Origin of the sequence: Virgibacillus alimentarius (genome assembly GCF_000709085.1) — a bacterium.
GTDB lineage: Bacteria > Bacillota > Bacilli > Bacillales > Amphibacillaceae > Virgibacillus_B > Virgibacillus_B alimentarius.
Window position 1 is genome coordinate 1 of record NZ_JFBD01000028.1, and the last position, 51,841, is coordinate 51,841.

Consider the following 51,841-nt stretch of genomic DNA (forward strand, 5'->3'; position numbering starts at 1 on the left):
CAAAATTCGGGGGTTAATCCGAAATTAGATTTAGATCATACTAATCTGGATTATGCCACTTTTGTTAGAGATTTTCGATTAGATGGTATGAATATTAATATGGATAGAATGGAGCGTAAAATTATATTTAATGTAGCAAACGAGGAAGAAATTATATCTTTCGACCAACTAAATAATAATCCCTCTGGCGTTTTCCGTTTACTAGTAAAAATGATGGAGCTTAGAAACGAAAAGTAGAGATTAGAGCCTCCTGCATCATCATATGGGAGGCTCTAGAATCAAGCAATCGCATAAACATCAACCAAACACACGCCTTACAGTTTCTTCATATTCTAGAAAATAACCAGGTATATCCTCATCTGCTAAATCTGCATACATGTTTTCAATAATCGATACGTTATACCACTTTTGTTTTTCCTTTCCGGCATTAAAACTTTTCCAAACGGAATCGCCTTTTAGCTGGAAGTCTTTTTCAAGGTCTAATAAATTTTCTAATCGATCTGCAACAATTAAATACTTAAAGTGGAAAGTCGAGCCATAATATGTCCAACTCGCGCAACAAAGTGGGAAGTCGAGCCATAATATGTTCAACTCGGGCAAAAAGTAGGGAAGTTGAGCAATACAGAGAAGAACTCGCGCAATGACAGAGGAAAATTCACATCATAGCGGTAGTCGCTCATTCCAGGGAGGGAAGTCGAAGAACATCAAGCCTAACCTCAGCAGCTCTCCACTCCATTGTTTTCTAATTACCTTCCGCCGGCTTACCATTTAGTTTTTTTGCATAATAGGTTGTAAATCCAATAATAAGCGGTACGATCATGATTGTTGGAATGAACCAGATGAATAAGCTGACGGAATCGACTCCTAGCAATCGTGGTGCCCCGAAAACGACAAAAGCTGTTATCGTAGCAATACAGCATGAAAGCATACCAACGATGTGCTCCACGATCCAGTGTGATTTGCGTTTCGGTGATGTAAGCCAGTATTGCAGTTGAGTCGCGCCTAGGAAGATGCCAACGACCGGGAAATATTGAAGCAGCGGAAAATGTATGATCCAGCCGTAAATGCTGATTGCAATGCCGGATGTAAGCAACAAAATAGGAAAAATATAATCAATGGCCTGGCGATGGCTTCTTTTTCGTTTTTTATAACGGAGGACACGCAGACCATACCATGCAGTTGCTCCGCTGAGGACGGAAATAAATAGGAGGAACCATGAGAACGCAGTCGTATCCGGATCGTGACCTGGCTCCCATGTTAATCGGTAAACTCCCATGTACAGTGCAGTAATGGAAACGCTAGCCATTGCAAATACGTAAATCCAGCCGATTTGAGTATGGAGCTTTCCGCCTTTACGTGTAATAATGGGAAGCCAAAACACAAATAATGCCAGGAATCCACCGACGATATGCAGTAGGCGAGCAAATATAAATAATCCTTCCATGTAAAAACCTCCTTCTGATTTGGCACTAACTTTATTCATGCGCACGATCCCACGTCTCGTTTATCCTTTATTCATTTGTGTGGTGGTTGCGTGGCACCATTCAATTGCCGCCTTTGTCACGCGCTTTCCGTAATCTAAGGTAAACAGCCAGTATTTCGCGTCTGCCTGGTTTTGCTTTTGGTTTGCAATCATTTGTTCAATGTTTTGATAGGTCTGATAATTCTCCTCTAACTTCTCCCTGTAATTATTTATAAGCGATAAAGCATTTGTATTGGATTGATGGCGGCTGAAAAATAATTTAAGTAAAATTTCATTTTTTTCTACGGGTACTTGTTCGACTGGTTTTTGTAGCCAGTCTTTTAAGGTTTGTTTTCCTTTTGTAGTGAGGTAATATTCTTTTCTACTTGGTTTCCCCTCCTCTGATAATGTATCAACAGTCGCAAGGCCTTCCTTTACAATTTGTTTTAGTGTTGGATAAATCTGGCCATAACTGATTTTCCAAAAGTGATTTAAACTTTGGTCCATGAGCTGTTTAATAGCATAGCCGGTTCTGCAACCTGTCGTTAATATTCCAAGAATTGCATAAGTTGTATGATTGTATTTCAAGTTGGTTCATCCCATTTCTATATCTTTTTGATACGTATCATTTTGATATATGATACCATAGGTTTTTTATAAATAAAAGGGTGAATGAACATTTGCATGCATGGAGATGTGATTTTCCATCGGTGTAGAAAAGAATGCAAAGCGGATGATATCGTCTGTAGGTAAAATGAATCATGTCATCCGCTTGGATTGTTGGAATGCACCAAAGTAAATAGCTTAAAGATCCCAATTCGCCTCTAATAAAAATGGACAGACTTTCTCTAACACAAAACAATTACTTGATAAGGCGTAGTCTGTGCAGGGATACTTTTCGTAGATGGTCCATAGATTACGACAAGGTTTCGATTGGCAATACTGCCTGTATAGGCTTGCCCGTTTGTTGTAGTGATTTGTGTAGAAGGATGTATGTTTAATTTCAGTTGATGATCCTGACTGATGAGTTCACTGTCAAAATAACTTGCCATTCCATGTTGATGGGCATACTCCTTTACCATAACAAGCGCTTGGTATTGTGGTGGGTATATCATGATGGTAGGAGCATTCCCGTCATAATATCCGGTCACGATATCTCCTGTTTTGATCATCTCCTGGTTTACGACATAGGTTGCTGGCGACAAAATAAAATTTACCTGAGCACCTTCTTCATTTTGTAGTGCAATCATTTTAACGCAGCCTTCTCCGTATTCTCCAGTCGATATATCTTGAATTCCCATAACTTCCCCGCGAAATGATTTAAACTGTATCATCCTATTGCTCCTCTCCCCTGAAGTAGTCTCCTGTATTATATGTATATTTTCTCTTATTGTTTATTTGTTTACTATGGAAAAGAATAAACCCTTTCGACAAATTTCGGGAAGTGACAGGCACCATATAACAATTCGACAAAATTCGGGAAGTGACAGGCACCATATATATAACAGGCACCATATATATAAAAAAAGCAATACACCAAGAAGATGTATTGCTTTTTTTCTTATTTCGTATAGTTGTCAAAGTAGCCTTGGATGAACACAATCGGTGTTCCTTTATCGCCGCTTCCTGAAGTTAAGTCAGACAGCGATCCAATCAGGTCAGTGAGTTTTCTTGGTGTAGTACCTTGTGCTTCCATGGCTCCGACAAGATCATCATTTTTATTATCAATGAACTCGGAAATTGCTTGTTGGAGCTCTTCTCCTCTTAAATCGGAAAAGTTATTGTCCGCGAGATATTTTAACTTGATCTCATTTGGTCTCCCGTCAAGCCCTTCTGTATAGGCAGGTGATACAACTGGATCAGCAAGTTCCCAAATTTTCCCTACCGGATCTTTAAATGCCCCGTCTCCATAGACCATAACTTCTACTGCTTTGCCTGTTTTTTCTTTGAGTATTTGTTGAATATTATCAACGGTAGGCTGGCAGTCACGCGGGAAAAGTTTTACCGCATCATCTGTTGATTTATTTGCTCCAAGCAATCCGTATGCTTCATTATAGCCGCTGCCATCAATAGGCTCGGCTAATATATTATCGAGCCCATAAATTTTTTCCCCGCCATTTGCTTTTAGTATTCGCTTGGTTCGCATTCTTGTATGGATATCACAGGTAATGACGTTTTTTGTGTAATCTAAAATGGTTCTTGGGTTATTGGAGAAGATGACTTCACATTCAATCCCATATTCCTCTACGAGTGATTTATAATATTCAATATAATCCACACCAGTAAACGTATGCTTTATGTAGCCAAAATGATCACGGAATTGTTTTTCAGTTAAAACATCTGTCCAAGGATTAATGCCTTTTTCATCAAGCATATCGATATGCACTAAATGGTTTCCTACCTCATCAGATGGGTAGCTGAGCATTAATACAATCTTTTTAGCGCCTTTGGCAATTCCGCGAAGACAGTTTGCGAACCGGTTTCGGCTTAAAATGGGGAATATGACACCAATGGTATCATCATCGAATTTGGATTTGACATCTTTTGCAATCGCATCAATGGTAGCATAGTTGCCTTGAGCTCGGGCTACAATTGATTCTGTTAATGTAACAATATCTTTATCATGAATTTCAAAGCCTTCAACTTCTGAGGCTTTTAATACACTATCTACAACGATCTCCTCGATATTGTCCCCTTCATTTACGATTGGACAACGGAGGCCTCTTACCACAGTTCCAACTACTCTTTCCAATATAATCGCTCCTTATGACTTAAGGTACTTAAAAAAAGAATATCCACTTGTAATATACAACTTTTTAGTATTAGAAGTAAAGTTAATTCATAAATTAACAATAAAGGAAGAATTTCCACTATAAAGTATAAGACGATATGATTAAAAAAATACTTGTTTCAAAAAAATGTAAGAAAAAATGAAAAACAGATATAAATAAGGCTAACGAAGCGGTAGCCTTATTTACACCATGAAAAAGGAACATTGGCATAAAGATCCTCATATATATATAAAAGAATAGTTCTTTGTTTATTATAAAATATCCAATTGTACTACAAGTGCTACTAGGATTTGAAGCAATAATTGTAAGGATATAGCCACGTCCGTATCTGTTGTTGCTACATCGATGGAACGTGAATTTACGATAATTAGTTTTTGACGGTTCGCTTGACGGACATCTGCTGTTTCAAGTAAATCTGCTGTAACTGCTTCAGCACGGCTGTTGTCCGCAATTGTAATATTTATTACAATAGCAATTGCCACCTGTAGGGCTACTTGCAGGGAAACAGCTACCTGGGTGTCTGTTGTTTCTACCGTAATATCACAAGAATCACGGATCACGATAACCTCATTTGAAGTTTGGTCGATTTCAGCTACTTGTTCAGCAACATTTTCATTTTCATGATCATTTGTGTTGCAAGGTTCGATAGGATGTGGTGCACTTCGATCATGAGCTTGCCATTTTTTCTCAGAAGTTGGATATTGATTACTGTTCATGAATTATCCTCCTTTCTTCTTTCATACTATAGTAAATGCACTAATTGCATTTTTGAGTGGACAAAGACCTTAGAGGAAGCGCACATTTTTTACTCCTTATCCTCGTTTTCTTTTTTCTTTGTTTCTTTTTTATTTATAAATTTTTCACGTAGCGGCCTGGATGACTCCATCTTTTCTTTTGTCTCTTGCTCTTCTTCATTCACTGTTTTTTTACCACTTGCGTCGAGAAAACCTTCCACTTCCTCTTTTAAATTTTCAACTGTTTGTTTTAATTTTTCTCGTTGCTCATCGGTCATTCTTTCTTTTGCTTCCTTCAGGTTAACTTGATTTTTGGAAAAAATATCTGTGATAAATAATTCGATGAATTGATTGGAAAGATTATATAATTCTTTTCGATTTATCTTCTCCAAGAAATACACCCCCTTTTAGCACTGTTACTACTTTATATTCGGGCTGCCGTAGGAATGGCAGGGCAGACAACTTAAGAAAGCCGGAAAATAAATGAATGTCTATGATTCTCCCTCTGGTCAAGTGGGATGTTTTTATGTATTGCAATAGAATCAGATTTCTGCTATGATCAGAGTTAACTAGATATTTCTCACTTTATATTTTGAAGTGAGGGTAGAGGTGCAATATCCATTAGTACATAGTAGGAGGATAATGGGATCCGAAGATTATTGTGGGAAGGGGATTTTGCCGAAGCTTTAAAATACTCATGGTTTTAGAGCTGGGTCTGTACTTGAATAAATGCAGAACTGTCATATAGGAAACTATATGGAGGGCTATCGCACATAGAACGTTTATACACTAAACTGTTTCTGTGGCAGCAGCGAATCCCTCGTTGTTGCTTTTTTGCGTCGTATGAAATAGCTCTCATCACCTCTGATAAAATAGGAAAAGGGTGTGAGGTTATGAATTTTGGTCAAGTATTAACGGCTATGGTTACACCATTCGATGCGCAGGGAGAGATTGATTTTAAAGCTACACGCTCATTAGTAAATCATTTGATTGCAAATGGAACGGATGGCTTAGTTGTGGCTGGGACAACTGGAGAATCTCCAACGTTGTCAGATGAAGAAAAAGTGGAATTATTTAAATTTGTTGTAGAGGTAGTTCAGGGAAGGGTACCGGTGATCGCTGGGACAGGATCGAATAACACACGAGCTTCTATCAGTCTTACAAAGAAGGCAGAGGCATGCGAGGTTGACGGTATTATGCTTGTAACGCCTTATTATAATAAACCTTCACAGGAAGGACTATATCAGCATTTTAGTGCTATTGCTGCGTCAACTTCTCTTCCGGTCATGCTTTATAATATACCGGGCCGAAGTGTTGTCAATATGTCCGTAGAAACTATTGTGAGACTTTCAGCGATTGATAATATTGTTACTGTGAAAGAGGCCAGCGGTGATTTGGACCAGATGGCACAAATTATAGAGCAAACACCTAGTGACTTTTCTTTATATAGCGGCGATGATAGTTTAACATTGCCAGTGCTTTCCATTGGCGGACATGGGGTTGTGTCTGTTGCCTCGCATGTCATTGGGAATGAGATGAAGACAATGGTTAACAGCTATCAAAATGGCGATGTCCAGACAGCAGCTACCATGCACCGTAAATTGCTTCCGATCATGAAAGCTGTATTCATCGCACCAAATCCAACAGCGGTTAAAGCGGCTTTACATATGTTGGGAGTATCCGTTGGTGGAGTTCGCTTGCCAATGATTCCTTTAAATGAGGAAGAAAATAACATTGTAAAAACAGCACTGCAGCCGCTTCAGGTATATCATAATCGAGTGGCAGGTTATTAAATCGCACAAAATCCCATCTGAGACATTTTCTCAGATGGGATTTTTAACATAATAAATTCTATTTTTTTAGAAGTAAATAGATAAAGTACGGGGCGCCAATTAATGCAACCATAATCCCCGCCGGAATGCCATCTGGGTCTGTCAGATTACGCCCAACGGTATCCGCCAGCAAAAGCAGCCATCCGCCAATCAGAATGGCAAGGGGGATAAATAATTGATTTCTTGGGCCGATAATGGCTTTTGCCATATGCGGTGCCATGAGTCCGATAAAGGCAATGCCGCCAGTAACCGATACTGCTGAAGCTGCCAGCGCAACTGCGATGAAAAGTAAAGTGATGCGTTCCTTTTCCACCGGTACACCAACACCAATGGCTGCTGACTCACTTAAATGGAGGAGATTTAAACGATTTGCTTTGTATAGTGTCAATGGAATTAAAATGATTAGCCAAGGAAGGATGGCTAACACAAAAGGCCAATCGGTTCCCCAGATATTGCCTGCTATCCATTTGGCAATAAAATCGACTTTTTCTTGGTCCGCAGAGGACATAAGCACAATCATGATACCTGACAATGCCATAGAGAATCCAACTCCGATAAGAATGACTTTGATCGGCTGCAGGCCAGATTGCTTGCTGTAAGAAAAAATATAGATCAAACAGGTAGTACATAAAGCTCCTGCAAAAGCAACGAGTGGAAGCAAGTAAACAAACGTATCACTGCTTATCGGAAAAAATAAAAAGAAAACAGTAATTGCTACGCCAGCTCCGTTGTTAACGCCGATAATACCGGGGTCTGCCAAATCATTTCGTGTAATTCCTTGCAGAATGGCGCCTGATAAAGCAAGTGCCATGCCTGCTAGTAAGGTGATACAAATGCGCGGCAGCCGGATGGAAAATAAAATAAATGCTTCTTTGAATGTACCCTGACCAAGTAAAGTAGGAATGATCCGGTCAAAGGAAATCGAAGCATATCCGACACTAGCTCCGACAATCATTGTTGCTATAATGAGCATTATCAATATAAAAAGGAAGATGCGTTGTTTTTTTATGAAAGCTGGATGAATCATGAGAATGCATTTCCTCCTTTTCGCACAATGAGCAGAAAGAAGGGAAGTCCCATAATCGCTACAATCGCGATGACAGACGTTTCAAATGGCGCATAAATGGTACGGCCTACTGTATCAGCTAAAAGCATAAAAATGCCTCCTACTACTGCTGACATTGGTATAATAAAACGATAATCGGTGCCCACGATGAAACGGGTGATATGTGGCACGATTAATCCAATGAATGCCATGTTTCCAACAAGTGCAACTGCTGCACTAGCAAGTAAAATAATCACAATAAAAAGAATTGCCTTTATTTGTATTGTTTTTTGTCCTAATCCAACAGCTACTTCTTCACTTAAGCTAAGAATCGTAAGCTGTTTCGAAAGGGCAATCGCTATGAAAATCCCGATTGTAATAATTGGAACAATGACCTGAAGCTGACTCCATGTTGTTCCAACTAATCCTCCTGCAGTCCACATCGATACATGCTTGGAAATCCTAAAGTAAAGGCCAATACCTTCTGCAATAGCATAGAGAAAGGCTGATACAGCAGCTCCGGCTAAAACAATTCGATAAGAGGAAAATCCTCCTTTTTTCATTGATCCGATACCAAACACCATCATAGCGCCGATTGCTGAGCCGATGAAGCAGGCGACCATGATGCCAAAGAAATTGGCGGAAGGAATCAGTGCTATCGTGAAGGCAAGTGCCGCATTCGCACCAGAGGTTAAGCCCAGCAGCCCCGGATCTGCAAGAGGATTTCTGGTCATTCCTTGCATAATGGCTCCAGCGATTGCTAGGGCAGCACCGACAAATACTGCAGCAATTTCCCTTGGTAAGCGTATATCGCGAATAATGGAAATGGCTTCACTTGTTTCTTCTGATGCAATTGCAAGGTAAATATCTTTTGCAGATATATTTACTGCCCCAAAAACAATTGCAACAATAAATACCGCAATAAACAAGATAAGACCTGCAATTAATTTATAGATAAATGGAATTCTACGTTGATTTGATTTCATCGTGCCCAACCCATCTCTTCTCATGTTTTTCCTCTATTTTCCAAGAAAATAATTCGTAAAAGTTTCTAATTGGTACTCAAGTGTAATGGGGTCATTGAAGTAGAATTCCATTGCATTTACTTCCAGCACGCGATCATTTTTCGCCGCAGGGATGTTTTTGTACGTATCTGTTTCTTGAAAGGAGTTATCCATTTCCTTATTTTTACTGATCACCATATAATCCCCGGCAAACGTTGGTAAGACTTCTGTTGATAAAGCATAATAGCCGTCTTTTAAAGCTTTTTCTTTTACTTTCTCTGGCATTTTCAATTCCATTTCCTGATAGAGCACTTCTGTACCACGGCCCCAGTTGTCGCCGTATACATACAATTGTTTATCAAAGCTTTCGATGACAGAAATCGTTGCATCTTCTCCAATTTTATCTTTAATTTTCTTTCCTGTCTTTTGTGCGCGCTTCTTAAAATCATCGACCCATTCTTGTGCTTTTTCTTCTTTATTGAGCAGCTTTCCGATTTCTATATGTTGCGTGAGATAATCCACCTTTCCATAAGTATATGTGACGGTAGGTGCTATTTCTTTTAATTTATCGATATTTTTAGTATTGGAGAGACCGATGATTAAATCGGGATCTAATTCAATGATTTTCTCAAGGCTTTCATCTGAGACTACCTCTACTTCTTTCAGTCCCTTATCAAAACGTGGGTTATCTTTCGCCCATGCATCAACACCGACAATATTAACACCAAGGTGCATGACATTTCCGGCAAAAGAGCCAAGGACGACAACTCGTTTTGGGTCAGCGGGAACTTCTATCGGGCCATTTTCTGATTGATATGTGATGGTTTCTTTACTTCCTTGATCAGCAGTGGATTTGCTTTCTTTAGTGCTGCAGCCACTAATGATTAGCACGAACAGCATGAGGGAAAGAATGAGTGATTTCTTCATTTTTTTGATCTCCTTTTAATAAATGATAGGTTATACACATCGGCTTGTTTGTCCGTGGATCACGTCCAATTTCTGCATCAATTCGAAATACTTTTTTCAGTACATCCGCATGAATAACTTCTTCACAATTGCCTGCCTTCACAATTTCACCGTCTTTTAAAGCGATAATATAATCTGCAAAGCGGGCAGCTTGATTGAGGTCATGTAGAACCATGACAATTGTTCGCCCCTGCTCTTCATTAAGGCGCTTGAGAACTTCTAAGACTTCCAGTTGGTGAGCCATATCTAAATACGTAGTAGGTTCGTCAAGGAAGATAGTATCTGTTTCCTGAGCAAGTGACATAGCAATCCAGACGCGTTGCCGCTGGCCGCCTGAAAGAGCGTCAACAGGCTGGAACTTAAAGGCGGAAGTACCGGTTATATCAAGCGCCCAGTCAATGACTTCGATGTCTTCTTTGGTTAGGCGTCCAAATCCCTTCTGGTAGGGAAAACGGCCATATGAAACCAATTCGCCAACTGTCAGTCCACTTGCACTTTCCGGTGTTTGTGGCAAAATGGCTATTTGTTTTGCCAGCTTTTTTGTGTTTTCCTTTGTAATAATTTTTCCATCTAGGACAACGGAACCGGACTTGGGTGTAATAATGCGGGTAATTGCCTTTAACAAAGTCGATTTTCCACATCCATTTGGTCCGATAATGGCTGTGATTTTTTGATCTGGGATTTCCATACTGAGACCGTTCACAATTAGCCGTGTATCATAGGAAATGGTTAAGTTATCTGTATATAAGCGTGCCATAAACACACCTCCATCTATATAAAAAATTCATTTTATGTTGAGAATGATTCTCATTTTCATTATAATGTTACTATATTCATGTCATTGCCGATTGTCAACCGTTATTTTTAGAATTAGGAGAATCATCAGCTTTGATCATTACGTGAGGAGTGAGAGGCCATGAAAGAACAAGAGTTATTTGATGTCACTGTCATTGGAGGCGGTCCTGCAGGGCTTTATTCTGCCTTTTACAGTGGGCTGAGAGAAATGAAAACAAAATTGATAGAGTATCAACCGTATTTAGGCGGAAAAATACATGTATACCCTGAAAAAATGATTTGGGATGTCGGGGGACAGGCCCCTGTTACAGGAACACAATTGATGGAGCAACTTACACAGCAAGGGTTAACGTTTCACCCGGAGGTTGTTTTGAGTGAAAAAGTAGAATCGATTCATCGTAATGAAGCAGGAATTTTTGTATTACATACTGCTTCAGGACAAAAACATTACTCTAAAACAGTAATTGTTGCGGTCGGCGGAGGGATCTTAAATCCTCAGAAGCTAAATATAGAAGGGGCAGAGCGGTTTGAAGTGACTAATTTAAACTATACGATTGATTCATTAAGCCGTTTTAAAGATCAAACCGTACTTATTTCTGGCGGCGGCAATTCTGCGATTGACTGGGCAAATGAATTAGAGCCAATTGCTAAACAGGTTTTTATAACCTATCGAAAAGGGGTACTTGCTGGGCATGAGGCTTCAGTAACGCAATTGATGAATAGCTCCGTCATTTGCTATTTCCACACCTCCATTACGAGGCTGATTGCTGGTGTAAATCATGAAGTGGTCGAGCAGATTCAGCTGACCAACCACCATACAGGAGAAAATATTTATTTGTCTGTAGATGAAGTGCTTATTAATCATGGGTATGAGCAAGATGCATCCCTGCTTGAAAACAGTGGTCTTGACATAGCAAAGGTGGAGGACTATTTTATTGCAGGCAATTCAGCCAGTGAATCTTCTGTTGATGGTCTTTATGCAGCAGGTGATATTTTAAAACATGACGGGAAGCTAAACTTGATAGCGGGAGCGTTTCAAGATGCAGCAAATGCAGTTAATAAAGCAAAGCAGTATATTCATCCAAGTGCTAGTAGGACGGGAATGGTTTCTTCCCATAATGAAAGATTTAAACAGTGGAATAAAGAATTTATAAAAAAGATCAGCAATGGGTAAGATGTTGCCGACTGATCCTATCTTATTTCTTTTCTATCTTACGTAAATCATTTATGATTAAGAGAAGATAGATGAATTTTAAGCGGGGCTTATAAAAGGAAGGTAACGATGTCAGAAGAAAATATAACGCGAATGGATTTAGATGGGAAAGAAATCATATTAATTGGTACTGCCCATGTATCAAAGCATAGTGCTGAACAAGTAAAAGAAGTGATTGAGAAAGAGAAACCTGACACGGTTTGTGTTGAACTGGACGAGCAGCGCTATCAATCTATACAGAATAAGAATAAATGGCGGGATATGGATATCTTTAAGGTAATTAAAGAGAAGAAGGCCACATTTCTCTTAATGAACCTTGCTATATCCTCTTTTCAAAATCGCATGGCAAAGCAATTTGGGATTAGCCCTGGTCAAGAAATGATTCAAGGCATTGATTCGGCAGAGGAAATAGATGCAGAACTGGTGCTGGCTGATCGCAATATTCAAATCACCTTTGCCCGTATTTGGCATGGGATTGGGTTTTCAGGGAAGGCCAAACTTCTGATGCAGATTATTTTTAGTATTTTTAGCAACGAGAGCATTACAGAAGAAGAGCTGGAAAAAATGAAATCCCAAGATATGCTGAATGCGATGCTTGATGATTTCACGGAATCCTTTCCAAGATTGAAAACTCCTTTAATCGATGAGCGGGACCAGTATTTAGCAGAGAAAATCAAACAGGCTGATGGGAATAAGATTGTAGCTGTTCTTGGTGCAGCACATGTCCCAGGGATTAAAAAAGAAATACGAAAAGAACAGGATTTAGATCGGTTGACTGAACGTCCTCCAAAATCAAAAGTTCCTAAAATAATTGGCTGGGGGATTCCCATTTTTATTCTTGCAGTGATTGCCTATACATTTTATGCCAATCCTTCTGCAGGCCTGCAACAAACAATCAGCTGGGTGATCTGGAATGGATCCTTTTCAGCAATTGGCGCCTTCGTAGCTTTAGCTCATCCGCTTGCTATTCTTACAGCTTTTATTGCAGCTCCAATCACTTCTTTAAATCCTTTAATTGCTTCTGGATTTTTTGCCGGGTTTGTCCAGGCCTATATTCGCCGGCCAAGTGTAGCAGATTTTGAACATTTATCAGAAGATGTTCATAGTGTCAAAGGGTTTTGGAATAATAAGGTAACACGCATTTTACTGGTAGTTCTGTTAGCGAACTTAGGGAGCAGCCTGGGGACGCTAATCGGCGGTGCTGACGTTATTCGCTTATTTATCGAAAATTTATAGGGAAGCTGATGTTTTGTGAACAGGAGGTTTACCAATGCATCTAATTGCTAAACAGCCATATGTAAAAGTAGAACGGGAAGTAGGTCATTTAGAACAATGCAAAACGGTCCAAAAGCGATTTATCTATTTATATCATGAAAAGGTTGTTACAAAGCACCGAACATTTCCAATCCAACATGTTTTCGATATGTCCTATAAAAAGATCGCTGAGGCAGGCGGTCTTCTTTATTTTCATACAATCAGCGGTGTCTATTCCTACACTGTTACGTCATCCCCTGCAAAATTTATTGAAGCATTTAAACGTTTAAAAAAGTGAATTGTGCATGCGCTTTTGTCCCATATAACACGTTTTTGCATAGGATAATATCATCATGCAATAAGGGGATGTAACATGTGGGATTATTTATGAATAGTGAAAACCCGGGCGTGTTTAAAAATGAAGGAGAAATTAAAGAGCCCAATCAAGGGTACTTTAAAATAAACTATTTTTCAGAACTGCTAAAAAGACAGGAAGAAGTGAATGCATCATTACTTAGGTCACTGCGGGATGTAAAGCTTAACAATAATCAGCAGGAATTCATCCAGGATAAGCGGTGGAAAGAGATGAATCAACAGCTGGAGAAAGTAAACAAAAGCAATGCAGAACAAAAGGAATTTAAAGACCATACGCTGCAGTGGCAAAAACGGTTAGATAACCAGGTAAATACATTAGGTGAAGTGTTAGAAGACAATGAAATGAAAGCGCAAGAAATGATAGAAGAAATGAGAGATATGCAGCACGTCAACAAAGATATGCTAAATAAGTTAGATCAACAGGAATTAACCAATCAGCACCTTATTTCACAAGTAAATGAGTTTCAGGATGTAAAGAAACAAGTGGATGAGCGAGCTCTGCAGCAGGACTTGATTCAAGAAGACATGTTAGAACGCCTGGAAAATCAGGAAGCGGGAACAGAGAAAATCATTAGACAACTGGATAACTTGCGTTCGATTCTCTATGAACGAACAAATGATTTAACAGAGCAAATAGAAAATGGCTATGAGCTGACGGCAACCTATTTTTATAAGCTGTTAACCGGATCCAATCAGCCTGTAACTCTTTTAATGATGAATGAAAAGAAAGAGGAAAGTAAATCGAATTCAAATTAAATCAATATCCAGAGAACCATACCTAACTCAACTCGATACGGTATGGTTTTTCATTGCTTCAATGCTATAATGAGACAAAGTACATCGAAAACGAAAGGGGATACATATGGGGAAAAAATATATTGGGTACGCAGGCACATACACACGTAAAAGCAGTCAAGGTATTTATCGATTTGTTCTTGATACGGAAAAAGCTACATTAGATGAGGTTGAAGTTGCAGCGGAAGTTGGCAGTCCAACGTACTTAGCAATAAGTGAGGATAACCGTTATCTTTATTCAGTTGCTCAAGATGGCGATTTTGGCGGTGTGAATGCCTATGCATTGGATCGGGAAACGGGAAGCTTGCAGTACATGAATGGACAACTTACCGAAGGAGCGCCGCCGTGTCATGTTACCATTCGCGATAAAGAGCTTTTAACAGCAAACTACCACCGGGGAACGATTGAATTACATCAAGTAAATCAGGATGGAACCGTTGAAGCGACATCTTCCAATTATCAGCATGAAGGTAGCGGCCCGCATAAACGCCAGGAAAAGCCACATGTTCATTATGCAGGACACACACCGGACGGAAAATATGTCATTGCCGCAGATCTCGGGACGGATGAACTTGTGACATATCAAATGAATCAACATGAACTGGTCCGAGTGAGTACGTTAACGGTAAAAGCCGGAAGCGGACCAAGACATATCGTTTTTCATCCAAATGGGAAAATAGCTTATCTGATCACAGAATTAAGTTCAGAAGTAATCGTGTTAAATTATAACGCAGAAACAGGAAGTTTTTTAGAAAAACAATGCTTAAGTACGATCCCTGAAGATTTTACAGAAAAAAATGATGCGAGTGCGATTCATATTTCTTCAGACGGCAAATTTATTTATGCAGGGAACCGCGGCCATAATAGTATCGCTGTATTTAGCATCGATGAAGAAACGGGTGAGCTGACTTTGATTGACCACACAACAACCGGTGGTGACTGGCCGCGTGATTTTGTCCTTGATCCGAGTGAAAATTTTATTATTGCTTCCAATCAACATTCAGGAAACCTTGTCTTACTAGCGCGTGATGCAGAAACAGGAAAACTGAGCAAATTAAATGCAGAAGTATCTGTACCAGAAGTAGTATGCGTTAAGTTTTTAAATCATTAATCAAGCGTCTATGCAGTCTATCCCAGAGTCATTTGGGATAGGCTTTTTTGGTGTGCAATTAGAGAATTAACAATTGACAAATTCAGAATTTTTATAGTATAGTGTATTCAACAATGTTGAATAAATGGAAACTCGATTGAATAGAATGAATAGAAACGAAAAACTAAAGGAAATTGAATGGATGGAACCAATTTTTAAAAGGGAAATACAATAAACTGTAAGCGCATTCAAAAATGGGAACGGAGGGATAACTTTGAGACGTTGGCCTGAATTTGTTCAAATCAAAGAAGTTGGTCCAAGGGATGGTTTGCAAAATGAAAAAAAGCATATCACAACTTCCGATAAGGTGAATTGGATCAACATGTTATCTGAAACAGGTATGAAGGAAATTGAGTATTCTTCGTTTGTTCATCCAAAATGGGTACCAGCACTTTCCGATGCCCATGAAGTAGGTAGAAAGATTAAACGCAATCCAGCCGTCAGCTATTCAGCACTTATCCCTAATTTAAAAGGGCTTGAACTAGGATTGGAAGCCGGTATCGATGGCGCATCCGTATTCATGTCAGCAAGTGAGACACATAATAAGAAAAACATTAATAAATCAATTGCAGAAACATATCCAGTACTTGAAGAAGTGGTTAAAGAAGCAAAAAAGGCAAAAAAACATGTGACCGGATATGTCTCCACTGTATTTGATTGTCCCTATGAAGGAAAAATCAATCCCGATCAGGTCATTCGCGTTTGTGACCGATTGCTGGAAATGGGTGTAGATGACCTCTCACTCGGGGATACAATTGGAACCGCAGTCCCTACACAGGTGGAAGAACTGCTGGAACCTTTGCTTGCTAGATTTCCAAAAGAAAAAATGATCATGCATTACCATGACACAAGAGGTATGGCTATCGCTAACATCATGACATCTATGGAGTTTGGCATTAACCGGTTTGACAGTTCTGTCGGAGGACTTGGCGGATGCCCGTACGCACCTGGAGCAGCCGGAAATGTTGCGACAAATGATATACTCTATCTTTTACATGGACTGGGAATCAAAACAAATATTGATGAGAAAAAGCTGCAGGAAGCGTCGCTTTATATCCAGAATAAACTGGGAAAGGTTCTTCCTAGCAAAGCGCTCGCCTATGAAGTATCCGCTCTTTAAAGGGCTGAGTATAGAAAAACAGCTTGGATGCTGGGCAGAAAAAAAGATTGTCACCGTATTTTCAGGGCAGCTGTGCACACAGCCCGAAAAACGGTGACTTTTTTGAAGGAACATATTTCCCGGAATGGGGAGTAGTCTCGTCCCGGAAATGGTATGTGTAAAATAGTTCTCGCGGATAATTCTACAAAATCCTAGCCAAAATAGAAGAGGCACTCTATTATAAATCTATGCTTGGCGGCAAATACGCTTAGAAAGAGGCCTCTTCATGGATACTATTATTTCAAAATTGTACACATTAATACACCAGTCAGACAATCTAATTGGATTTGAAGAAAGCGTTCGTAGTATGATGTATGAGGTGTTTGCGTCTCTGTTGGAAGGCGTATTCACCAATATGAACGATGTCATTGTGAAGCAAAACAGGCTGAGGGCTGGACGGTGGAAAGGAATGACGAAAGGGAAATTCAGTTTTCTTTTGGTGTGGTGAGATTTACACATATCCTCATGTATGATCGGGAAGGAAGTCCACTACCCCTTTGATGAATGGACAGGGTTTAAAAAATACCAACGCAGTAGCCCATTTGTAGAAGCGAAAGTGGCCTAGATGGCTGCCAAAATCACCTACCGGGAAACAGCTTGTGTATTGAAGGAATGGACTGCTGTGGATATTAGCAATACAATGGTTGGAACGATTGTGAGGAAAGTTGGGGAAGCACAAGCCAAGGCGGATGAGGAAATAGATTTTCTCTATGCTGAAGCTGATGGCGTATTTGTTCGGGAGACAGAAAAGAAGAAGAGTCATGAGGGGAGCCATGCGATCCTTTATGAAGGCTGGGATAAGAGTGGAAAGCGCGTATCCCTACGTAACCCGATAGCGGTTACGACAACCCAACCAACTGCGGATTTTTGGAAACAAATTCAAGCATGTACTACCAACTGCTATTCTACCAATTAAAAACGAAACTGCGAAGTAAAAGCTGTACACACTCTCACTTACACAGTTATCGATACTTTTTTGTTAATTAATTTTGAAGACTTTGGCTTGTTCAGATATATGGACCAAGAGGATTTGCGGATCGGTTATTTGCTTAAACAATAGGTATGTTATACCGTTTCCTGTTGGAAAAGGCAACGATATTTTCATACCCATATTTTTTCAGTTGGCCCTTCGCTTGATCAAGGTTGGTTCCTAAATCATCTGGATAATGGGCATCCGATGATAATGTCATTGGAATATGATAGTTCGCTAGTGTTTGAAGATAAATCAAGCTTGGACAAGATTCTTTGATCGGGTAACGATAAGATAACCCCGTATTCACCTCAGATGCTACATTATTATTCTTTAATGTGGAAGCAACCGTTTCATAATAATCCTTAAGCAGTTGCTCGTCTGGTCTATAAGAGAAAACTTTCAAATTATCTAGGTGTGCGACGATATCAAATAGTTGCGATTCAATCGATTGGCAAACATAGGAAGTATGTAGTTTGTATAAATCCATCAAATTTTCTTTTTTAAACAAATAAGCAGCATCTGGATTATCAAAACCCCAGCCTTTTACAAAATGTACAGATCCAATAACATAGTCCCATGGTTTGTCAGTAATTAATTTACTCAACTCTTCCTCCCCATTCGGGAAAAAATCCGCTTCGATTCCAAGTTTCAAATGAACACCTTGGTTTGCCCATTTTTCCTTTTGCGATTGAATGAATGCAATAAATTGATCCATCGATGGCATAACAGCGATTTGATTGAGCCATTTTATTTGCATTTTTCCTAATTTGTCTGTTTTTAGATACATATGTTTTTTATAATAATCGAGCGCATCATGAAAACGATATAAATGATCCACGATCCCTACTTCCTTTAACCCAAGCTGTTTTGCTCTTTCTAAATAAAGATCAAGCCATCTTTCCGAATAGCACCCTTCTTTTACTCTATTATTTAATTTTTCTAGTAAGTCTTGCATCCATGTAAAAGAATGAGCCCGATCCTGTGAGAAGAATTCCAGTGCCTTCGCACTGCGGGCAATCCAGTTTGTTGAATAAGGTCCTTCTTCTAAATGAACATGATAATCTATAGTCATGATATCCTTCCTTTATTTTGCTGAAATCCAATCTATATTTTTCACTAATGCATTCTCTTGCCACGAATCTGGTAATGGAACATCAGATACAATAGCATCTACATCGTTTAAGGAACCAAATTTACAGAAAGCATCTACTCCTAATTTCGAAGAATCTGCTAACACAATAATTTCCTTTGAAACACGAATCATCGTTTTAGAAATCATTGATTCATTAAAATCAAAATCACTTAAGCCATTTTGCAATGAAATTCCACCAACAGAAATAAAAGCCTGATCAATATTAAATTGTTCCAATACTATTTCTGTTAATTTTCCTGATATGGAATGCTGTTTTGGATTTAATTGGCCTCCAAGCAAAATAACTTCACCAGAAAAAAATTGATGTTTCAATCCTTTCAAAAGCAAATTAGCGACTGGCAGTGAGTTCGTTAGAATCGTAATATCATTTTTATATTTGATTTCCTTAGCTAATTCAAGAACGGTTGTCCCTACATCAATCACGATCGTAGACCCATCTTGAATCAACTGTACTGATTGTTTTCCAATTCGTTTTTTCTCTTCCTCCATTACTTTTTTTCTACTTAGTAATGGTGGCTCCCCGTGGTGAAAAGTTCCGCTTACTGCCCCGCCATAAACCCGTTTGACTAGCCCTTCATTTTCTAATACAGCTAAATCACGGCGTACGGTTTCCATCGATACATGGAACTTTTCAGATAGCTCCGAGACCTTTACTTTTTGTGACGTTTTTAATTTATTCAAAATACATCGTTTTCTCTCTTCAGGAAATGTCTCCATATTCATCTCTCACCTTTTAATCGAATGTAATACAAGCTTTTTTTGGGATTAATAGTTTAACCGTATCTCCTTCTTCAAAGTATTCCCCATCCTGAAACAATTGCTCTACTTGAATACGTTTTGCCTTTACATCAACTTGATAACGAACTAAACTCCCCATAATCGTTTTCGTGCGAATTCTTCCTCCCAGTGTGAAATTCCCCGTATGATCGAAATTTTCTGCGTCCTTTGCACTCATGGTTATCCTTTCCGGACGAATTGCGATGTTGGCTGTGCTAATATCAAAATTTTCATTTATACATTGTTTCCATTCCGAATTCGTTAAAATATTATAAGACCCAATAAACCCAGCAACAAATTTATTTTTTGGACTCGTGTAAATCATCTCTGGTGTACCAGCTTGCTCAATAACACCTTTGTTCATCACATAGATTCGATCACTTAACATCATCGCTTCTTTTTGGTCATGTGTTACAAAAATAGTCGTTATGTTCATCTCTCTTTGGATGCGTTTAATTTCTTCCTGTAATGTTTTACGAATTTTTGCATCGAGGGCACTTAATGGCTCATCCAATAATAAAATTTTGGGTTTTAAAATTAATGCCCGTGCAAGTGCCACTCGTTGTTGTTGCCCACCTGATAGTTCATGTGGATAGTGATTTTCTAGCCCGTTTAATCCCATGATTTCAATCATTTGATTCATATCTTTTTTCTTATTTCCGATCTTTTTCATTTTCAGCCCATAAGCGATATTTTGGGAAACTGTCATATTTGGAAATAACGCATAGGATTGAAAGACCATTCCAATCTCTCGTTTTCTCGATGGCAAGTGTGTGATATCCTTGTCGTTGACCGAAATGAACCCGTCATCGATATCAATAATTCCAGCAATTGCGCGTAATAATGTACTTTTTCCACACCCACTTTGCCCTAGCAACGTGACAAATTCACCTTTTTTAATTGTAAATGAAATATTATTTAAAACAGTCTTATTTCCATATTGTTTTTTTACGGATGCTACATTTACATAACTCATCGGATGTCACCTTCTACTCTCTTTTTTTGAATCTGACTTTTATGAAACCTAGGGATACGTAATTTTGCGAAATGGAATTTTTTTATCCCTGGTTGCTGAAATTGAATGAGTAATCCAGTTACGACCATAATAATGATATAGTACGAAATAACGATGGCACTTGTTAAATGGCCATTTTTGCTGAACTTCTGATATAAATAGATTTGCAGTGTTTCATACTGCCCACCAACTAATAAATTGGCTAAAGCAAATTCACCAAATAACATAGCGATGGAAAGAAGTGCCGCAGCGAGAATTCCTTTCATGATATTCGGAAGCACGACAGAGATAACCGCCTTTATCTTCGTTGCACCTAACAATTCAGCTGCGTGGATGAGTTCCACCGCATTTACTGTATAAAGACTATTGCGAATACCTTGATAAACAAATGGCATAATGATAATCGCATACGAACCGATTAAAATCCACGGAGTACCAACAATAGATATGCTACTTGAAGAATAAACGTTTAATAATCCAATAGCAGAAACAATTGCTGGAACACCATAAGGAATCATGGAAACCAATTTAAGATATTTTTCTTTGCTTGGAAAATAAATGACGACTACAAACATGGCAAGTAGCATCACAACTAAACTTATTAGAACGGACGAAGCAATGACAAAGATCGAACGAGATAATGCTTCTAAAAAGCGAGTATCTTGAAACAACATCACATACCATGAGAATGTCCATGATTCCGGAAGGATGCTATCACTCCATTTATCCGCTAATGAATATAGCAATGTCCCTAATAATGGAAGCAAAAGATAAATAGATAATAAAATAACAATAAATAAATGTTTCCGTTTCCCAATCAATCCAAATCCCTCCTAATCTTGCGCATGACCCGTCCATTAATCCAAAGTGCAACAATCATAATTAATGCCAATACGACACCTAATGCACTAGCTAAATGAGGCTGTAAAAATACATCTCCTGCAATCAATGAACCAATTTGCAATGGCAGTAAATTATAGGTTGAACCGACCAAAGCATAAGCCGTTGCATAAGCTCCTAATGAATTGGCTAAAAGAATCGTATACGTCCCAATAATTCCAGGCAGTAAAATTGGAATGCCAATATGAATCCAATAGGAAAAGGAATTGCCTCCGAGCAGATTGGAAGCATAGCGCCATTCCATTTTTAACCCTTGATAGGTTGGTAATAAAAGCATAATCGCAAATGGAATTTGGAAATAAATATACACGACAATCAACCCGATCCAAGAATACAAATTGAACTGACTAAAAATATCTAGACCAAGCTGTGAAAAGAGTAACGTAAATAATCCATTATTCCCTAACAGGATGATAAACGAGAAAGCTAATGGAATTCCTTCAAAGTATGATGTCATATTGGTAATCATAACCATTACTTTATTTTCGCGATTAGACAGCCTTGATATCGAATATCCTCCAATAGCTGCAATGACAATTGCTACCGTTGCCGAAATAATGGAAATCATTAAGCTATTCTTGATGGCTTGCAGATAAAAGGGATCACTGAAAATATTTATATATTGTTCTAAACTAAATGTTCCTTCATTAGATTGGAAACTTTGATAAATCATATTGACAAGTGGAGCCAGTAAAAATCCGGTAATTAATATGGCGAACGGGAGCAGCCCAAGTAACGCATAAACCTTTGAACGAGACAATGAAAATACCTCCCTTATTTTCCAGAAGAAATAGGCGACCACTATTTCTTCGCCAGCAGTGCTGTCACCAATTCAGGCAACTCCTGCATCACTTCAGACACTGGAATATCTAATAATTGACACATGAATGGTGCAAATGCTAATTGTGGAATAACATGATCAAACCTTCCCTTTTGGACATGTTCACTAAGTACATATATAGGTACCATTCGTTCTACATCTGTTGTTCCACCATGAAGCCCCCATTCCGACATTCCGTGATCAGCTGTAACAACAATTTGATATCCTGCTGCTTGCCAAATTGGGATAAGCTCGGATAAATAATTATCCACTTGCAAAATTTTTTCACGATATTCCTTTGAATTACTTCCATACTTATGCCCTGCATCATCCACGTTCATCGAATGAATGTATAAAAAATCAGGATTTACTTGCTGTCTCAAAACTTCTCCATCCATTAATAAATGACCGTCCGGATAATGATCTTCCCAGTAAAATTTCCCATACTGAATGACGTTTTCTGGATTTCTCTGCTCACGGTCCTCTAAAAAATGAAAAGGAGCACGATGATATAATTCACTAACCCAATAATAGGAAGCTGTTGCGTTGATTAATCCATGTTTCTTCGTTAAATGAAAAAGACTCTCCTGTTTCGATAACTGGATGGAACCATTGGATGTAATTCCATTAACAGAGCTTGGAGTTCCTGTTAACAGCACCTCATATAGTGGTCGGGAAAGACTTGGCAATTCTGATTTTATTTGGCAGCTCATTGCCTTTCCGATATCAACTAAATGCTCGATATATCCTAAATTTTCAACTGCTAAGTCATAACGCATTCCATCAATAACAACAACGATCAGCTTATTTGACATGAACAAGAACCTCACTTTGCCATAATTTTGGTAATTCTTTTGCCGTTTCTTCCCATGCTTCATGGTCACTTACTGGCACAGCATTCGCATACTGTTCTTTGGGAACCATATTCTCTTCTACTTCTTTCGGCAGTTCAACAGAATCGCGAATAGGACGAGCATAACCTTTAGCAAGATTAATTTGTCCTTCATCACTCAAAATGAATTCTCTTGCTAACATTGCTGCGTGGGGATGCTTCGAATATTTATTAATAATCGTCGCATAGCCACTGATGACAGAGCCTTCTTCCGGTATAGTAACCTCAAATCGTTCACGATCTACCTCATCTGCATACCCTAAAGCATTAAAATCCCACATAATGCCAACCTCCATTTCTCCCTTTTCCATCCCAGCAACATTGTTACTTTTGGCTGTACTTAATCTTCCTTGTTTCGCTATTTCAGCAAAAAAATCAAGCCCCGGCTGTAAATTCGTTTCATCTCCACCGAAGGCAATCGTCGCAGCTAGCACTGACATCTGATCTTGCGTACCTGTTTGAACATCGCCAATATTGACTAGATAATCTCCTTCAAGCAAATCTTTCCATGATGTTGGTGTATTTTTCACTTGTTCTTTATCGGTTATAAAAGCAATTGTTCCTTGATATCCAACAACCCAATCCCCATCATCATCTTTTGCCCAATCGGGAATCTCATCCCAATAGGAAGTTTTATATGGTAATGTAATATCTTTTTCTTCTACAATCGGGCCAAAGGAAATGCCAACATCTCCAATATCAGCCGTTGCGTTTTCTCCTTCCGATTCCATCTTAGAAATTTCCTCGGCACTCGACATATCGGTATCGGTATGTTTGATTCCATGTTCATCCGTAATTTCCTTCCATGTTTCTTCCCAGTTCGCCCATGTATCTGGCATGCCAACACTATTTACTTCACCTTCTTCTTTTGCTTTCTCTTCAATTTTTTCTAAAGATAAAGCATTCGGATCTTCAATCGACGAACCATTGGTTGTTTCCTCTGAACCACAAGCCACCAACGCGAACATACTTGCACCTAATAGTACCGTAGCAAGTCTTTTCTTTCTGAAAGTTTCCATTCCTCATACCACCTTATGTTGTTTATATTGGTTTTTTATTGTTTTCATTGGTTTTATTATAAAACTAGTTTATTAACCTCATATGAAACCAATGTAAAAAAATTGTAAAGTTAATACATTACAGTAATGGATATAGTTAATTCGCTGATTTATTATTTTATAAATTTTTGGTGAATGGATAATTGTAGGAATTTCTACGCTATTTTAAGCAGCAAATAATCCCCACCTTTACATAGATGAGGATTATTTATCGATTATTTTTAAAGCAAGGTTCGTCCATTATTAGTATGATTACTATTAAGTAGGGGTAGTACCAGCGAATTTAGGGCAAGGTAATACAGGAAATTTAAAAGAAATAAGTTGTATACTAAGTGAAATTAAATATAAAAAAGCCAAAGACCCGAATGTAACGGAATTTGGCTTAAATAACAGATTAACTACTTTTATATGTATACGACGAATTGGTTATGCGATAAAATCAATCAAGAAAAGTTAACTCTTAATAAAACAAGCCTCCTAATGTTCTTCATATACAAAATCACTTGAGAATTCCATGATATTTAGCTTATCTAAGATGGCATTTGTAACAATATCTATGGAACAAGCGCTAGAGAAATCGAAGCGCAAGAAAGCAGAGAGAGATTAAAAAGGTGGTTCGAATGTCCGCTTATCTACATCAACCATTCGTCCGTCCATCGGCGCGAAACAAGGTTCGATTGCCGTGTATGCATCTTTCTCACCCGCCATTGGAAAACTAGCTAAGAGCTTTAGTTAATCCCCTTGACATTTTGTGTTAGGTTCTTGGTTTATAGAACGTAACTCAAAATGCCAGGCTACCAAGTGATGACAATCGCGCGGCAGTTGGAAAGTGTAAAAAAAAGCGCCAGAAATATTGGTATTATAAGGGTACCGAGAAAAGCTTTACACAAACCCGGAAATGGATTCCTCTGTTTCTTGTTTCACTTTTCTGTTAACATAAGAAATGTACAATAGGGCTTTACGGGTGGTGGCTCGCTCCCTTTCTGAAAAGGGGGTGATGCCTCATGACAGTATTTGAAACGCTTTTCCTGATGATCTCATTCGGGACATTGGTCGTGACAATACTGTCGCAAACTAAAAAATAACCACTCTATAAGCCGGGTAAGCAGTTAGAGTGGTTATTTTCCCTCTTAAAATGCGAGCCGCCCCTTTAAGGGTTATTGTACTTGGCCGTTGGTGCAATTTCGCCAACGGTCATTTACTATCCTATGTGCGTTTCTGTATTCATTATACCCGATTTTAAATAAAATAAAAACAGAACCTGTATGTTTAAGCAATGCCACAAGGATGAAAGGGGAGAAGCACCATTAAACTAGATAGTATCGGTAAAAAAATAAAACAAGTACGTCTCCGAAAGAAGAAAACACAACAGCAAGTAGCGGATCAATGCGGTATTTCCAAAAGCTTGTTATCAAAAATAGAAAACGGCCAAACATCATCAGCTGTCGCCACATTATCAAAAATCAGTGACGCACTTGATATCCAGCTCTCCTGGGTGCTCGATGATAATCCAGAAACAGATATTATGATCTTGCCGCAATCAAAAAGACAGATTAGCTTAGGCAATGAGAACATGGGTTATACATATGAATTGCTCGCAAACAGATCCAAGTTTTCCAGCATTGAACCAACCATTGTACATGTTACACCAAAAGACACCAATTTACGGCATGATCCATATACCCATTCACAAGATGAATTTATTTATATTTTGGAAGGATCCATTTATCTTCATTACGATGGTCAAAAACATTATATGGAAACAGGAGACACAGCCTATTTTAAAGGAACGAATACCCACTTATTTATCCCCGTTGATAATCAGGGAGCAAAAGTGTTGACCATATTTGTAGATAATGGAGACTAACAGGTATACGGTGTGATATTGGGATATACATCCACTCGCGCGGTGCCCGGGTGAAGACGCGCAATAAGGAGAGCGACTTGTGCAATATCCATGGGCGGTCGTGCAATAGGGGAAGACACTCGCGCAACCCTCATGCAAAGTCGAGCAATAACGCCTGCCACTCGCGCAATCTCCATCCAAACCCACCCAAGTTACTTCGATATCACCCATCAACTTTACCTTACGCAGGTGCATATGCATTTGCAGACCCGTCTATTACTTAGCTTCACCCACCTATGAATGGACTCCCTAGCACGAAGTTCCTCCCTGTTTATAATCAACATAAGCCCAAGGATTTGTATCCCACCTGCTCAATTGGGTACGATAGTTATATAAAGTAAAGATGAGGGAGTGATCATATGCCGGCTAATCAAAATGCGCCCAATCGATTAATCAACGAAAAATCTCCATATCTGCTTCAGCATGCCTACAACCCTGTCGATTGGTACGCTTGGAGTACAGAAGCATTTCAAAAAGCAAAGCAGGAAAACAAGCCTATTTTTCTTTCCATTGGCTATTCGACTTGCCATTGGTGTCATGTGATGGCGCATGAATCATTTGAAGACGAAGATGTAGCAGCAATTTTAAATGAGAACTTTATTTCCATCAAAGTAGACCGGGAAGAGCGTCCGGATATTGACGCTGTATATATGAAAGTCTGTCAGATGATGACAGGTCACGGTGGTTGGCCACTTACGATATTTATGACGCCGGATAAAATTCCTTTTTATGCGGGCACCTATTTTCCAAAAGAAAGTAAGTACGGTCTGCCAGGTATTAAAGAAGCACTCACACAGCTTTACGCTAGGTTTGTCAACGACCCAGACCATATCGATGAAGTGACAGACAGTGTGACAGCTGCCTTGAAACAGACCGTACAATCAAAGAGTGGTGAACGATTGACGAAAGAAGCTGTGGATGAAACATATGAGCAGCTTAAGAAAAGTTTTGATGATACAAATGGTGGCTTTGGTAGTGCGCCGAAATTTCCACAGCCACAAAATATTCTTTTTTTGCTCAGGTATTATCATTTCACAGGAAAAAGTGGTGCACTGCAAATGGCTGAAGTAACATTACAATCCATGGCTGCTGGTGGTATTTACGACCATGTTGGATTCGGATTTGCAAGGTATGCAACAGATCAAGAATGGCTGGTTCCGCACTTTGAAAAAATGCTTTATGACAATGCACTGCTCCTAATGGCATATACGGAGTGTTATCAGATTACAAAGAAACCGATTTATGAAAAAATAAGTAAAGAGATTATTGCCTTTGTTCTAAGAGAAATGAAAAGTTCGGAGGATGCATTTTATTCCGCTATTGATGCCGATTCAGAAGGAGTAGAAGGTAAATATTACGTATGGGGCTATGAAGAAATCTTCCGTGTACTTGGTGAAGAACTTGGCGAATTATATACAAAAGTCTATGACATTACACCGGATGGAAATTTTGAAGGAAAAAACATCCCGAATTTGTTAAGAAACAATTTAAGGAAAATTGCTCAGAAAAATAAACTGACCGAGGAAAAATTAAGGCAAAAATTAAAAGATGCGCAAGAAAAGCTTCTAGAAGCCCGCGAAGAAAGAGTTTATCCACATGTGGATGACAAGATATTAACAAGCTGGAATGGATTAATGATCGCAGCATTTGCAAAGGCAGGAAGGGTTTTCAAAGATAATCATTCGATCAAGGCGGCAAAAGAAGCGATGCAATTTATTGAAGAAAACCTTTATCATGGAAAGCGTTTAATGGCCCGTTATCGGATGGTGAGACGAAGTACAATGCCTATATCGATGATTACGCATTTTTGCTGTGGGCATACGTTGAGCTGTATAACACATCTTTTAGCATAGATTATTTGCGAAAAGGTAAAGAGCTTGCTGATCAAATGATCGGTTTATTCTGGGATGAAACAGATGGGGGTTTTTATTTCAGCGGAGATGACAGTGAGGTATTAATTTCCCGGGAAAAGGAAATCTATGATGGTGCACTTCCCTCAGGCAACAGTGTTGCTGCAGTCATGCTCATGCGTTTAGGATATTTAACGGGTGAACTTAAATATCTTGATAAAGTAGAAGAAATGTATTATACCTTTTTTAAGGATTTGGATGGGTATGGCCTAGCTAGTGCCTATTTCATGCAAAGTTTATTGCTGACTGAAAATCCGACAAAAGAAGTTGTTGTCCTAGGAGCGGCAGATGCGCCGGAAAGAAAACAGCTCCTGGAAATGCTGCACGAGAAGTTTTTGCCAAATGTTACAGCAATTGTATCGGATCAGGCAGATCATTTTTCAGGTATAGCGCCATTTGCAGCAGCGTATAAACAAATCGATCAAAAAACAACGATTTATGTTTGTGAAAACTTCTCTTGTCATCAGCCAACATCGGATATCGAACATGCAAAACATATGATTTTAGAAGGGTAGCTAAAGTGGCTCTCCAAAAGAAAGGGGGAGTCACTTTTTACAGTAATGTATGGATTGATAGGTTGAAATCGATCGGAGGTGATCGTATGCGAGTGGAGATGAATGGTAATTATGTAGAGTTGCTGATGGGAGATATCACAAAACAGCAAACAGACGCAATCGTCAATGCTGCCAATGGTTCGCTCCTAGGTGGTGGAGGTGTAGATGGTGCAATTCATCGTGTGGCGGGTGGTGGTTTGCTGGAGGAATGCAAAAGAATTCGTCAGGATACATTACATGGAGCTTACTTACCTGCAGGGGAAGCAGTTGTTACGAGCGGCTATCACTTACCTGCAAAATATGTCATTCATACGGTGGGGCCCGTATGGAGACAAGATGAGGATGAAGAGAAGCTTTTAGCAAATTGTTATAAAAATGCTTTAAAACTTGCCAAAGAGAGAGGGTTAAAAAGTATATCTTTTCCATCTATCTCAACAGGGGTATACCGATTTCCCGTACATCTAGCGGCAAGGGTAGCCCTCAGGGAAATTGGGAACTTCCTGAACCAAAATAAATTTAAAGAAGTAGCGATGGTGCTGTTTTCTGAGGAAGACTATGATGTTTATGAAAATACGCTTAAAAATAGGATTTAGGGTTTAATTCCGAAATAAATGCTATCAATCTATTTTTTGGGTACTATATTTAAAATAGAAGTAACATTATTTTCCAAATGTATGATAAAATTATTTATTGCGTTTTTATTGCGTTATTTGAAATTTTTGATATGATTTAGACAGGAATGATTTGGTTGGGGTAAATGAAAGCGATTAACTGTCATGATCTGCCACATTTATTAATCGTAACAAAAATATAATATGAAAAGCACGAATACTTCAACCAATACTACTTTTTAGAAAAGGAGTTTTATCGCTATGCGTGATTATCTTAAACATTATATTAATGGTGAGTGGGTTGAATCAACTGGCTCAGAAACAATGGAAGTCATTAATCCTGCGACAGAAGAAGTGATTGGTCATATTAGTGCGGGAACAAAGGAAGATTTAGACCGTGCAGTAAAAGCAGCACGTGCAGCTTTTCCTTCTTTCTCTCAAACTACGAAAGAATATCGTATTGAATTACTAGAGAAAATTGCTGAGGAGTATGCAAAACGAAAAGATGAACTAATTGAAATTATTACAGAAGAGCTTGGTTCTCCTCGTAAAATTTCTAAAAATGTTCATTATAATATGGGCTACGCTCACTTTAAGCAAGCTGCAAAGGAATTAAAAGATTTTTCTTTTACTGAAAAACGCGGGAAAACGACCATCGTGAAAGATTCAATTGGTGTAAGTGGTTTAATTACGCCATGGAACTTCCCGACAAACCAAACAGTTACTAAAATTGCAAGTGCATTTGCAGCGGGAAGCACAGTAGTTTTAAAACCTGCTTCCATGACACCATTTGCAGCAATGCTGCTTGCTGAAATTTTCGAAGCAGCTGGACTTCCTAAAGGCGTGTTTAACTTAGTGAATGGATCTGGAAGTGTCATTGGTAATGGCATTAGTGAACATCCTGACATTGACTTTGTTTCCTTTACAGGTTCAGATGGTGTTGGACAAACTGTTATGGAGAAAGCAGCGAAGACAATCAAGAAAGTTGCACTTGAACTTGGTGGTAAATCACCGGTTGTTGTGTTAGAAGATGCTGATATGAACAAAGCAGCAAAAGCAGCACTTTCTAATATTGCTATGAATACAGGGCAAGTATGTTCTGCAGGTACACGTGTGCTCGTTCCGCGTAAACTAAAAGAGCAATTTGAAGAAGCTGTATTAAATAATCTGAAAAAATTCCCAGTAGGTGATCCACAAGGCGAAGTGTTTACTGGACCACTCGTTTCTCAAAAACAATGGGATACCGTACAAGGATATATTGAAAAGGGTATTAGTGAAGGCGCAACACTTCTAACAGGTGGTACTGGCAAGCCGGAAGGATTAGATAAAGGTTATTTTGCTAAGCCAACGGTATTTACTGACGTTAAAAATGATATGGTCATTGCTCAAGAAGAGATCTTTGGTCCTGTTTCATGTGTCATTTATTACGATACACTTGATGAAGCAATCGAGATCGCAAATGATACTGAATTCGGCTTATCTGGCTATGTAGTCGGTGAAGATTCGGAAGCACTTCAAAAGGTTGCATTAGGAATTCGAGCTGGTCAAATTACGGTTAATAATGCACCTCAAGATTTCGGAGCTCCGTTTGGCGGCTTTAAAAAATCAGGAATTGGCCGTGAGTGGGGACTCTATGGTATTGAAGAATATCTTGAACCAAAAGCCATTATGGGCCTTGAAAAATAAATTTCTCATATCTCTAGAAAAGACCGAGTATTCATTACTCGGTCTTTTCTGCTTAGATACTAGATTCATTGTTTTTTTATCCTACACTTTCTGCACGTTGTTCTGCTTCTGATCCTACATTTTGCGGTTTTTTAGCGCCATTTAATATAATATTAAGAATAACTGCAGCAAAACCGCCTGTGACAATTCCATTTTCGAGAAGAATCCGAACGCCTTGTGGGACATTGGAGAAAACTTCCGGAGCAATCGACACACCCAAACCTAGTCCAATAGAAAGTGCTACAACAAGAGAGTTTTCTGTACGTCTGAAGTCTACGACAGACAGTTGACGAATCCCCGAAGCCATCACCATACCAAACATTGCAATCATTGCACCGCCAAGTACAGGTTCAGGAATAATCAAAGTTAATGCAGCTATTTTAGGTAAAAGGCCAAATCCTACTAGAATAACACCAGAAGCAATAACTACTTTTCTTTGTTTTACTCCTGTTAGTGCGATGATACCAACGTTTTGTGAGAATGTAGAATAAGGAAATGCTTGAAAAATACCCCCGACGATTTGTGCTAAACCTTCGGCCCGTAATCCTTTCTTTATATCACTTCCATCTAATTTTTTTTCAATAACATCAGCAAGTGCAAAATAAACGCCTGTAGCTTCCATCATCGTAACGATCCCAACTAACGTCATACTAAGAATTGCATTGAAGTGAAATTCCGGGGCTCCGAATCGGAATGGTTCTACCATATGAAACCAAGAAGCATCGCCAACAGATGAGAAGTCTACTAATCCCATAAATGATGCAATAATTGTACCTGCTACAAGAGAGGCTAAAATGGAAATTGCTTTCATAAACCCTTCAAAAAATCGATTTAATAATACAATAATGATAAGAGTAATAGTAGCCAGCGTTAGGTTTGTTAAACTAGCATACCCAGCTGAATCTGGATCTCCGGTAATATTGCCCATGGCTGCTCCAATAAGTGAGGTACCAATAATGACAACAACGGTACCGGTAACAACTGGCGGAAAAAAACGAATCATTTTATCCATAAACTGTGCTAAAAATATGATAATAGCACCCGCTGCTATTATAGCACCGAAAATGGACGGTACTCCTTGCGTGGTTCCGATAGCTATCATCGGTCCTACTGCTTGAAAGGCAACCCCCATCACAATTGGCATTTTAATTCCAAAAAATTTATTACCGACTACTTGTAAAAAGGTTGCAATTCCACATGCAAACAAATCAACAGAAATCAAATAAGCAACTTCTGCTTCGTTGAGGCCAATTGCTGGTCCAACAATTAAAGGAACAACTACTGCACCGCCGTACATCGCTAATACATGCTGTAGTCCAAATGCCCCCAACTTCCAAAATCCTAGCTTTTCATCCATTCTTTATCCTCCCTTGTAAGATTTTTGTTGCTTTTCTGCTGAGTCGTAGATGCAGAGATATAATAAAGATATAACAATGGACCATGAATTAAAATAAAAAAACCACAGTTAGCCTCTGATCAATTAGAGGCTAACTGCGGTTCAAACTCCTTCCGTTAAACAGAACGCATGATACCGATTGCCAAATAGGAGGATATTAGAGCGATAAACGCATAGATATCCATGGATTTTAATTTTCTTCTACATACAAATGTAAGCGTTTGCCTATTGATTGTCAAGTGGGAATTTTCGAAAAAACAAATGGGAGGCGTGGAAGGGAAGCAAGATGACTTTATTCCATGCCCATCATTTTTTTCTTTGGTTTTCCTATAAGTGAGACTTTTGCTTTTTCCCGGTCTTTTTTGTTGCCAAGTACATACAATGTATCTCCATTTTTGATAATAGAGTTTCCTGTTGGAGTGATTAGCTCTTTGTCACGGACAATCCCTATAATTAGCGTATTATCTGGTAATTCCAGATCAATTAAAGAAGTATTTACTGCAGGAGAGAGATCGGTGATTGATACTTCCATGATTTCAGAATCAGTATGTCCAAGTGTAATTAATTCCAGGCTTGGTTTTACTCCTGCTCCGCCATTGCCTGTTAGATTGAGTTTTGTAGCAAGCCAGGATAAGGTGCTTCCCTGAACTAACGCGGAAATTAAAACGACGAAAAAGACAGCATTAAAAATCAATTGGCTATTTTCGACATCAGCAATAATCGGGTAGGTGGCAAGCACGATAGGAACAGCGCCCTTTAAGCCAGACCAAGAAATAAATACCTTCTCTTTAAAGCTGTACTTCATGAATAGCATACAGATAAATACTGCAGCCGGACGGGCGATAAACATTAAAATAACAGTTAATAAGATACTGTCCCAGGCTACGGCCGGCAAGTGGCTTGGGAAAACGAGCAATCCAAGCAAAATAAACATAATAATTTGCATCATAATGGCAAAACCTTCATTAAAACGCAATATCGTAAATCGGTACATTAAATCACTATTACCAACAAAGACAGCCATCACATAAACGGCAAGCAAACCACTTCCTCCAACGGTATCGGTAATAACATATGTAGAAGTAGCCATCCCCATTGCAAGAATGGGATAGAGTCCAGCTGTATCCAGCTTAATATTATTAATAATAAGAACGATGAGTTTCCCGAGGGCTAAACCGAGGATCAATCCTAGTCCCATTTGTAAAAAGAAGCTACCAATTGCAGACCAAATCGTACTTTCAGGGATCTGAATCAATTCAATAAAGGCAACCGTTAAAAAAACAGCCATTGGATCATTGGAACCTGATTCTGCTTCGAGTGTAGAAGTCAGTCGCTTGTTAATATTTTTATTGCCTAATACAGAAAATACAGCTGCTGCATCGGTTGAGCCGACAATAGCACCAAAAAGCATTCCTTCAAGCAGGGTAAAGTCCAGAATATACTTGGCTGCCAGCCCAACAATTATGGAAGTGATTAGTACACCAAATGTTGCCAGCACGCCTGCTGGGGCAAGGATGGGACGAACATGATGCCATCTTGTATTTGCACCGCCATCAAACAAGATGATGATCAGTGCCATAATTCCAATAAGCTGTGTCAGATGTACATTTTCAAAGAATATAAACTGGTTGAGGCCCATACCTACTAATAGGAATAGAACTAGTGCAGGGAGACCTAAACGATTAGAAAATTTTGTGGTAAGTACTCCGATGATAAGCATAATAGAAAATAAGAAGATTAATGTTTCCATAGACATAGTTACGCAATCCTTCCAAAAATATGGGTCTATACTAATGATAAACGTAAATTTTGAAAAAAACAAAAAATCCTTTTCAAAAATGACATATTTTATATAAAAATGCAAAAAACAAGGCGACTATACCTTGCTTTGTTGAGTTTCATTCGTACTTTGAAATTTCCCGCGCTTTATATAGATAATACGATCACCTAGTTTTTTTGCCTCTTCATGGCTATGTGTAACCATAATAACAGGAATTCCCCAAAGTTTTTGGAGGCGTATTAATTCATGATGCCCTTTCGCTCGAGTCTCATCATCCAGAGCTGAAAATGGTTCGTCTAGAAGTAATAACTGTGGTTCGGTTGCTAGCGCACGGGCGATAGCAACGCGCTGTTTTTCCCCTCCGGAGATTTCATGCGGATATTGCTGGATCAGATGTCCGATATTTAGCTCTTCCATCAAATCTTTTGCTAATTTTTCTGATTTCATCCCGTAGGAAATGTTTTTCCAAACCGTCATATGTGGAAACAATGCGTAATCTTGGAATAAATAGCCGATTTTTCTTTGCTGCATGGGAACGTGTGATTTTTTCCCTTTAAAAAAGATTTTATCATTTAACGAGATAAGGCCTTCGTTTGCCTTGCTTAATCCGGCAATACAGTTAAGGATTGTTGTTTTTCCTGACCCTGAGGCCCCAAATAAAACAACAATTTCATTTCTCACAACAAATTCCACATCTAATTCAAAATGGAAAAGGCTTTTTCGGATATGCACATTTAGCATGATTTAAACCCCTTTATTCATTGTTACGCTGCCTGGAGTAACGCATCATATTTCGTTTACTCCACCAGTTTAACCATAAAATAGCACTGAATCCGAGTGCGATAATAAGAATAACCCAGAACGTAGCCATTTCCATATTTCCTGATTCTACTTCAAAATAGATAGCTAATGGAATCGTATCTGTGACATTAGGGATATAGCCTGCTAACATGAGCGTAGCCCCAAATTCACCTAATGCACGGGCAAAGGCTAAAACAAGTCCTGCTAATAACCCAGGCCATGCGAGTGGAAAAGAGATTGTCCAAAAGACACGCCATTTGGATGCTCCCATTGTATAGGCAGCATTCTCTACGTTTTTATCATATTGTTTAAATGCAGCTGCTGCACTTTGATACATTAATGGGAAGGAAACAACCACTGCTGCAATGATCACAGCATACCATGTAAAGACAACTTGAAAATCGAACCAATCCATTAAAAGGCGTCCGAGGAAACTATTTTTACCAAAGAGCCAAAGTAAACCAAATCCTACAACCGTCGGAGGTAGAACAAGTGGCAACATAATGATCGCTTCGAGGATTCCCTTTCCTGGAAATGAATTGCGTGCGATGATGCGGGCTAGTATCACACCTGTGATAAATACAATAACAGTAGCGATAGCAGCGGTTTTAAAAGATAACCATAATGGCGATAAATTAACCGTATCCATAAACAATCACCTATTACTTTTGAAAGCCGTATTTTTCCAAGATCTCTTGGGCTTGATCAGTTTCCATATAATTCAAAAAGTCTTTTGCTTCTTGCTCATGTTCTGTATCAGCGATAACCGCTCCAGGATAGATAATCGGATCATGTACATCCTTATCAACGGTGGTGAGTTTATTTATTTTGTCTGAAGTTTCTGCATCACTTTCATAGACGAAACCAATATCGACATTCCCAGTTTCAACATATGTTAACACTTGACGAACGTCTTTGGCTAATATAATGCTATCCTCGAGTTTGTCCCACATTTTCATGTTTTTCAAGGATTGTTCGGTATATTTTCCTGCTGGTACACTTTCGGGGTTACCGATTGCAATTTGCTCTACATCTTTATCGTTCATATCTTCCACTTTTTCATAATCCAGCGTTGATGATTTTCCAGTAATTAAGACGAGGTTGTTGCCGGTTATATCCGACCTTGTATCTACGATGATCTTCTCTTCTTCCTCAAGCGTGTCCATCCAGTCCTGGTTAGCGGAAATAAATACATCAGCAGGAGCTCCTTGTTGAATTTGTTGAGCTAAGCTGCCGGATCCGCCAAAATTAAAAGTGAGTTTCACTTGATTTTCCTTTTCATAGATTGATTTAATCTCATCAAGTGCATCGGTAAGACTAGCCGCTGCGGAAATGGTTAAATTCATTTCCTCACTGTTTTTTGATTCTGTGCGATTACTTTTTGTTTCTGTATTCTCACTGTTATTGGAACAACCGATAGCTAGTACAACAAACAACAATAAGAATAAAATGATTTTTACCTTATTCAATTGTATCCCTCCAAGTTATAATTAGTTATAACTAGATATATCTAATTATAACTTGGAGTCTATGAATAGTAAATGATAACATAAGAATAGTAACAATATTCAGGGGTGTTTAACATATGCTGCAAAATGAATCGTATACGCCGGAGGAAATTTCAAAATTACTTAAGGTCTCCAAACTCACGGTATATGACTTAATAAAAAAGGGAGAGTTGCAAGCCTATCGCGTTGGAAGGCAAATGAGAGTGGATCAGGAGGAGCTAGAGAATTATAAAAGCCGAGGGAAGGAAACTAGACTTGCTGCACCTGCTAAAGAAAGTCAGCAATCATCAAGCTCTATCGTTATCAGCGGGCAGGACAGTAGCTTAGATATATTAGGGAAGAAAATGGAGGCGCAATCAAGCAAGTATCGTCCGCTTCGTTCTTATGCCGGCAGTTTAGACAATTTAATTGCGATGTATCAGGGGAGGGCTGATATTATCAGTACCCACCTGTTTGACGGGGACACAAACGAATATAACATTCCTTATATAAGAAAGTTCCTTGTAAGCCACTCCTTTATCGTTGTTCAATTCGTAAAGCGGCGGGCAGGACTTTACACAGCGAAGGGAAATCCGCATAAACTAAGTAGCTGGGAGGATCTCAAAAGCAATAAAATAAGAATGATCAATAGGGAAAAAGGGGCTGGGGCTCGCGTCCTTTTGGATGAACAACTACGAATACATAACATTTCTAAAGATGAGCTGAAGGGATATAACAATGAAGAAACGAGTCATCTTGCTGTCGCTTCTGCTGTGGCAAATGGAAAAGCGGACGTGGGAGTGGGGATTGAACAGATCGCAAAAATAACAGCTATCGATTTTATACCGATGATTGATGAAAGTTATGACCTGGTTATGCTGAAAAGCGGGAAGAACCAGTCGCTTATTTCCGATGTATTGGAAGTTTTAAATAACGCTGATTTCAAGGAAGAGCTTCAATCTCTAGGTTATGATTGTCATGGGATTGGCCAAATCATCTGGGAGCAGTAACTGGCTGTACTCCTTTCGTAAAATTACTTTGTCAGCATGATATAGCTTGCCCCTGCATACGATGTATAAACCGTGACATATATGGAGGGGAATATAAATGGATATTCTGAACAAGGTTAGGAATCACCGAGAAGAAGAAGAACGGTTAAAATGGGAAGGGACATTCGCGGAATATTTAGATATAGTGAAGGAGCGGCCAGAAGTGGCACAAACAGCTCATTCACGAATTTATAATATGATTAAGCATGCTGGCGTGTTGGAACGAGATGGAAGAAAAATGTATCAATTTTTTGGAAAAGAGATATTTGGATTAGAAGATGCGATTGAGAAACTTGTGGAAGAGTATTTACACCCTGCGGCGAAACGCTTGGATGTTCGTAAGCGTATTTTATTATTAATGGGACCAGTCAGTGGGGGAAAGTCTACCGTAGTCACCATGCTTAAGCGCGGCCTTGAGCAGTTTTCCAGAACAGATGAAGGAGCGGTTTATGCCATTAAGGGTTGTCCGATGCATGAAGATCCACTTCATTTGATCCCCAATCATCTTAGGGGAGATTTCTATAAAGAATATGGGGTGCGAATAGAGGGAAGCTTATCTCCGCTGAATGCCATGCGGCTTGAGAAAGAATATGGAGGGAGAATTGAAGATGTTGAGGTAGAGCGCATCTTTTTATCAGAGGATAGGCGAGTTGGCATTGGAACATTTAGTCCTTCTGATCCCAAATCACAGGATATTGCTGATTTAACAGGAAGTATTGATTTTTCAACCATTGCTGAATATGGGTCTGAATCGGACCCGCGTGCATATCGGTTTGATGGTGAGTTAAACAAGGCGAACCGGGGAATGATGGAGTTTCAGGAAATGCTGAAGTGTGATGAGAAGTTTCTCTGGCATTTGCTTTCTTTAACACAGGAGGGGAATTTCAAGGCCGGTCGTTTTGCGTTAATTAGTGCCGATGAACTCATTGTTGCTCATACGAACGAGGCAGAATACCGGTCATTTATATCCAATAAAAAGAATGAAGCGCTGCATTCCCGTATTATCGTTATGCCTATTCCATATAATTTGCGAGTAAGTGAAGAAGAGCGTATTTATCAAAAAATGATTAATGAGAGTGATATGGCTCATGTTCATATCGCCCCTCATGCACTTCGAGTTGCTGCTATCTTTTCCATTTTAACAAGGCTAAATGACAGCAAAAAACAAGGCGTTGATCTTATTAAGAAAATGCGCTTATATGATGGAGAAAGTGTGGAGGGATATAATCAGGTTGATGTAGATGAATTAAGGAAGGAGTTTCCTGAAGAAGGAATGGATGGGATTGACCCTCGCTATGTCATTAACCGGATTTCCTCAACGATTATCCGCAAGGAAGTTCCTTCGATAAACGCACTGGATGTTTTGCGTTCTCTAAAAGAGGGGCTTGATCAGCATGCGTCTATTTCAGATGAAGGCAAGGAAAAGTATATGAATTATATCGCAGTTGCCAGAAGGGAATATGATGAAATTGCGAAGAAAGAAGTTCAAAAAGCGTTTGTTTATTCCTATGAAGAGTCTGCCAAAACATTAATGGATAATTATCTTGATAATGTGGAAGCGTTTTGTAATAAAAACAAGCTAAAGGATCCGCTGACTGGCGAGGAAATGAATCCAGATGAGAAATTAATGCGTTCGATTGAGGAACAAATTGGTATTTCGGAAAATGCTAAAAGAGCTTTTCGAGAGGAAATTCTTATCCGCATCTCAGCTTTCGCCAGAAAAGGAAAACGATTCGACTATAATTCGCACGAGCGTTTGCGAGAAGCGATTCAAAAGAAGCTTTTTGCGGATTTAAAAGATGTTGTTAAGATTACAACATCCACACAAACCCCAGATGAATCGCAGCTGAAGAAGATTAATGAAGTGATTGCCAGATTAATTGATGAATATGGCTATAATTCTGTTTCAGCGAATGAATTATTGCGTTATGTAGGAAGTCTGCTCAATCGGTAGTTAAAAAAAGGATACAAAAAATAACAAGACTTATCTTCGCGTGAGTCTTGTTATTTTTTTACCCAAAGTTCTCTAAAAATGCAATAACTTGTTTGTGCTTGCATAGGATAAATAAAGTACAAAATTTTCTTAAAATAGTTAGGTGGGGATAGAATGCAGGAAGAAGAAAAAAGTAGTTTCGCCGTCTCCAAGGAAAACTGGTCTCTCCATCGTAAAGGCTATCAAGATCAACAGCGTCATATAGAAAAGGTGAAAGATGCCATTCAAAATAATTTGCCCGACTTAGTCAGTGAAGAAAGTATTATCATGTCGAATGGTCGGGAAAAGGTAAAAATTCCGATTCGTTCGTTAGACGAATATAAAATACGTTATAATCATAATAAATCAAAGCATGTGGGCCAAGGTGATGGGGATAGTGAAATCGGTGATCTTGTTGCTCGTGACCCAAATGGAAAAGAGGGTGTTGGAGGCGGAAAAAAGGCGGGAGATCAGCCAGGTGAGGATTATTATGAAGCGGAAGTATCACTAGCGGAATTGGAAGACGCTCTATTTAAAGAATTGGAGCTGCCTAATTTGCAGGAAAAGGATAAAGCAGAAATCATAACAGATGATGTGGAATTTAATGATGTACGCAAGAAAGGACTTATGGGAAATGTGGATAAAAAGCGGACGATTTTAACTGCTTTAAAAAGAAATGCACAAGAGGGAAAACCGAAAATAACTCCTATCCATAATGATGATTTACGCTTTAAAACGTGGAATGACGTCATTAAACCCGAATCAAAAGCTGTTGTTCTAGCAATGATGGATACGAGTGCATCCATGGGTAATTTTGAGAAGTATATAGCGAGAAGTTTCTTTTTCTGGATGACAAAGTTTTTACGTTCAAAATATGAAACCGTTGAAATTGCATTTATTGCACATCATACAGAAGCGAAAGTCGTATCAGAAGAAGCCTTTTTCTCAAAAGGAGAAAGCGGTGGAACGATCTGTTCATCCGCTTATCACAAAGCTTTAGAGCTAATCGATGAAAGATATCATCCGTCCAGCTATAATATATACCCTTTTCATTTTTCAGACGGTGAAAATATCACATCGGATAATCCAAACTGTATCAAATTGGTAAATGAGATCATGGATGTTTCGAGTATGTTTGGCTACGGGGAGGTAAATGCATATAATCGCAGATCCACTTTAATGAATGCCTATAAGACATTTGAAAATCCTAAATTCCGTCATTATATTCTAAAAGAAAAACGTGATGTATACCATGCAATGAAAAGCTTTTTTAGAAAAGAAACAGCAACGGCTTAAAATCTCCCCTAAGCTGGGGGATTTTTTTGACTTTATAAGGGCCTCTTACTTGGTTCATTCTACCAGCTCTATTTTATAAACGCCGCGATCCGTACTTATTAGAAATTGATAGCCGTCGTACTCATATAATGTCGTATCCTGAAGTGGTATCTCATAGAGATTGTCTGGCAAAGTGTATGGATCCTTGTCTGTTTGAATGGACCCACCTCCATTTAAATGAAGTGCATGCATTGCTTCATAATCATCGATTCTTCTTGTGTTGGTTGCATAGGAAATATGGTCTAAATGTAGACATGTCTCGTCAACATCATCCAGTTCATGCTTCATAATTTTAATCGTATGTCCGGTCCATTGGTGGATTAATCGGTTAAATTCCTCAACGGTTATAAAATGATGATTCATGTTCATCCCTCCTGATCTTATACTTTCCTTGATTGATGTAAACATACAGAAATAATTGAGGTACAAAAAGTGTTTTTTAACATACACTTCATTGTTTAAGAAGTGCCTATCATTATTCCTCCTTTTGCTTCATAAACTATAAAAAGCAACGTTTGGAGGGATACTAATTGACAGACACAAAGCCACTTTATCGTGCGATCGATGAGATTACAGAAATTGCGTCTGGATTCGGACTTGATTTTTATCCGATGCGATATGAAATATGTCCTGCTGATATTATTTATACGTTCGGTGCATATGGTATGCCAACAAGATTTACCCATTGGAGCTTCGGAAAACAGTTTTATAAAATGAAATTACATTATGACCTCGGTTTGAGCCAAATCTATGAGCTTGTTATTAACTCCAATCCTTGTTACGCCTTTTTACTTGATACGAATAGCCTTATTCAAAATAAGCTCATTGTAGCCCATGTACTTGCCCATTGTGACTTTTTCAAAAATAATGTCCGTTTTTCCAATACAAGGCGAGATATGGTAGAAAGTATGACAGCTACAGCGGAGCGGATTGAACATTATGAGATGATTTATGGCAAAGATGAGGTAGAGCGCTTTTTGGATGCTGTTTTATCCATTCAAGAGCATATAGATCCATCGCTTGTAAGACCTACATTAGCGTCTTATGAGGAGTTGGAGGAAGAGGAGGAAGCCCCATCTCGTGTAAAAACACCTTATGATGATTTATGGAGTATCGATGAAAAACCGGAGGATAAGAAAGTAACAAAGATGAGAAGGCGCAAGAAGTTCCCGCCTCATCCAGAAAAAGATCTTTTATTGTTTATTGAACAGCATAGCCGTGAGTTGGAAGATTGGCAAAGAGATATTTTGACCATGATGCGTGAAGAAATGCTTTATTTTTGGCCACAGCTGGAGACAAAAATTATGAATGAAGGATGGGCTTCTTATTGGCATCAGCGAATCTTAAGGGAGATGGATCTTACAACGGATGAAACCATTGAGTTTGCTACCTTAAATGCTGGTGTTGTCCAGCCTTCAAGACATCAGATTAATCCATACTACTTGGGAATAAAAATTTTTGAAGATATTGAGGAACGCTATAATAATCCAACGGAAGAAATGAAAAAGATGGGAATACAACCAAACACAGGCAGAGAAAAGATATTTGAAGTAAGAGAGATTGATTCGGATATTTCTTTTATTCGAAATTATTTAACAAAAGAAATGGTCCAAAGGGAAGATATGTATTTATTTGAAAAGCAGGGCAGTGATTATCGAATTACAGATAAAGATCATGAACAGGTGCGAGATCAGCTTATATCCATGAGAGTCAATGGAGGTTTTCCGTATATTACGGTAGATAACGGAGATTATCAGCGTAATGGAGAACTTTATTTGGTCCATTCATATGAAGGAATAGAGCTTGATCTTCATTATTTGGAAAATGTCATCCAATATATTTATCAATTGTGGGGTAGAACGGTTCATGTCGAAACTTATGTCGAAAATAAAAAAATTCTTTATTCCTACGACGGAAATAAAGTCCACCGTAGGTATCAATAAAAGAGTAAAAAGGACAGTCTCCGACCGCTTTAAAGCGATGGAGGACTGTCCCTATCTTTTATTCATTAGATAGTTTAAGTATATCAAGGAGTTTGAAGAATAGGCTCAGGATAACAGCTACAACTGTAGCAAGTCCCATTCCTTGTAAGTCAACTGTTCCGAGTTTAATGGTTGCGCCACTAATCCCTATACCTAGAACAACACATGTTAAAATTAAGTTTTGTGAATTGCTATAGTCTACTTTTGCTTCTACAAGCATGCGAATTCCACTTGCTGCAATAATTCCAAATAAGAGCAAGGAAATACCGCCCATGACAGGCGTTGGAATAGAAGAAATTAATGCTGCCAATTTTCCGCAAAAAGATAAAATAATCGCAAGTATAGCAGCCCCGCCTATAATCCAAGTAGAATAAACCCGCGTAATCGCCAGCACACCAATATTTTCACCGTAGGTTGTATTTGGCGTCGAACCAAATAAACTTGAAATCATGGTTGAGATCCCGTTTCCGAATAAGGAGCGGTCCAGGCCTGGATCTTTGATAAGATCTTTTCTTACAATGTTTCCCGTTACGACTAAGTGTCCAATATGTTCCGGGATTAAAACAAGCGCAGCAGGAAGAATAATCAATATATCCGATAGATTAAACTTTATTTGATAATAAGTCGGCATGGAGATCCACTTTGCTTCCTGTACAGCAGTAAAATCTACGAGTCCATAAAAATAGGCAATTACATAACCGGAAATGATTCCGAGCAAAATAGGGATGATTTTTAAGAAACCGCGCATTGTCACCCAAAATATAATGGTAAGTCCAAGTGTGAGCAATGAAACGGCTAAAACAGATGAATCAGCGGCCCAATTTTCTCCTGCATCTGCCGGTTTAATTAAACCTGCCATTTCTGCTGCAGTTGGCACAAGCTCAAGCCCAATAACCGCTACAATGGCCCCCATCGCGGCAGGAGGAAAGATGATATCAATCCAGGAGGTTCCTGCTATTTTAACTATTATTGAAATGATGATAAGTGTTGCCCCGACGATAAAGAATCCGCCTAATGCATAGCCAAAGCCCTCTATTCCGCTGTAGTGACCTAACACTACCGTAACCGGCGAAATAAAGGCAAAACTTGATCCTAAATAGGCGGGTATTTTTCCCTTTGTAACAAACAGGTAAATGAGTGTACCGATCCCGTTCATCAGCAAAATCGTTGCTGGGTTCACTCCAAATAAAATAGGCACAAGTACTGTTGATCCAAACATGGCAAATAAATGCTGTAAACTTAATGGTAAACTCTGTAAAAATGGTAAACGTTCATGCACTTGAATTTCACGTGCCTCCATCTTCTCTCCCCCCTGGATGATTATTTTACATTAAAAAAGCACCCTGCCTGATGAACGGCAAGATGCTGTATAAATAGATGGATTGACATCAACCATCATAATGCATCAAAAAATGCATATGTATACGCTTGTTCCTTGCCAGCCTCACAGGACTGTTTTAAAGGTAACAGATTCAATTAACTTATTCTTGTTAATATTACAGATTCCGCTATCAAATGTCAATACTTTTCATCATGATAAAAGACGCAAGCTGCCTGAGCTCACGTCTTTTCATTTTACGTGTTTTCCAGTGGTAAGATAACGTTAGAAGGATATCTTTTACTATGATAAATCGTTTCATAGGCAGGAAGGCCGTTTGAGGCAGTGATTGATGTTTGTCCATTATTTTGATTCACGTCATATTGTGGGGCATTCGATGCTGCGATTTCTATTCGTATGGAATGTCCTGCTTTTACTTGATAAGCGGTGTAATTGACACCCATTTGGATACGTGCAGGTTGATCCTTGTTCACAACCTCTCTGTGAAAAGAATCAACGATATTATAAGCTCTTCCATCTGGATAGACATCAGAGACTCGAATAAAAATATCCAGGAGCGATGACGGACTGGATGCCCATATATCTGCTTGTACTAATCCATAGATGTTTAAAGGGGTTTCCAGCGGTCTGCTCGTATAAACAAGGACATCTTTTCGGCTTTGGATTTTTCGCTGATCAAACATGCCTGCTTCCTGACCGGCAACAATCGAATTGCCACCATAAGAAGGGACTGGGTTTTTAGGATCGAGCAACAGCTTATTCAAAGAATCGATTGTCGTTGGCTCCATCATCAAGCGTCCATCCCCATGCAGTGTACGAGCATCTCCATTACTTTCAAGATAGAAATACTGCACATGCACAGAAGCAGGTAAACACTCGAGAGCCTCCCATGTTTTTTGTCCCATTTTGTACAAATGGACAGATTTATCAATGGCAAGGGGTTTATCTTTTAGCCAATGGTCAAACCATCGGATATGGAGCTCTGTTGGATCCTGTATTTTATCCATCCCGATGGAGGTAGCGCTGTCTTCAAAGTAACATTCCCCGGCTCGTCCCGTCATTTCAGTATGTGTCCACGGACCAATCCAAAGCATAGATGGTCCAGTGTAATTTTGGTATGCCTTGATTGTTGATTTCAGTAATGAATCAAACCAGCCGCCAATAAAAAGTGCAGGAACCTTCATTTCTTGCAGATGATCGTACAAAGAGATATATTCTATCATTTCTTGGTTCATATTTTTATTAATGAAATCAAAGAAAAATGAATTCGGATCGAGCTCTTTTAATGGTGGCCATGTATTTGAGGGAGCATAAGAGATCCAATCGGGAAGATCATCGGTGTATTGCTGGACATTTCTTTTTTCTCCACGTCGCTTGAGCATATTCGGCAAGATGGATTCCAGTGTCCAAGTAGCGAAGGATCCAATCTCAACCAAGGCGTTTTCATTGTGTAACATACCAGTCCATGGATCTGTCATTGACATCACCGGAGCAATAGCCTTCAATGAAGGCGGCATTTCGGCAGCTGCTGCAAACTGTGTATATCCGTGGTAGGACATTCCAAAAAGGCCGACCTTGCCATTGGAGCAGGGGAGGGAAGCAGCCCATTCCACTGATTCATACCCGTCTTTTCTCTCGTTTACAAATGGATAAAACGCTCCGTCTGAAGCAAAGCGACCGCGTACATCCTGAAGAATAACAATATATCCAGCATCTACCATTCGTGGCACTTCTACATATTCATTAAAATAACGCGGTGTTTTTTTATCATAAGGAAGACGGAGCATAAGGACTGGGTAACGATGATCATCATTTGGACGATAAACATCACTGCGTAAAATGGTCCCATCGGATAGTTTGCATTCTACATTTTCTTCCAAAATATAATTACGTTTCATCATAAATCCCTTTCTTCTTAGGAAAAATTTCTACGCTTTTCATTTCTTCGCAACTTTTTCATTTGCAGGGGAAAGCCAAAATTCAAGTTTTCCCATTCCGAAGTCAGCAATAATAGCCATAAGAGCAGCTGGAATCGCTCCTGCCAGAATAATAGATGCACCATTTGAGGCGTTTGTTCCTCGAATAATGATATCACCTAAACCTCCGGCCCCGATGAATGTCCCAATTGTAGCGACACTAATTCCAATTACTAAAGCAGTTCGAAGTCCAGCCATGATGACAGACATAGCCAATGGAATCTCGACCATGCGCAGAATTTGAAATTTTGTCATACCCATTGCTTTTCCTGATTCTAGCAGCGTTTTATCGACTTGGCGGATTCCTGCATACGTATTCTTGAGAATTGGTAAAAGCGAATAGAGAAATAGCGTGGTAACGACTGTATTTGGCCCAAGTCCCATCGCTAACATGAGTACTGCCAGTAAGGCTAATGCCGGTATTGTCTGAATAATGTTAGCAAGTGAAATAACAAAACCGCTTAATCGATGATAGCGGGCAATAATAATGCCGAGCGGAATAGCCACAATAGCGGCAAATAAAACACCATAAAAGGAAACCAAGGCATGGCGAATAATTTGCTCCCATACATAGGGCATATTATTACTATAATAAGTAAATAAATCGCTTATTGTATCCAACGAAGATCACCCCTTTTTATTCAAAATAATTATGTTCCTTTAAAAACTCTCTGGCAACTGTAGCTGGTTCTTTCATTTTTACATCTACTTCATAATTTAATTCTTGCATTTTTTCTGTTGTAATGGTTTTTTCTAATTTTTTAAAGATAGAAGATAACTCCGGATGCCTTTTTAGCAAATCATTACGTACTACTGGTGAGGCATCGTAAGGTGGGAAAAATTGTTTATCATCTTCTAAAACCTTTAAATCATATGCTTTGATCCGCCCATCGGTTGTATAGGCTAAAACAACATCCATTTTTTCACTGGCTACTGCTTTATAAACTAAACCGATCGCCATTGGATAGAGGCGGTTAAATTCGAACCCGTATTCTTCTGTAAATCCTTCATAACCGTCACCTTTTCGTTTAATCCAGCCATTATCTACTCCTAGACTAATTTCTGAAGATAGCTTTTCCAAATCGGACACTTTGGTAATATTTTCCTTTTCAGCTAATTCACTTGTGACCGTAAATGCATAGGAATTGGCGAAACCATAGGAACCGAACCATGTTTGATCAAATTGCTTTTCAAATTCCTCCTGTACGATTTCCAATGCTTTATCAGGATCTTTGACCGGGTCATGACCGATGATGGCTAAGTCTGTCCCTGTATATCGTGTGGATGTAACATCTACTTCTCCCTCGGTCATAGCCTTATGCTGCACAACGGATGATCCCAGGTTACTAACAATCGTTGTATCCAGATCTGTATAGTGTTTAATCATTTGACTTATGATATATCCCATTGTTTTTGATTCAGCAGTACCCAATGTTCCGATAGCAACGGTTTGTTTGGAAGAACCACTTAAACCTGGCAAAGAACAGCCGCTAAGTAAAAGTGCCAATATTGCCGTGATTGTGAGTATGCGTTTTGAGTAAAATTTCATCACCGTTTTTGTTTCCTCCTTTCTAGGCTGCTTGTTGCTTCATTCGCATTCCTTTTGGAGTAACCCATCGTTCTATGCGGGCAAATACCTGGTCAACGACAACAGCCATGATCATAGAAGGGATTGCTCCTGCGATGATAAATTCTGGTAAGTAGAGATTTAGCCCATCGAAAATATAAGATCCAAGGCCGCCTGCTCCGATAAAAGAAGCTAGCGTTGCCCATCCAATTAAATAAACGGTAGACAAACGGATACCAGCCATAATGATTGGAATTGCAAATGGTATCTCTACATGGCGAATAATTTCCCAGCTATTCATTCCCATACCGCGTCCTGCTTCCAAAAAGCTTTTATCTACATCTTTCACACCTGTATAGGTGTTTCGTAAAATCGGCAGTACGGAGTAAAAGAACAATGCAACAATTGCAGGTACTTTTCCTACGCCTAAAATCGGTACGAAAAATGCTAGAATTGCCAAACTGGGAAAAGTCTGAATTGTACTGACGATGCGCATAATAACTTCTGCCATTTTAGGGATTCGGGTAAGGGCAATACCAAGCGGTACTGCAACAATGATTCCTAGGAGAACAGCTATGAGAGATATATAGAGGTGCTCCCATGTTTTCAATAGCAATTCCCCGCCATTCTCATTTAAAAATTCGATGATACTTTGCACGTTTGTCACCTCCTAAATTGTTTTTGCAAGACTTTCTTCCTCGCCCCAAATCGTATCGTACACGATATCCACTAAACTGGCTCTCGTTACAATACCAACGAGCTGGTCTTTCTCATTAATGATTGGAACGTTTTTAATACCTCGTTTTAAAATACTGTGGATCGTATCGCGTACAAGGGTATCTCTTTTCACTTTAAAGATATCTGATTTGATAATATCTCCAACATAAGTGGATTTTTTAAAGGTATGATCAATGATTTCAACGTCAATATAACCTTTTAATACACGTGAATCATCTACAACAAGAAGGGTATCAACTCGATGATGTTTCATGATTTGAATTGCCTCTTTGATGGGTCTGTCTGCTGTTATTGTGATAGGGTTTGCATTCATAATTTGTTCAACTGTTTGCACATTTGGTTTCGCTTGAACGAGGCGGTCTTTTCCGATGAATTCTTCAACAAATTCATTGGCAGGTTCACGTAATATCTCATCAGGTGTACCCACCTGTACAATTGCTCCATCTTTTAAAATGACAATACGATCGGCTAATTTAATCGCCTCATCCATGTCGTGTGTGACAAATACAATTGTTTTGCCTAATGATTTCTGCAATTTCTTAAATTCTTCTTGCAAACCATCTCTGGTAATTGGGTCAAGTGCGCCAAACGGTTCGTCCATTAAAATAAGTGGCGGTTCAGCAGCTAAGGCTCGCAGTACTCCAATTCGCTGTTGCTGTCCGCCACTTAATTCATGCGGATAACGCTTTAAATAGGAAGGATCCATATGAACCAGCTTCAGAAGCTCAGCGGCCCGATTCTTGCGGTCCGCTTCAGACCATTTAAGCAATCTTGGCACCAGTGAAATGTTTTCTTCGATGGTCATGTGGGGAAACAACCCGATTTGCTGGATAACATAACCAATTTCGCGTCTCAGTTTTACCGGATCTTTGTCTAATATATTTTCCCCGTTAATGGAAATTTTGCCCTCTGTCGGTTCGATTAAGCGGTTAATCATTTTCATTGTAGTTGTTTTGCCGCAACCACTGGGGCCAATAAAAACAATGAACTCTCCTTCTTTTACACTTAAAGAGATATCATTAACCGCTTTTACGCCTTTTTTATACATCTTGGTAACATTTTCAAATTTCAACAAATGTATGACACCTCCGTTTATTGTCAGTATTTAGTGTAACGAATACTTTATACAATATAAAGTTTATAAATTGTACATATTGTATAAAAAATTGGATTCACAAACAAATAATTATGTCCAACGTCAATTTACTTAGTTTTTTTCCAATTTCCTCACTAATTCGATTTTTTATTTGTTTTATAAAATATGATATGCCATGAATAAAAGTACTTATTATTCAAAAACTAATCGCAACTTAAGGAAAGGAGTATGTTATTGTCTACTAAAGATAAAAAGCGAAACAACCAGTTTAAGGAAAATGAAAATAGTGGGGAACATCGAAATGGGCGCAAGAGTCAATTTAAAAATCATAATGCTGAGGGCGGCACGCCAAATGAGTATATTAGTAAAAAGGAAGAATAGAAGTATTCCCCAGTTTGACTGGGGGCGGATTTCTTAACATCAAAAAAGCAGCTACAACATACGAATTTGTATGTGTAGCTGCTTTTTAATCGTTTAGCTGTCCGTTTGCTTCTTTTTTCTAAAGAGCAATAATCCTACACCAGCGACAGTTAGGACTCCGCCAGTTAAAAGCCATGTATACAGATTTGTCGCTGTATCAGGCAATGTCATTCCGTCTAATCCAGAATCATTGGTTTCAGTTACAGTTAATTCGTCCGAATCATCCTCGTCATCTGAATCAATTTTATCTGCATCTTTCTTTTTGTCATCCTCTGTTTTATTGTTGTCTTTTTTGTTGTTATCCTTCTTGTTATTTTCGTCTTTATCTTTGTTGCCATCGTCTTTGTTATCGTCCTTATCTTTGCCAGGGTCTTTTTCATCTCCTGGTTTGTTACTATCATTGCCAGGTTTGTTGCTATTATCGTCCTTATCATTTTTATCTTTATCTTCGTCGTTGCCCGGCTTGTTGCCATCGTCTTTGTCATCTTCGCCATCACCAGGGTCTTTGCCGTCCCCTTCGTAAGAAACGATTTCGAATGGTACGTCGATCTCTTCTACGACTTCATTCCCATTTTGGTAAAGCGTTACTTGTACATTGATTCCTTCCAATTCACTTAATGCTTTTGTGCTTTCTCCAATAGCTGAGAAGAAACCTTCATAACCAGCAGCACCGTCAATAGAATCAAGGTGAATGATTGCTGTGTTTCCACCCCATTCGATGTCAAGGTCTCCACCCAGACCACCGTCACTTAGAAAATCATCTAAAGCGTCTGGAATATTCCCTTGTGTATACTCATCTGGTTCATGAACGGTAATATCCTCAGGTACATTGAATTCAACTTTTACTTTATCGATATTGTCAATTGTTAAATTACTTGCGTTGAAGGCAAAGTTTAGTCCAAACTGATTGTTGTCTAGACCAGGAAAGTCTTTTACAATTTGACTTTTTGCATCGAATTCCCATTGCTCTGTCATTTCTGAAAAGTCAACGCTAATTGTGCCTTCATATTGTCCAACTGGATGATAGCTGTTATTTTCGATTTTATATGCGTTAATTGTTGAAGCTTCCATTTTTTCGTCGGAAACGCCGATTATAGGGATTTGATAACTTACTTCTTGCTTGTCATCCGAAGTTATTTTCGGTAATTTTACTGCAACCGCATTTGATCCATCCTCTAGCTGTATTGGTTGAATATTAGCAGGCGTATTGTCATTGTTTAGCACTCTAACCCCTTCAGGAATTTCGAATCCTGCATATAGCTCATCAACACTTGAATCTGTTTGGTTTTGTGCTTTCACAGTTACATCCAGTACATAATAGCCTTTTTCATTATTAAAAGTTGCTTTTCCATCAATGGACCCATGAAGATCTAATTGCGGGTTATCGTCCATCACGGAGAAATCAATATCACGCTGACTTTTGATTTGTCCTATTTCCTCGTACGTTCCTGCATTTCCATCTACATTCAGTAGGTAAAGGTTGTTGTTTGGATCATTATCCTCTGGAACGCCTTGTAAAGGGATATCCAGAAATATTGTTTGATTTCCAATTCCTTTAACATCTGGTACTTTTACTGCAACTCCTGTGCCTCCATCGTTTAGCTGTACTGGTAAAATCCCACTTGGCACATCTCCAACGTCCGGAATAGCAACACCATTTGGCAATGCAAAAGCTACCCACTTCTTATTTACATCCTGTGTATTGGTATAATTTGAAAGCCCAGCTTGCAGATGTAGGACATAATATCCTTTATTAAAATCATAAGCAATATCTCCGTTTGCAGTTCCATGGATTTCTTTCAGATTTAAATCCTCATCATCATTTCCATTATCTTCTTCTTTTTCATTTTCTTCTTGGTCATCTTCTGTTTGTGTATTCATTTTATTTTCCTTATTTCCTTTTTCTTCGGTTTCTTTATCATTTTTTACAGAAGTTTCTTGGTCCTTTGTTTGACTGTCAGCTTCATTATCTGCTTTCTGATCATCATTTTGCTTTGCTTCATCGGATTGTTCTTTATTAGAATCGGTATTTT

Annotated in this window: 50 protein-coding genes, 1 pseudogene and 1 riboswitch; of the genes and pseudogenes, 20 read left to right on the forward strand and 31 right to left on the reverse strand. The window is 38.9% G+C overall.

The genetic code is table 11. From position 1 onward, the window contains the following. On the forward strand, positions 1-237 hold a 237-nt coding region (locus GZ63_RS18285), incomplete at its 5' end, for a hypothetical protein (protein ID WP_038220965.1). 60 nt (positions 238-297) lie between these two features. Here GZ63_RS18285 and GZ63_RS0105055 read toward each other — a convergent pair. From GZ63_RS0105055 to GZ63_RS0105085, 7 genes are all read right to left on the reverse strand, one after another. Continuing rightward, positions 298-591, reverse strand: a complete 294-nt coding sequence (locus GZ63_RS0105055) for a hypothetical protein (RefSeq protein WP_198020905.1) — start codon at positions 589-591, stop codon at positions 298-300. A 151-nt stretch (positions 592-742) separates the two neighbouring features. Continuing rightward, positions 743-1,444: a DUF2306 domain-containing protein gene (locus GZ63_RS0105060; RefSeq protein ID WP_029267497.1), complete on the reverse strand. Its 702-nt coding sequence runs from the start codon at positions 1,442-1,444 to the stop codon at positions 743-745. A 60-nt stretch (positions 1,445-1,504) separates the two neighbouring features. Then, a complete protein-coding gene (locus GZ63_RS0105065; protein ID WP_029267499.1) occupies positions 1,505-2,050 on the reverse strand; it encodes a PadR family transcriptional regulator in 546 nt (181 codons plus the stop codon). A 260-nt stretch (positions 2,051-2,310) separates the two neighbouring features. Further along, positions 2,311-2,796 (reverse strand): hypothetical protein, encoded by a 486-nt coding sequence (locus tag GZ63_RS0105070; protein WP_029267501.1) that lies wholly within the window; start codon positions 2,794-2,796, stop codon positions 2,311-2,313. Between the two features lie 227 nt (positions 2,797-3,023). After that, entirely contained in the window at positions 3,024-4,214 is a 1,191-nt protein-coding gene (locus GZ63_RS0105075) for a coenzyme F420-0:L-glutamate ligase (protein WP_029267503.1), read from the reverse strand. A 291-nt stretch (positions 4,215-4,505) separates the two neighbouring features. Then, positions 4,506-4,970 carry a spore coat protein gene (locus GZ63_RS0105080; RefSeq protein ID WP_029267505.1) on the reverse strand — a complete coding sequence of 155 codons (465 nt, stop codon included), beginning with the start codon at positions 4,968-4,970 and terminating at the stop codon, positions 4,506-4,508. A gap of 89 nt (positions 4,971-5,059) precedes the next feature. Further along, on the reverse strand, positions 5,060-5,380 hold the full coding sequence (locus GZ63_RS0105085; RefSeq protein ID WP_029267507.1) for a hypothetical protein: 321 nt from the start codon (positions 5,378-5,380) through the stop codon (positions 5,060-5,062). Positions 5,381-5,584: 204 nt separating this feature from the next. Further along, a riboswitch (Lysine riboswitch) is annotated at positions 5,585-5,763 on the forward strand. 118 nt (positions 5,764-5,881) lie between these two features. Between GZ63_RS0105085 and dapA the strand changes: the two genes are divergently transcribed. Beyond that, a complete protein-coding gene (gene dapA, locus GZ63_RS0105090) occupies positions 5,882-6,781 on the forward strand; it encodes a 4-hydroxy-tetrahydrodipicolinate synthase (RefSeq protein ID WP_029267509.1) in 900 nt (299 codons plus the stop codon). A 58-nt stretch (positions 6,782-6,839) separates the two neighbouring features. Here the strand turns inward: dapA and GZ63_RS0105095 are convergent, their stop codons facing one another. Genes GZ63_RS0105095 through GZ63_RS0105110 form a run of 4 tightly spaced genes read right to left on the reverse strand, consistent with a single transcriptional unit; the run spans position 6,840 to position 10,592 of the window. Beyond that, entirely contained in the window at positions 6,840-7,847 is a 1,008-nt protein-coding gene (locus GZ63_RS0105095; protein ID WP_029267510.1) for a FecCD family ABC transporter permease, read from the reverse strand. Beyond that, positions 7,844-8,851, reverse strand: coding sequence for a FecCD family ABC transporter permease (locus GZ63_RS0105100; protein ID WP_029267513.1), 1,008 nt, complete (start codon positions 8,849-8,851; stop codon positions 7,844-7,846). The genes GZ63_RS0105095 and GZ63_RS0105100 overlap by 4 nt, the downstream gene beginning before the upstream one ends. Before the next feature lie 33 nt (positions 8,852-8,884). Further along, the gene (locus GZ63_RS0105105; RefSeq protein ID WP_029267515.1) at positions 8,885-9,796 is read right to left on the reverse strand and encodes an iron-hydroxamate ABC transporter substrate-binding protein; all 912 of its coding nucleotides are present in this window, start codon (positions 9,794-9,796) and stop codon (positions 8,885-8,887) included. Further along, positions 9,747-10,592: an ABC transporter ATP-binding protein gene (locus GZ63_RS0105110; RefSeq protein ID WP_029267517.1), complete on the reverse strand. Its 846-nt coding sequence runs from the start codon at positions 10,590-10,592 to the stop codon at positions 9,747-9,749. Before GZ63_RS0105110 ends, GZ63_RS0105105 begins: the two co-directional genes overlap by 50 nt. A 159-nt stretch (positions 10,593-10,751) precedes the next feature. On the opposite strand from GZ63_RS0105110, the gene GZ63_RS0105115 reads away from it, so the two are divergent. From GZ63_RS0105115 to GZ63_RS17055, 8 genes are all read left to right on the forward strand, one after another. Then, entirely contained in the window at positions 10,752-11,804 is a 1,053-nt protein-coding gene (locus GZ63_RS0105115) for an NAD(P)/FAD-dependent oxidoreductase (RefSeq protein ID WP_029267520.1), read from the forward strand. 108 nt (positions 11,805-11,912) lie between these two features. Next, positions 11,913-13,079 (forward strand): TraB/GumN family protein, encoded by a 1,167-nt coding sequence (locus GZ63_RS0105120; protein WP_029267522.1) that lies wholly within the window; start codon positions 11,913-11,915, stop codon positions 13,077-13,079. A 34-nt stretch (positions 13,080-13,113) separates the two neighbouring features. Next, on the forward strand, positions 13,114-13,395 hold the full coding sequence (locus GZ63_RS0105125) for a hypothetical protein (RefSeq protein ID WP_029267524.1): 282 nt from the start codon (positions 13,114-13,116) through the stop codon (positions 13,393-13,395). Between the two features lie 77 nt (positions 13,396-13,472). Beyond that, positions 13,473-14,228 (forward strand): hypothetical protein, encoded by a 756-nt coding sequence (locus tag GZ63_RS0105130; protein ID WP_029267526.1) that lies wholly within the window; start codon positions 13,473-13,475, stop codon positions 14,226-14,228. Positions 14,229-14,334: 106 nt separating this feature from the next. Beyond that, a complete protein-coding gene (locus GZ63_RS0105135; protein WP_029267528.1) occupies positions 14,335-15,378 on the forward strand; it encodes a lactonase family protein in 1,044 nt (347 codons plus the stop codon). 253 nt (positions 15,379-15,631) lie between these two features. Further along, the gene (locus GZ63_RS0105140) at positions 15,632-16,537 is read left to right on the forward strand and encodes a hydroxymethylglutaryl-CoA lyase (RefSeq protein ID WP_029267530.1); all 906 of its coding nucleotides are present in this window, start codon (positions 15,632-15,634) and stop codon (positions 16,535-16,537) included. Between the two features lie 265 nt (positions 16,538-16,802). After that, the gene (locus tag GZ63_RS17050; RefSeq protein ID WP_051681397.1) at positions 16,803-17,024 is read left to right on the forward strand and encodes a hypothetical protein; all 222 of its coding nucleotides are present in this window, start codon (positions 16,803-16,805) and stop codon (positions 17,022-17,024) included. Between the two features lie 117 nt (positions 17,025-17,141). Further along, positions 17,142-17,492, forward strand: coding sequence for a UPF0236 family transposase-like protein (locus GZ63_RS17055; RefSeq protein ID WP_051681398.1), 351 nt, complete (start codon positions 17,142-17,144; stop codon positions 17,490-17,492). Between the two features lie 133 nt (positions 17,493-17,625). Here the strand turns inward: GZ63_RS17055 and GZ63_RS0105150 are convergent, their stop codons facing one another. Genes GZ63_RS0105150 through GZ63_RS0105180 form a run of 7 tightly spaced genes read right to left on the reverse strand, consistent with a single transcriptional unit; the run spans position 17,626 to position 24,125 of the window. Beyond that, the gene (locus GZ63_RS0105150) at positions 17,626-18,621 is read right to left on the reverse strand and encodes a histidinol phosphate phosphatase domain-containing protein (protein ID WP_029267532.1); all 996 of its coding nucleotides are present in this window, start codon (positions 18,619-18,621) and stop codon (positions 17,626-17,628) included. A gap of 12 nt (positions 18,622-18,633) precedes the next feature. Further along, positions 18,634-19,419 carry a DeoR/GlpR family DNA-binding transcription regulator gene (locus tag GZ63_RS0105155; protein ID WP_029267534.1) on the reverse strand — a complete coding sequence of 262 codons (786 nt, stop codon included), beginning with the start codon at positions 19,417-19,419 and terminating at the stop codon, positions 18,634-18,636. Between the two features lie 16 nt (positions 19,420-19,435). Then, positions 19,436-20,455, reverse strand: coding sequence for an ABC transporter ATP-binding protein (locus GZ63_RS0105160; protein WP_029267536.1), 1,020 nt, complete (start codon positions 20,453-20,455; stop codon positions 19,436-19,438). Next, the gene (locus GZ63_RS0105165; RefSeq protein ID WP_084179024.1) at positions 20,452-21,315 is read right to left on the reverse strand and encodes an ABC transporter permease; all 864 of its coding nucleotides are present in this window, start codon (positions 21,313-21,315) and stop codon (positions 20,452-20,454) included. Before GZ63_RS0105165 ends, GZ63_RS0105160 begins: the two co-directional genes overlap by 4 nt. After that, the gene (locus tag GZ63_RS0105170) at positions 21,312-22,154 is read right to left on the reverse strand and encodes an ABC transporter permease (RefSeq protein WP_029267541.1); all 843 of its coding nucleotides are present in this window, start codon (positions 22,152-22,154) and stop codon (positions 21,312-21,314) included. Before GZ63_RS0105170 ends, GZ63_RS0105165 begins: the two co-directional genes overlap by 4 nt. 41 nt (positions 22,155-22,195) lie before the next feature. Continuing rightward, on the reverse strand, positions 22,196-23,029 hold the full coding sequence (locus GZ63_RS0105175; protein WP_029267542.1) for an alkaline phosphatase family protein: 834 nt from the start codon (positions 23,027-23,029) through the stop codon (positions 22,196-22,198). Further along, positions 23,019-24,125, reverse strand: a complete 1,107-nt coding sequence (locus GZ63_RS0105180; protein ID WP_029267543.1) for an ABC transporter substrate-binding protein — start codon at positions 24,123-24,125, stop codon at positions 23,019-23,021. Before GZ63_RS0105180 ends, GZ63_RS0105175 begins: the two co-directional genes overlap by 11 nt. Before the next feature lie 1,043 nt (positions 24,126-25,168). On the opposite strand from GZ63_RS0105180, the gene GZ63_RS18795 reads away from it, so the two are divergent. The 5 genes and pseudogenes from GZ63_RS18795 (at position 25,169) to GZ63_RS0105210 (ending at position 30,831) form a co-directional block, all read left to right on the forward strand. Next, positions 25,169-25,249, forward strand: a complete 81-nt coding sequence (locus GZ63_RS18795) for a putative holin-like toxin (protein WP_226374306.1) — start codon at positions 25,169-25,171, stop codon at positions 25,247-25,249. A gap of 248 nt (positions 25,250-25,497) precedes the next feature. Further along, positions 25,498-26,031, forward strand: a complete 534-nt coding sequence (locus GZ63_RS0105190; RefSeq protein WP_226374307.1) for a helix-turn-helix domain-containing protein — start codon at positions 25,498-25,500, stop codon at positions 26,029-26,031. A gap of 398 nt (positions 26,032-26,429) precedes the next feature. Beyond that, positions 26,430-28,495: pseudogene (locus GZ63_RS16400) on the forward strand (thioredoxin domain-containing protein). An 86-nt stretch (positions 28,496-28,581) separates the two neighbouring features. Beyond that, a complete protein-coding gene (locus GZ63_RS0105205; protein ID WP_029267548.1) occupies positions 28,582-29,127 on the forward strand; it encodes an O-acetyl-ADP-ribose deacetylase in 546 nt (181 codons plus the stop codon). Between the two features lie 279 nt (positions 29,128-29,406). Then, complete coding sequence (locus GZ63_RS0105210; RefSeq protein ID WP_029267550.1) at positions 29,407-30,831, forward strand: aldehyde dehydrogenase family protein; 1,425 nt, start codon at positions 29,407-29,409, stop codon at positions 30,829-30,831. A gap of 76 nt (positions 30,832-30,907) precedes the next feature. On the opposite strand, the gene GZ63_RS0105215 is transcribed toward GZ63_RS0105210, so the two are convergent. The 5 genes from GZ63_RS0105215 to modA form a co-directional block, all read right to left on the reverse strand. Beyond that, positions 30,908-32,227 (reverse strand): nucleobase:cation symporter-2 family protein, encoded by a 1,320-nt coding sequence (locus GZ63_RS0105215; protein ID WP_029267553.1) that lies wholly within the window; start codon positions 32,225-32,227, stop codon positions 30,908-30,910. Between the two features lie 331 nt (positions 32,228-32,558). After that, on the reverse strand, positions 32,559-34,022 hold the full coding sequence (locus GZ63_RS0105220) for a potassium/proton antiporter (RefSeq protein ID WP_029267555.1): 1,464 nt from the start codon (positions 34,020-34,022) through the stop codon (positions 32,559-32,561). 120 nt (positions 34,023-34,142) lie between these two features. Beyond that, the gene (locus GZ63_RS0105225) at positions 34,143-34,787 is read right to left on the reverse strand and encodes an ATP-binding cassette domain-containing protein (RefSeq protein ID WP_029267557.1); all 645 of its coding nucleotides are present in this window, start codon (positions 34,785-34,787) and stop codon (positions 34,143-34,145) included. Positions 34,788-34,800: 13 nt separating this feature from the next. After that, entirely contained in the window at positions 34,801-35,496 is a 696-nt protein-coding gene (modB, locus tag GZ63_RS0105230) for a molybdate ABC transporter permease subunit (RefSeq protein ID WP_029267559.1), read from the reverse strand. Between the two features lie 13 nt (positions 35,497-35,509). Then, a complete protein-coding gene (modA, locus tag GZ63_RS0105235; RefSeq protein ID WP_029267561.1) occupies positions 35,510-36,316 on the reverse strand; it encodes a molybdate ABC transporter substrate-binding protein in 807 nt (268 codons plus the stop codon). Positions 36,317-36,432: 116 nt separating this feature from the next. Here modA and GZ63_RS0105240 point away from each other — a divergent pair, with 116 nt between their 5' ends. The 3 genes from GZ63_RS0105240 to yhbH all read left to right on the forward strand — a co-directional run bounded on the left by GZ63_RS0105240 (position 36,433) and on the right by yhbH (position 40,651). Then, on the forward strand, positions 36,433-37,344 hold the full coding sequence (locus tag GZ63_RS0105240; protein ID WP_029267563.1) for a substrate-binding domain-containing protein: 912 nt from the start codon (positions 36,433-36,435) through the stop codon (positions 37,342-37,344). Positions 37,345-37,441: 97 nt separating this feature from the next. Beyond that, the gene (locus GZ63_RS0105245; protein ID WP_029267565.1) at positions 37,442-39,337 is read left to right on the forward strand and encodes a PrkA family serine protein kinase; all 1,896 of its coding nucleotides are present in this window, start codon (positions 37,442-37,444) and stop codon (positions 39,335-39,337) included. Positions 39,338-39,490: 153 nt separating this feature from the next. Then, positions 39,491-40,651: a sporulation protein YhbH gene (gene yhbH / locus GZ63_RS0105250; RefSeq protein ID WP_029267567.1), complete on the forward strand. Its 1,161-nt coding sequence runs from the start codon at positions 39,491-39,493 to the stop codon at positions 40,649-40,651. A gap of 54 nt (positions 40,652-40,705) precedes the next feature. Here the strand turns inward: yhbH and GZ63_RS0105255 are convergent, their stop codons facing one another. Next, positions 40,706-41,053 (reverse strand): hypothetical protein, encoded by a 348-nt coding sequence (locus GZ63_RS0105255; protein WP_029267569.1) that lies wholly within the window; start codon positions 41,051-41,053, stop codon positions 40,706-40,708. Between the two features lie 167 nt (positions 41,054-41,220). On the opposite strand from GZ63_RS0105255, the gene GZ63_RS0105260 reads away from it, so the two are divergent. Next, entirely contained in the window at positions 41,221-42,633 is a 1,413-nt protein-coding gene (locus GZ63_RS0105260; RefSeq protein WP_029267572.1) for a SpoVR family protein, read from the forward strand. A gap of 58 nt (positions 42,634-42,691) precedes the next feature. Here GZ63_RS0105260 and uraA read toward each other — a convergent pair whose 3' ends face one another. The 6 genes from uraA to GZ63_RS0105290 all read right to left on the reverse strand — a co-directional run bounded on the left by uraA (position 42,692) and on the right by GZ63_RS0105290 (position 49,367). Further along, complete coding sequence (gene uraA, locus GZ63_RS0105265; RefSeq protein ID WP_029267573.1) at positions 42,692-43,972, reverse strand: uracil permease; 1,281 nt, start codon at positions 43,970-43,972, stop codon at positions 42,692-42,694. 275 nt (positions 43,973-44,247) lie between these two features. Continuing rightward, positions 44,248-45,909: a CocE/NonD family hydrolase gene (locus GZ63_RS0105270; protein ID WP_226374305.1), complete on the reverse strand. Its 1,662-nt coding sequence runs from the start codon at positions 45,907-45,909 to the stop codon at positions 44,248-44,250. 39 nt (positions 45,910-45,948) lie between these two features. Further along, positions 45,949-46,608 (reverse strand): ABC transporter permease, encoded by a 660-nt coding sequence (locus GZ63_RS0105275; RefSeq protein WP_029267578.1) that lies wholly within the window; start codon positions 46,606-46,608, stop codon positions 45,949-45,951. A gap of 16 nt (positions 46,609-46,624) precedes the next feature. Beyond that, complete coding sequence (locus GZ63_RS0105280; protein WP_029267581.1) at positions 46,625-47,536, reverse strand: osmoprotectant ABC transporter substrate-binding protein; 912 nt, start codon at positions 47,534-47,536, stop codon at positions 46,625-46,627. Positions 47,537-47,558: 22 nt separating this feature from the next. Beyond that, a complete protein-coding gene (locus tag GZ63_RS0105285) occupies positions 47,559-48,212 on the reverse strand; it encodes an ABC transporter permease (RefSeq protein ID WP_029267583.1) in 654 nt (217 codons plus the stop codon). Between the two features lie 12 nt (positions 48,213-48,224). Further along, positions 48,225-49,367 (reverse strand): betaine/proline/choline family ABC transporter ATP-binding protein, encoded by a 1,143-nt coding sequence (locus GZ63_RS0105290; protein ID WP_029267585.1) that lies wholly within the window; start codon positions 49,365-49,367, stop codon positions 48,225-48,227. 255 nt (positions 49,368-49,622) lie between these two features. Between GZ63_RS0105290 and GZ63_RS18060 the strand changes: the two genes are divergently transcribed. Further along, positions 49,623-49,769 carry a hypothetical protein gene (locus GZ63_RS18060; RefSeq protein WP_198020907.1) on the forward strand — a complete coding sequence of 49 codons (147 nt, stop codon included), beginning with the start codon at positions 49,623-49,625 and terminating at the stop codon, positions 49,767-49,769. Between the two features lie 93 nt (positions 49,770-49,862). Here GZ63_RS18060 and GZ63_RS0105300 read toward each other — a convergent pair. Continuing rightward, positions 49,863-51,841: LPXTG cell wall anchor domain-containing protein (locus GZ63_RS0105300; protein ID WP_029267587.1), on the reverse strand; the 1,979-nt coding region annotated here is incomplete at its 5' end.

Coding starts and splice junctions, on each gene's coding strand:
- GZ63_RS0105060 (WP_029267497.1), bottom strand. CDS start 1,444: ATGGAAGGATTATTTATATTTGCTCGCCTACTGCATATCGTCGGTGGA.
- GZ63_RS0105070 (WP_029267501.1), bottom strand. CDS start 2,796: ATGATACAGTTTAAATCATTTCGCGGGGAAGTTATGGGAATTCAAGAT.
- GZ63_RS0105080 (WP_029267505.1), bottom strand. CDS start 4,970: ATGAACAGTAATCAATATCCAACTTCTGAGAAAAAATGGCAAGCTCAT.
- dapA (WP_029267509.1), top strand. CDS start 5,882: ATGAATTTTGGTCAAGTATTAACGGCTATGGTTACACCATTCGATGCG.
- GZ63_RS0105095 (WP_029267510.1), bottom strand. CDS start 7,847: ATGATTCATCCAGCTTTCATAAAAAAACAACGCATCTTCCTTTTTATA.
- GZ63_RS0105100 (WP_029267513.1), bottom strand. CDS start 8,851: ATGAAATCAAATCAACGTAGAATTCCATTTATCTATAAATTAATTGCA.
- GZ63_RS0105105 (WP_029267515.1), bottom strand. CDS start 9,796: ATGAAGAAATCACTCATTCTTTCCCTCATGCTGTTCGTGCTAATCATT.
- GZ63_RS0105110 (WP_029267517.1), bottom strand. CDS start 10,592: ATGGCACGCTTATATACAGATAACTTAACCATTTCCTATGATACACGG.
- GZ63_RS0105115 (WP_029267520.1), top strand. CDS start 10,752: ATGAAAGAACAAGAGTTATTTGATGTCACTGTCATTGGAGGCGGTCCT.
- GZ63_RS0105120 (WP_029267522.1), top strand. CDS start 11,913: ATGTCAGAAGAAAATATAACGCGAATGGATTTAGATGGGAAAGAAATC.
- GZ63_RS0105125 (WP_029267524.1), top strand. CDS start 13,114: ATGCATCTAATTGCTAAACAGCCATATGTAAAAGTAGAACGGGAAGTA.
- GZ63_RS0105135 (WP_029267528.1), top strand. CDS start 14,335: ATGGGGAAAAAATATATTGGGTACGCAGGCACATACACACGTAAAAGC.
- GZ63_RS17050 (WP_051681397.1), top strand. CDS start 16,803: ATGGATACTATTATTTCAAAATTGTACACATTAATACACCAGTCAGAC.
- GZ63_RS17055 (WP_051681398.1), top strand. CDS start 17,142: ATGGCTGCCAAAATCACCTACCGGGAAACAGCTTGTGTATTGAAGGAA.
- GZ63_RS0105150 (WP_029267532.1), bottom strand. CDS start 18,621: ATGACTATAGATTATCATGTTCATTTAGAAGAAGGACCTTATTCAACA.
- GZ63_RS0105155 (WP_029267534.1), bottom strand. CDS start 19,419: ATGGAGACATTTCCTGAAGAGAGAAAACGATGTATTTTGAATAAATTA.
- GZ63_RS0105160 (WP_029267536.1), bottom strand. CDS start 20,455: ATGAGTTATGTAAATGTAGCATCCGTAAAAAAACAATATGGAAATAAG.
- GZ63_RS0105175 (WP_029267542.1), bottom strand. CDS start 23,029: ATGTCAAATAAGCTGATCGTTGTTGTTATTGATGGAATGCGTTATGAC.
- GZ63_RS0105180 (WP_029267543.1), bottom strand. CDS start 24,125: ATGGAAACTTTCAGAAAGAAAAGACTTGCTACGGTACTATTAGGTGCA.
- GZ63_RS18795 (WP_226374306.1), top strand. CDS start 25,169: ATGACAGTATTTGAAACGCTTTTCCTGATGATCTCATTCGGGACATTG.
- GZ63_RS0105205 (WP_029267548.1), top strand. CDS start 28,582: ATGCGAGTGGAGATGAATGGTAATTATGTAGAGTTGCTGATGGGAGAT.
- GZ63_RS0105210 (WP_029267550.1), top strand. CDS start 29,407: ATGCGTGATTATCTTAAACATTATATTAATGGTGAGTGGGTTGAATCA.
- GZ63_RS0105215 (WP_029267553.1), bottom strand. CDS start 32,227: ATGGATGAAAAGCTAGGATTTTGGAAGTTGGGGGCATTTGGACTACAG.
- GZ63_RS0105220 (WP_029267555.1), bottom strand. CDS start 34,022: ATGTCTATGGAAACATTAATCTTCTTATTTTCTATTATGCTTATCATC.
- GZ63_RS0105225 (WP_029267557.1), bottom strand. CDS start 34,787: ATGCTAAATGTGCATATCCGAAAAAGCCTTTTCCATTTTGAATTAGAT.
- modB (WP_029267559.1), bottom strand. CDS start 35,496: ATGGATACGGTTAATTTATCGCCATTATGGTTATCTTTTAAAACCGCT.
- GZ63_RS0105240 (WP_029267563.1), top strand. CDS start 36,433: ATGCTGCAAAATGAATCGTATACGCCGGAGGAAATTTCAAAATTACTT.
- GZ63_RS0105245 (WP_029267565.1), top strand. CDS start 37,442: ATGGATATTCTGAACAAGGTTAGGAATCACCGAGAAGAAGAAGAACGG.
- yhbH (WP_029267567.1), top strand. CDS start 39,491: ATGCAGGAAGAAGAAAAAAGTAGTTTCGCCGTCTCCAAGGAAAACTGG.
- GZ63_RS0105255 (WP_029267569.1), bottom strand. CDS start 41,053: ATGAATCATCATTTTATAACCGTTGAGGAATTTAACCGATTAATCCAC.
- uraA (WP_029267573.1), bottom strand. CDS start 43,972: ATGGAGGCACGTGAAATTCAAGTGCATGAACGTTTACCATTTTTACAG.
- GZ63_RS0105270 (WP_226374305.1), bottom strand. CDS start 45,909: ATGAAACGTAATTATATTTTGGAAGAAAATGTAGAATGCAAACTATCC.
- GZ63_RS0105280 (WP_029267581.1), bottom strand. CDS start 47,536: ATGAAATTTTACTCAAAACGCATACTCACAATCACGGCAATATTGGCA.